Here is a 57,171-nt window from a genome sequence, read left to right as displayed (position 1 = left end):
CACCCCGACCACGGCGATGGCGAGCAGCAGGTCGCCGGAGATCACCCTGGCGGCGTCCCATCCGGCGTAATGGGCCACCAGGACGAACACGCCGAGGGCCAAGGCGATCAGAGTCCCTGCCCGCCCTCCGAGCGCCGCCGCGGCCGCGGTGGTGAACACCAGGCCGAACAGCAGCGCGACCAGCCACTTCGGCAGGTTCTGGTACGCCGTGGGCATCACGATCAGGAACGCCGCCATGATGAGGATGTCCGATCCGACGAACCGCCCGACCGGGGGGCGTGGCATGACCACCAGGCGGAGGTACACGGCGGACGCCCCGATGATCGCGGCGACAATGCCTATCAGCGTGAGTCCCTGCATGTCACGTCTCCGGGTGGAGTTCGAAGCTGTCCTCGGTCAGGTCGGCCCGTACGCGACACGGTTCGGGCAGGTCCACCGCATCCTCGACCAGGACGAGCCCGGTCAGAGGCAGCGTGCCGACGCGGTCTTCCAACTGTGGCCTGGACGCTTTGCCCGCCACCACGTGCAGGACCGTCCCGTCCAGGGCGTAGCGGGTAGGGAGCGGCACGTCGGGTACGGCCTGCAGCAGGTCGAGGATCGCCCGTGTGGTGAGCTCCGGACGCGCGCCGCTCGTCCGCCCCAGCAGCCGGGACGTGGCGGGCATCCCCAGCAGCGAGCACTCCACCGGCTCACCGGCCGGCAGGCGGCGCACCAGGTCGCCCGTGGCGTACCTGAGCAGCAGCGTGGTGTCGCGGTACTGCGTGTACGGCGTGACCACCAGCGTCCCGATCTCGCCCGGCGCGGCCGGCAGGCCGGTGACCGGGTCGAGAACCTCGATATGCGCCTGCTCGGGGGCGAGGTGCAGGTGCTCCGCCTCGCAGACGATCCCGGCCGTCGGCATCGTCTCCGTCATCGAGTAGGTGTCGGTGATCTGCGCCCCGAACGCCTGCTCGGCTCTGCGGCGCAGCGGATCGCTGAGCACCTCACCGCCCACCAGCACCTGCAGCAACCCGAAGTCGGAAGGCCGCCACCGGCCCCGCTCGACCAACTGGACCAGGCATCCGAGGTAGGAGGCCGTCGTGATCAGATGGGTGACCTGCGGCTCCTTGCCCGGCAGCGATCGCTGTTCCGTGAGCCGGTCGAGCGCGATCCGCGGATCGACCGTGCCCAGCGCGGCGAAGCCCGCCCCGACCATCGCCAGCGCCTGCTGCACCGTGAGCTTGGCCAGCGTCGCGCGGGAGCTGATCGTCGACATCACGACGTGCCGTTCGCGGCAGCCGTTGACCATCATGAACGACATCGCCGACAGCGCGGCGGCCAACTCCAGCTCGTAGCGGGAGAACCAGACACTGGTCGGCGCGCCCGTGGTCCCCGTCGTCTGCGCCAGCAGAACAGGCTCGGCGTCATCGGACACGAAGTCGGCGGAGGCTCCCCGCAGCGCGGCCTTGGTCGTCGGCGGGAGCTTGTCCAGGGTGTCGAGCGTGATATCGCCGGGGTCGACGCCGTTCTCGCGGAACCAATGGCGGTAGTACGGCACGCGCGCCGCGGCCTGCCGGACCGTCTTGCGCAACCGGCGGTCGGCCATCGTCCGGCGGATCTCCAGGTCCGGGTCGACGCCACCGGGGAGCAACGCTCCCGCCTCTTCGCCCGGCTCGCCGAATTCCTCGATCGTCGCCCGCAGATCGGCGACCGTGGCACGCAGCCCCGCCGGGTCGAGTCGCCCGCCCCTCAGCAACGCCATGCCGTACCTGATCTGCCGGACCATCGTGCCGAACACGTCACCTCCATCACTGGGGTGACCGCCCAAGCGGCCACCCCCCGATCACCGGGAACGGTCAGCCAGTGGTGAACATGACAGCGGTCATCGTGCTGGCCGCGTAGCGGGCGTAGCGACGTGCGATCTTCAGCATGGTGGTCTCCGATCGGCGTTCACATCTCAGGATGTCTGAGACACTTTGATCATCAATCGTCGCCTGCCAGCACACAACGGTCCTGAATCGAGCGCTTAAAGACGCTGGTCAGAGCACAAATAGGTGAGAGTCGATGCGGATTCACTTCAGCGCGGAGGATCTGAGGAAGACGCACGTCGCCCCGACGTTCGGCCCGCTGGCGGAGACGTCGGCCGCACTGATGTTGCTCCGCCATCCCTCGCCGGGCGTGATGTTCCGGACGTGGTTCCGGCGGGTCCGCCAGAACCGGCCTCCCCACCTGCGCCTCCTGGGGCCGCTGTATCAGGACACGCACCACGGACTCGACCTTTTCGCACTGCTGGGGCAGGCCCCCACGGTCGAGGAGGGCCTGGAGCGATTGCACGCCGCGCCTCGGGCGGCGCTGCGCACCGAGATCGACCCCCTCCTCGCGCGCATGACACACAGCCCTCCCACGTGGTTGCGGAGCCTGCTGGCTGAGGACAGGACCCCGGTGTTGACGGCGTTGCGCGAGTTCCACCAGGTCGCCATCGCACCCGACTGGACGCGCCTGCGCTCGCACCTGGAGGCGGACCGGGCCATGCGGGGCCGCATCCTCCTGGAGGGCGGGCTCGACCAGTTGCTCACCACCCTCCATCCGCCGACCGTCCGGTGGGACCCGCCGGTGCTGGAGGTCAGGACCAAGGGAGGCTCGGTGGCCGACGAGTACCTCAACGGGCGCGGGCTGACCCTGGTCCCCTCGGTTTTCGTCGGGCCTGAACCCATGCTCAGCTTCACTTCGGGCGATCCTGAGAGTCCCCTGCGGCTCGTTTATCCGGCGTCGTGGTCCGGGGAGAGCGTCATCGGGTTGTGGGCCGGCGGCGATCCCGCCGACCCGCGGGACCCGCAGGCCGAACTCCTCGGCCGCACCAGGAGCAGGATGTTGCGGTTGCTGGCCGACGACGCCTGCGGAACCACCGAGCTGGCCGTCCGCCTCGGCATCTCACCGGCTGCGGCGAGCCAGCACACCAGGGTCTTGCGGAACTCGGGCCTCATCACGACTCGCAGGATCGCCAACACTGTGCTGCACATGCTCACACCATTGGGGAAAGCCCTGGTGGCAGGCACCCTTGGTTGAGAGCGGACCCAAGCGGCCCTGAGCACCGCGACCGTCCAGTCGCGTTCACCTCCCCCTGAGGGCGTGGGCATCCGCCGTGGGCCGCCGGTCACGAGTGAAGACGCCCTTCTCATTGCCGTCCACCCGGTGGATGCCGGGGGGCGGTCTGGAAGTCGGCGAAGTGCCAGACGTGTTCCCCCACGACCGCGTCGATCCGGTCGAAGACCTGATGTCGGCCTCCAGGTAGGCGAACTGGTATTCCTCCGTCCACGGGGGTGTCCCCCACCGCGGCTTGATGTGCTGCGGCGTGGCTCCGAAGGGCGATGGCACTCCGTCACCAAGAGGATCTCCCGTTACAGCCGACGGGCTGATTCTGGTCCGGCGCGTCCACGGCCAAGTATCGGGCAGGCGATCAGCGCTTCCAGATCGCCGACCTGGAGGACGTCGAGTGGCACGCCCCGGAGGGCGCCAGCGGCTCGCTTCGCCTGAAGGTCCGCGGGCGGCAGTCCCCCACCGATGCCAACAAGGACCCCGCGTCCGTGGTCTTCGGCCTCGGGTGGGGCGCCACCCACCACTCCCTTCCCTTCGCCGCCGCTGTACTGGCCGCGATCCAGGCCGCCGCCCCGACACCGGTACTCCGCACGACCCGCGCCCTGGAGTCGCAGCCGAGCCCAGGGCAGGCCGAGCTGGCCGGTTTGATCTTGAAGCTGGGTGAGCTGCGGGATGCCGGTCTGCTGTCGGAGGAGGAGTTCCAGGCCAAGAAGGCTGAGCTGCTGTCCCGGATGTGACGGTGGGATCGGGGGTCCGGTTAACAGCCGGGGGTCGATGGTGAATTCTTTCCGTGCAGCCTTGCGTGAAGAAAGAATCCTTTACATGATCTTCCCCGTCACCCCTTGTCTCTCCAGCAGAAGGAAGACACATGCGCGTGCGTACGACCCTCCTGTCCCTAGGACTGGCCGCTCTGACGGTCACCGGCATGAGCGCTCCGGCCCAGGCCGCCACCTGGACCCACATCGGCGCCTACCCCACCAAGTCCGCGTGCGTCAATGCGGGCCTGTCGTACCAGCGTCAAGGCTGGGACGCGTTCAAGTGCGTGCTGATCGCGGGCAGTCAGGTCGACCTCTGGGTCAAATAGGTCCCGGCAGACAGGGGCGGCGCGGTCCGGTTTCCGGGCGGCGCCGCCGTTTCATGGTCCGGCCCCAATGCCGATCAGAGGACGTCTCGGCAAGGTCGGGGGCGGCCAGTCGACCAGCCGACGGACTGCTCGCCGCTGATGCGCCCCGAGCTGGTCGTACGCGCCTCGTCAGGCCACCCCGCACGACAGGCCGCCCGGGTACAGTCGAGGCGTGAGCGACATAGCCGCGGCCATCGAAGAGGGCGCGAAGAAGTCCGACGTCCTCTGGCTCACCCTCGACCGCCCGCGCCTGGCCTGGCACGCCTGGCACGAGGGTGCCATCTACCTCGTCACCGGGGGCGGTGAGCAGCAGTTGCCGGGTCTTGTGGGGCTCGAAACCGTCCAGGTCATCCTGCGCAGCAAGGACAACGGCGCCAGGCTGGCCGACTTCGAGGCCGATGTCCGGGTGGTCGACCAGGCGGCGGCGCCCGAGGCCATCGCCGCATTGGCCAAGGGCCGGCTCAACGCTCCCGACAGCGAACACCTGACGGACCGCTGGGCGCGCGAGTCAACGGTACTGCGCCTCACACCGCGCTGACCGGCTGCTCGATCTCGTCCTTGGGAAGCTCCGGGCTGGGCAGCGGGCTCGGCTCCGGCCGGTGCGCGGTGGCGGTCTGGGCGAGGAGGGCGCCCGTGAGGACGATCAGGCCGCCCACGATCTGGAACACGCCCAGCGTCTCCCCCACCAGCGCCCACGCCACCACCGCGCCGCCGATCACCTCCAGCGAGGCCACCGTGGCGCCCACCGCCGCCGTCAGCCGCCGTACCGCGTTCACGCTCAGGATGTACGCGGCGATGGTGGCGATCAGCACCATCCACAGGTACGCCCCGAGCACCGGCAGCGTGTGGCCGCCCTCGGGGGCGGCGGTGCGGGTGAAAGCGTCCCACGGGATGTCCCACGGCCGGGAGAAGGGCACCAGGATCATGGCCGAGCCGACCAGGCCCCAGCCGATCAGCCCGAGCGGGTCGATGTCGTCGCCGAAGCTGTCGCTCATCAGGAAATAGCCCGCGCAGCAGGCCCCGGCCAGCAGGGCGAGCAGCAGGCCCAAGGCGTCGAGTCGCAGCCCCTGCCAGGCCTCCACGACGATGGCGAGGCCCACCACCGCGGTCACGGCGCCGACGAAGGCCGCGCGGTGCAGCCGCACCCGGCGCACGAAACGTACCCAGAGCACCACCATCACCGGCGCCATGAACTCCAGCAGCAGCGCGATCCCCACCGGCAGCCGCGCGATGGCCACGAAGTAGAGCGACTGGACCGCGGCCACCGCCACCAACGCGTACAGCGCGAAGAACGGCAGCCGGGACCGCGGGATCCGCAGCGCGCGCGGCTTCACCACGGCCAGCACGGCCACCAGGATCAGTCCCGCGCCCGCCATGCGCACCCAGACGGCCTCGATCGGGGCCAGCCCGGCGGCTATCAGGTACTTGGCCATCGGGCCGGAGAAGGCGAAACAGCACGAGGACACGAAAGCCAGCGCAAGCCCTGGGTACTTCACGACCAACCTCAAATCCGTAATTACCGTAAGACGCTTTTGATACTGTCATGTCGGGCGTCGGAAGCGCAACGCACCCGCACTGTTAGCCTGCTGACGTGAAGATCTTCGTGGCCCGCCTGGCGGGGACCCCGGTCTTCGACCCCGCAGGCGATCAGATCGGCCGCATCCGAGACGTCGTGGTCGGCCCGCACGACGGCAACCCGCCGAGCGTGCACGGCATGGTGGTCGAGATCCAGCCGCGGCGCCGGGTGTTCCTGCCCATCACCAGGGTGCGCGGCATCGAAGCGGGCTCCGTGATCTTCACGGGCCGGCTGAACATGCGCAGGTTCGAACAGCGCGACACCGAGACACTGGTCATCGGCCAGATGCTCGACCTCACCGTGCGGCTCCACGGCGAGCCGGTGACCGTCTACGACGTGGCGATGGAGGAGACCAAGCCGTCGTTCTGGCAGATCACCAAAGTGGCCGTCTACCGGGGCAGGCGGCGGCGCGAGACGAGGATCGTCGACTGGGGCGAGGTGACGGGGTTCGGGGTTCTGCAGAAGGACCAGGGGGCCGCCGGGCTGATCGCCGCCTTCGAGTCGATGCGGGCCGCCGACCTGGCCAGCGCCCTGCACGATCTGCCGGACAAGCGCCGGATCGAGATCGCCCGCGCCCTGGACGACGACCGGCTCGCCGACATCCTGGAGGAGCTGCCGCCCAGCGACCAGACCGCCATCCTGCGCGCGCTGGAGGTGGAGCGGGCCGCCGACGTCCTGGAGGCGATGGACCCCGACGACGCCGCCGACCTGCTGCACGACCTGCCCGACGAACAGGCGACCCAGTTGCTCGCGCTCATGGAACCCCAGGAGGCGGCGCCCGTACGGCGGCTGCTCCCCTACGCCGACGACACCGCGGGCGGCATGATGACCAGCGAACCGGTGATCCTGCCGCCCACCGCCACGGTCGCCGAGGCGCTGGCCCACATGCGGCAGAAGGACCTGACACCCGCCGTCGCGGCCCAGGTCTACGTGACCAGGCCGCCGACCGAGACGCCGACGGGCGCCTATCTGGGGGTGGCCCACTTCCAGCGGCTGCTGCGCGACCCGCCGTCCACGCTGCTCGGCTCGGTCATCGATCCCTCGATCGACCCGATCAGGCCGGAGCTGACCGTGCACGAGGTCGCCTCCTACCTGGCGAACTACAACCTGCTGGCGGCGCCGGTCGTGAACGAGCTGGGCAGGCTCGTCGGCGCGGTGACGGTCGACGACGTGCTCGACCACATGCTTCCCGACGACTGGCGAGAAAGGGCCCATCGTGACGACTGACCGCCTCGACCAGCCACGCGCGCTGCGCCGCTCGCTCCGTCCGCACTACGACCCGGAGGCGTTCGGCCGGCTGTCGGAGCAGATCGCCCGCTTCCTCGGCACGGCCCGGTTCATCGTCTACATGACGGTGTTCGTCGCGATCTGGGTGACCTGGAACGTCGCCGCACCGCCGAACCTGCAGTTCGACTCGTATCCGTTCATCTTCCTCACGCTCATCCTGTCCCTGCAGGCTTCGTACGCCGCACCGCTGATCCTGCTGGCCCAGAACCGGCAGGATGACCGGGACCGCGTCCAGTACGAGCAGGACCGCGCGGCGGCCGACCGCAACCAGGCCGACGTCGAATACCTGACCCGCGAGATCGCCGGGCTCCGGCTGGCGATCGGCGAGGTGGCCACCCGCGACTACCTGCGCTCGGAGCTGCAGCGGCTGGCCGAGGAGCTCAGGGAGCGGCGGTGATGGCCAGCTTGGCGAGCATCTCGCGGACCAGGCGGAGCTCACCGGACCCCAGCCGGTCGAGGAACTCCGACCTGATCCCGCGCAGGTAGGTGGGGGTGGCCTCGGCCAGCCGGGCCGCGCCCCGGTCCGTCAGCACCGCGAACAGTCCCCGCGCGTCGCTCGGGCACGCCTCGCGCGCCACCAGCCCGTCGCGCTGGAGCCGGTCGATGAGCCTGGTCAGGCCGCTGCGCGAGAGCAGCACCCGGCCGGCCAGGTCGTTCATCCGCAGCCGCCGCCCCGGCGCCTCCGACAGCTGGGTCAGCACGTCATAGGAGGCCAGCGGCAGACCGTGCGCCACGAGCAACTCGGCCTCCAGATGGCGGGTGATGTGCACCTGGGCCCGCTGCAGCATCCGCCAGACCGTCAGCTCCTCGGTGGTCAGGCCCTCGTCGCGCTGAAGAGTCACGGAGTAACCTTAGAACGTTGCACGGACACCTAAACAGTTCGGATTATCCGCACGGGGTCCCTGGTTCATACGATGGAGGGGCATCCTCGCCGGCGTGCAACGCCCGGTCACACATATACGACTAAGGAGGGACGGCACTCCCTCGTGCCGAGACTTCGATGGCACCAACACAGGAACAGGTGACGGCGGCCCTCGCCACCGTCATCGACCCCGAGATCCGTCGTCCGATCACCGATCTCGGCATGGTCAAAAGCATCGACATCGGTGCCGACGGTGTCGTGCGCGTGGGTGTCTATCTCACCGTGTCCGGATGTCCGATGAAGGACACCATCCGCCGCGACGTCGCCGCCTCGGTCACCAAACTGGACGGTGTCACGGGCGTCGAGATCGAACTCGACGTGATGAGCACCGAGCAGCGCAAGAAGCTCCAGACCACGCTGCGTGGCGACCGGGGGCCCGAGAAGGAGATCCCCTTCAACCAGCCGGGCTCGCTGACCCGCGTCTTCGCGGTCGCCAGCGGCAAGGGCGGGGTCGGCAAGTCGTCCGTCACCGTCAACCTGGCCGCCGCCATGGCCGCGAGCGGCCTCAAGGTCGGCATCGTCGACGCCGACATCTACGGCCACAGCGTGCCGCGCATGCTCGGCGCCTCGGAGCGCCCCACCAAGGTCGAAGACATGATCATGCCGCCGGTGGCGCATGACATCAAGGTCATCTCGGTGGGCATGTTCAAGCCCGAGGGCAACAGCGCGGTGGTCTGGCGCGGGCCGATGCTCGACCGCGCGCTCCATCAGTTCCTCGCCGACGTCTACTGGGGCGACCTCGACGTCCTGCTGCTCGACCTGCCGCCGGGCACCGGCGACATCGCCATCTCGGTGGCCCAGCGGCTGCCGTCGGCGGAGATCCTCGTCGTCACCACCCCGCAGATGGCCGCCGCCGAGGTGGCCGAGCGGGCGGGCTCGATCGCCGCGCAGACGCACCAGCAGATCGCCGGTGTCATCGAGAACATGTCCTGGCTGCCGTGCCCGCACTGCGACGAGCGCATCTCGGTGTTCGGCGAGGGCGGCGGCCAGACCGTGGCCGACGCCCTGACCCAGATTCTGGGGGCCCGCGTCCCCCTTCTGGGCCAGATCCCCATCGACCTCCGCCTCCGCGAGGGCGCCGACGAGGGCAAGCCGCTGGTGCTGACGGACCCCGACTCTCCGGCCGCGGCCGAGCTCCGCACCATCGCCGCCGGCCTGAGCAAGCGCTCCAGCAGCCTCAAGGGGCTCCAGCTGGGGCTTTCTCCGAACCGCTGACATAGCTAGGGCCCGCTCCCAGAGCGGGCCCTACAAGCCTTCAAGCGATCTGTTCTACGGCAGGCACGGTGAGCCCCACCCGCCGTGCCTGGCTGGGCCCTGTCCAGGGGGACGCTCCTCCGGTGGAGGTGGCGAGGCGCCGTGACGAGACGGTGAGACCGCCCGCGTGGGATGCGCGCCTCAGGTGGCTTCCGCGTCATAGGGAGGCAGCTCGCCATAGCCCAGTTCGTCGACCGGCTCCGCGACGTAAGGAGCGGTGGCCGGTTCGAGCTGCGGGGACTTGTTGGTCCAGTCGTCTTCGTCTTCCAGCAGGTGCTTGCGGACGAAGTTCTTGGGGTTGAGGTCACTGGGGTCGAAGTTCTGGAACTCCGGGCCCAGGCCCGCACGCAGGTCGTCTCGCGCGCTGTTGGCCATCCGGCGCAGGTTACGCAGCGTCTTACCGGCCTGCGAGGCCGCCTGAGGCAGCTTGTCGGGACCGAAGACGAGCAGCGCGATGACAACCAGCGCTCCGATCTCCAACCACCCGAGTCCGAACACCGTGAGCTCCTACCGCAGTCCAACCAGAGCGGGGACAACCCCGACTCCTCCAGACTAAGGGCATTCGCCCTCACCCTGGTCGCCAGCCCCTGACCAAACAACCTCAAAGCCGCAACATCCCGGGAAAAAGAGAACACCCCGGTCAACGGCGAACCACGTGGGCGGTCTCACCGTCTCGTCACGGCGCCGAACCACCTCCACCGGAGGAGCGTCCCCCTGGACAGGGCCCAGCCAGGCACGGCGGGTGGGGCCCACCGTGCCTGCCGTAAAAGAGAGAAAGAGATTTCAGGAAGGCGTCGGCGCGGGGCTGTCGTCAGCGGTGACCGTCAGTTTGGCGGTGCGTTGCTGGCCGGCGCGTTGGTACTTGACGGTGATCGTGGAACCGGGAGCCTTGCTGCGGATCAGGGCGATCAGCTCGTTGCCGTCCTGCAGCGTCAGCCCGTCGATCTCCAGGATCACGTCGCCCGCCTTGAGACCCGCCTTCGCGGCGGGGCCGTTCTCGTCCACCGGCGCGCGGCCTTCGACGCGGTCCGAGGCGATGCGGACGCCCTGGCCCTTGTAGTCCTTGTCCAGGACGATGCCGATCTTCGGGCGCTTGGCCTTGCCGGTCGTGATGATCTCCTCGGCGACACGCCGCGCCTGGTTGACCGGGATGGCGAAGCCGAGGCCGATGCTGCCGCCCTGGCTGCTCATGGAGCGACTCAGGGTGGCGATCGCGGAGTTGACGCCCACGACCTCGCCCTTGCCGTTGACCAGCGGGCCGCCCGAGTTGCCGGGGTTGATCGCGGCGTCGGTCTGGATCGCGCTGATGTAGGCGGGTTCCTCGGTGCTGGTGCCGCTCTCGTCGCCCGCGATGACCGGGCGGTTCAGGGAGCTGACGATGCCGGTGGTCACCGTGCCGGTGAGGCCGAGCGGGGAGCCGATCGCGATGACCGGGTCGCCCACGACCACCTGGTCGGAGTTGCCGAGGGTGATCTCGGGCGTGCCGAACGTCTCTTCCGGCTTGACCACGGCCAGGTCGGAGCCCGGGTCACGGCCGACGATGCGGCCCTTCGTGGTCTTGCGGTTGTTGAACATGATCTGGATGTCGCCGCCCTTGGCGGCCGGGGCCACCACGTGGTTGTTGGTGACCACGTAGCCGTCCTTGATCAGGAAGCCGGAGCCCGACACGCCCTCGGCGCTGCTGGCGTTGACCTCCAGCGAGACCACGCTGGGCAGCACTCGCGAGGCCACGCCGGCGACGGAGTCGGGGGCCCGGTTCGTGGCGGCGCTCGGGATCGGGCCGAGGCTGTAGGACGGGTCGGTGCCGCTGCTGCTCGACCTGGTCAGCAGGAATGTGCCGACGCTGCCCAGCCCAGAGGCGACCAGGGCGATGACGACGGCCAGCACGATCAGGACGCCGGTGCCGGGACCACGCCTGCCCGGCGCCCCCGCGAAGCCGCCCTGCGGCCCGATGGGCGGTGGCGCCCAGCCCGCGCCCATGCCGAGCGCGCTGGGCGGCGGCGGCGGGCGTTTGTCGCCGCCATAGGGCGGCGCCCCCGCCGAGTTGCCGAAGTATGGGCTCTCGTAGGCGCGCGTACTGTTGTGCGGCGTCTCCTCGGCCCGTGCCTGGCCAGGGCCAGGGTAGGACGGGGTGCCGTAGGACGCGGTGTCCGCGGGACGGCCTGACGGGTCACCCCACCGGCCGCTCTCGAACGAGGCGGTCTCGGACCGCCATCCAGACTGCTCCGCCTGATCATCGGCGGGCAGGAACTCCGGCCGCCCCTGTGGCTCAGGGAAGTCCGACGGCATGCGTCCTTCAGGTGGGCGCGACTCGTCGGTCATCTAGATCTCACCACTCCTTGCCTCGGACACCGCAATCATGGCGTGAACGGCATACGAGAGTTATAAAGCAATTGTCAGGCAATCTTGCAACATATGTGAACACCTGACAGATTCCCGAACTCAGATCGTATGCCCCTGACGCCCTCGACTACGCCACACCGAGTATCCCAGGCATTCCCGGGAGCGAACCGCAGGATCAGGGCGTGGCGGTGGGCAGAGTGGTGGTCGGCGACGACGTGGGGGTGTGCCGCGCCTGCTCGAACATCTCGGCCGGCGGAGCCTGGGCGGTCTGGCCGACGCCGGAGACGGCGAAGAAGGTGCCGAGCGCGACGGCCGCGGAGACCACGCCGACCGCCACATAGGTGCTGCGCCGCCTAGCCCCGCGGCCAGGGCCCGAAGCGCCACCGGTCGCGTCCCTGCGCGGCCGGTTGTCCAGCGGGGCGATGCTGTACGGCCCAGGGATCGGGACCCCGCCGAACGTCCGGGTAGGGAAAGGCCGCTCCCTGGGCGGCAGCGGGCCGCCGGGCTCGGACATCCGCAGCAGCGACATGGTGAGGTCAGCCGGCATCACCGGGCCGTCGAGCGACCGCAGGCGCGACTTCAGCGCCCGCATCGACTCGACCTCTCTCCGGCAGTCGCCACAAAAGGTCAGATGAGCTAGAGCGCGGTCGCGTTCGGTGTGATTCAACTCACCGTCCACGAGCGCGGAAACACGTTCTCCAAGATGCGACATATCAGACTTCCTCCCCACGGGTTCCCGATGGGAATGATGGCGGGGGGAGTTGGGAATTACGGGGGGCCCGGTGATCGAGCGCCTCCCGCAACTGCGCCCGGCCACGGTGAATGCGGCTTCGGACCGTACCCAGCTTGACGCCGAGCGTGGCCGCGATCTCCTCGTACGACAGACCTTCGATGTCACACAGCACGATCGCGGCCCGGAACTCCGGTGCGAGCGCGTCGAGCGCGGCCTGGATGTCCGGCTCAAGGTGAGCGTCATCGAACGCCTGCGCCGGTGACGGCTCGCGCCCGCGCAGCCGTTCGGCCGCGTCGTCGGCGAGCCCCTCGAACCGGATGCGCTGCTTGCGCCGCGCCATGTCGAGGAACAGGTTCGTCGTGATCCGGTGCAGCCAGCCCTCGAACGTTCCGGGGGTGTAACTCGACAGGGACCTGAAGACCCGCACGAAGACCTCTTGAGTGAGGTCTTCGGCATCGTGGACGTTGCCGGTCAGGCGATACGCCAGCCGGTATACACGTGCGGAATGAGTCCGCACCACTTCCTCCCAGGTGGGAGGAGTCCAGTCAGACACGGGAGTATCGGCCTGGTGGTCACTTTCGTCCACCAGAACTCCTCTCATTGGGACCACCGCTACCGCCATAGTGCCTGGTTTCGTCCCTTCGTGCGTACTGCCTGCCTTCCGGACCGGCAAAGCCCGTTTAAACCTGCAACGCCTCGGGGCCGTCTTGAGTTCCCGTCCCGGCGTGTCTCCCCTAGGCTGCGATCGGTGACCAATCGCACGAAAGTGGGGGGAGGAGGCCGATGACCAGTCCGGTAGAGGCCACTCTGGCCTATGCGGAGCAGTTCCATCATGAAGATGAGATCCTGCACGCGGCGCGGCTGCGCGGCCTGGAGATGGGTGCCACACCCATCCTTCCCGGGGGCGGAGCGGCGCTCTGCTTCCTCGCCACGGCCGTCAACGCCAAGTCGGTCGTCGAGATCGGCACCGGCTGCGGCGTCTCAGGTCTCTGGCTGCTCCGCGGCATGCGCCCCGACGGCACGCTGACCAGCGTCGACGTGGAGCAGGAGCACCAGCGGCTGGCCAGGCAGGCGTTCGCGGAGGCCGGGTTCTCCGGCGGGCGGGTGCGGCTGATCGCCGGCCGGGCGCTCGACGTGCTGCCCCGGCTCTCCGACGGCGGCTACGACATGGTCTTCGCCGACGGCGCCAAGCAGGAGTACGCCGACTACCTGGCCGAGGCCGTCAGGCTGCTGCGCGTGGGCGGCATCGTCGCCTTCGACAACGTCCTCTGGCACAACCGGGTGGCCGACCCGACGCAGCGCGACCCCGACACGGTCGCGCTGCGCGAACTGGGCAAGCTCGTGCAGTCCGACGACCGCCTGCGCTCGCTGCTGATGCCCCTGGGCGACGGGCTGCTCGCCGCCGTCAAGACCGCCTCATAGCGGGTCAGCCACTCCAGGAACACGCCCGCGCCCAGCGCGTCAGCCGCTCCAGGAACACGCGTACGCCTAGCGGGTCAGCCACTCCAGCAACACACGCACGCCGAACCCGGTCGCGCCCTTGGTGAGCACGCCGTCGTCGACGGTGCTGCGCCCGACGCCCGCGATGTCGAGGTGCGCCCACGGCCGTTCGCCCGCGAACTCCCGCAGGAACAACGCCGCCGTGATCGACCCGGCCCCATAGGTGGAACCACTCTCGACATTGGCCAGGTCCGCGATGGGCGAGTCCAGTGCCGGCGCGTAGTCGTCGATCAGCGGCATCCGCCACAACCGGTCGTCACTGACCTGCCCCGCGTCGACCAGCCGCCGGGCGAGGTCGTCGTCGGTTGCGTAGACGGCGCCGTAACCTCGGCCCAGCGCGACGGTGATCGCCCCGGTGAGCGTGGCGATGTCCACGACCATGTCGGGGTCGAGCTCGGCATCGGCGTAGGCGAGCGCGTCGGCCAGCACCAGCCGCCCCTCCGCGTCGGTGTTGAGCACCTCGACCGTGCGTCCGCCGTAGTGCTTGATGACGTCGCTGGGCCGCTGGGCCGTACCCGAAGGCATGTTCTCGGCCGACGCGATCAGGCCGGTGACCCGCACCGGCGCGCCGAGCCGGGCGAGCGCGGAGATGACGGCGATCACCACTGCGCCGCCCGCCATGTCGGTCTTCTGGGTCTTCATGTTCTCGTTCGGCTTGAGCGACAGGCCGCCCGAGTCGAACGTGATGCCCTTGCCCACCAGCACCACATGCCGGTCGCTCGGCTCGGCCGGGGTGTAGGAGAGCTGGATGAGGCGGGGCGGGTTGGCCGAGCCCTGGCCGACGGCCAGGATGCCGCCGAAGCCGCCCGCCTGGAGCTGCTCCTCGTCCCAGACGCGTACCGGCACGTCGTGCTCGGCCGCGCGCTCGGCCAGCCAGGCCGGGTTCTTGACCGACGCGGGCGTGTTGGTCAGGTCGCGGGCCAGCGCCACCGCCTGGGCTACGGTCTGGCCGCGCCGCACCGAGCCCTCGTCGGCGCCCACGAACATCAGCGCGCGCACGGACTGCTTGCCCGGCGCGCCGATCTTGAAGGTGTACGCCGCCAGCAGCGCCGCCTCAGCGAAGGCCGTCACGTCGCCCTGCGGCGGCACCACGGCCAGCGCCTGCTTGCCCTTGGCCTTACGGGTGAGCGCCGCCGCCGCCTTGCGCAGCGCGCGCGGCGAGCCGTCGCCGACCCCGTACAGAAGCACCCGGCCGACACCACCCTCCCGCGCCACCGGGACCTCGATCACCTCACCCGCCTCGCCCTTGGCGTCGTAGTGCGCCAGCAGGGCCGCCGCCGGCACGTGCAGGTCGAGCTCGACGGCGGGAACGAGATCGGCGTCAAAAGGCACCGCCAGCAGCTCGACGTCCGCCGGGACGTCGACCACCACCGATGCCGTGGTCTCAATGGGCACGGAACTCCACCTCAAACGTCGGCGGCCCCGGCGCGGATGCACGCCAGGGCCGGGAAACGACCTGTGTCTCGGGAGCTCTCAGCCGACGACGTTCTTCAACGCCTCGCCGAGCGCCTTCGCCTCGTCGGCGGAAATCTCCACGACGAGCCGGCCGCCACCCTCCAGGGGGACCCGCATAACAATGCCGCGCCCTTCCTTGGTGACCTCCAGCGGACCATCGCCGGTCCGCGGCTTCATCGCCGCCATGCGTGCATCCCTTCCTGCCGTGGGCTCCCGCTGCCCGCGATTTCCGACCGCCCCTGAGGATGGCCGACGCATTCACGTCATCTGTGATGTCCTATTCTCCCGCATCGAGAGCGCTCATGGGTAACGATCTCCTCCCAGAATGCGTTGTCCTGGCTGGCGAAGGCGTCCAAACTGGACTTCGTGCACGCTCGCGCCGCTCTGTTCGACCTCTATGGAGACCACCTGCGCTCGCGCGGTGGACAGGCGTCAGTGGCCGCGCTGGTACGGCTCATGAAGCCCTTGGAAATCGCCGCTCCAGCCGTGCGGACTGCTGTTTCCCGCATGGTGCGGCAAGGCTGGCTGCAGCCCGTCAGGCTGCCCCAGGGCGCTGGTTACGGACTTACGCCGAAGTGCGTCAGACGACTGGACGAGGCGGCGTTGAGAATTTACCGAGCCGGAACTCCGAGCTGGCGTGGCCGGTGGCACGTGATCGTTTTCGGTCCGGTCAAGGACCGTCCGCGCAGGGAGCGGATCCGCGCCGACCTGACTTTCCTGGGTTACGCCGCGCTGTCGGAGACGACCTGGATCGGTCCGCGTTCGTCGATCGAACTGGACAATCTGCTGGAGAGTGAGGGCGTGCGCGCCGACAGATTCGACGCGGCGCTTGAGGGCGACCCGCGCGAGCTGGTGGCCCGCGCCTGGGATCTGACCGCCATCGGCGCGGCGTACGAGCACTGGCTGTCGGAAGCTGTCAATCTGGTCGGCGCGCTGCCCGGCGGCGCCCCGGCTGATCAGGTGTTCGCGACCAGGAGCAAGCTCGTGCACGGATGGCGCAACTTCCTGTTCCAGGATCCCGGCCTCCCGCCGGAACTACTGCCACCCGGCTGGCCGGGCGAGAAGGCCAGGGCCTACTTCGATCAGGAGGCGGGCCGCCTGCTGCCCGCGGCCGCCGCGTTCGTCGACAGGGAGCTACCTTGATCCGCTATGACGTGACCGATGCCGTCGCCACCATCACACTCGACCGGCCCGACTCGATGAACTCGCTGACCGCCGAGCTGAAGACGGCCCTGCTCGACGCGCTGCACCGCGCCGCCGCCGACCCCGGGGTCCGCGCGGTACTGCTCACCGGCTCGGGGCGGGCCTTCTGCGCGGGCCAGGACCTGCGTGAGCACGCCGACAACCTGGAGGCGGGCCGCGGCCTGGCCAACACGGTCCGCGAGCACTACAACCCGATCGTGGAGCTGATCACCACGATGGCCAAGCCGGTCGTGGCCGCGGTGAACGGCGTGGCCGCCGGGGCGGGCGCCGCGCTGGCCTTCGCCTGCGACCTGCGGGTGGCCTCGGAGAAGGCCAAGTTCGCGATGGCGTTCACCGGGATCGGCCTGGCGCCCGACTCGGGCGCGTCGTGGACGCTGGCCCGTCTGGTCGGTCTGGGGCGGGCGACCGAGCTCCTGCTGCTCGGCGAGCCGTTCAGCGCGGCCCGCGCGCTCGAACTGGGCGTGGTCACGCGTGTGGTGCCCGCCGACGACGTCCTCAAGACCGCCCAGGAGCTGGCCGTACGGCTGGCGGCGGGGCCGACCATGGCGTTCGCGGCCACGAAACAGGCGCTGGCCTACGCCACGACGCACTCACTGTCCGAAACCCTGGCCTTGGAGGCCGACATACAGGACGCGTGCGTGGCCACCCAGGACCACCTCGACGCCACCCGGGCCTTCCTGGTCAAGGAGCAGCCGTCGTTCCACGGCCGCTGACCCTGTCCTCATGCCTGCCGGGCGACGCAGCCCTCGATGTGGTCGTTGACCAGGCCGATGGCCTGCATGAGGGCGTACGCGGTGGTCGGGCCGACGAAGCTGAAACCGCGCTTCTTGAGGTCCTTGGCCAGTGCCTTGGAGGCCGGGGTGATGGCCGGGACGTCGGCCATCGACCTGGGGATCGGGGCCTCGGCGTCGGCGTACTGCCAGACCAGGTCGGACAGGCCGCCGGGGAGGTCGAGCGCGGCCCGCGCGTTGTTGATGGTCGCCGCCACCTTGGCGCGGTTACGCACGATGCCGGGGTCGCCCAGGAGCCGGGTCACGTCCTGCTCGGTGTAGGCGGCGACCTTGGGGATGGAGAACTGGTCGAAGGCCGCGCGGAAGTTCTCCCGCTTGCGCAGGATCGTCAGCCACGACAGTCCCGACTGGAAGGCTTCCAGGGCGACCCGCTCGAAGACGCCGTCGTCGCCGCGGACCGGGCGGCCCCATTCCTCGTCGTGGTAGGTGATGTAGATCGGGTCCGCCATGCCCGCCCAGGAGCAGCGGATCACTTCCGTCACTTGCGCTCGTCCCCGTCCTCGCCCGGCGCGACCCGCACCGGCTCCGCCCCGTGCTCCCCGCCTTCCCCGGACAGGACCCGCACCGGCTCACTCTCGCGCTTCTCGGCGTCCTCGCCGGCCAGGACCCGAACCGGTTCAGCGTCGCGCTCGTGCCCGTCCTCGCCTTGCGGGACCAGCACCGGACCGGCGTCGTGTTCTTCCCCGTCCTGCACCGGCTCTGCCTCGCGCCCGTCCTCGTCGACCGCGATGTCGAACGCGGCCGTCGCATCGGGGTGAGCCTCCACCCGCTCGTCTGCCCCGCCGAGATGGGAGCTGGGCTCGGCATCGGGTTCGACGTCAGGCTGGGAGTCGGGCTGGGCATGGGGCTGGGCACCGCGTGGCGCGGCGTCCGGCTCTACCGCCGTGTTCGGCTCTGCCGCCGCGTCCTGAGACCCGTTCGCGTCCTCAGGTCCGTTCGCGTCATGAGGCCCGTTCGCGTACGGCCAGGCGTGCTGGTCTCCCAGCCCGTGCGATTCGGCGGCCGAGTCCCCCTTCTGGGAGAGGTCGAAGGGCGCGGCCGGCGGCTCGTGGTCGGTGCGTAGCGCGCCGCCCGGAGCCGCGTAGACCTCCTGGCGGGCGTGCAACCGGCTCGACAGCAGCTCGGAGACCCGCTGTTCGAGAACCGCGATCCTGGTGTCACGCGCACTGATCGCGGTCGCCGCCCTTCGCAGGGTCTCGTCGACGCTCTGCGTGTGATAGCCGACCAGGTTCACCGGCAGCTGCAGCGCCATGAAGTCGACCGCCGTGAGCTGCCCAGGCTCGGGCAGATCGAGAGGCGGGACGTCCGGCGGGAACTCGGTCAGCTCCCCGCCCCTTCCGAGGGAGACCAGGACCACGCAGGCCAGAATGGCGAGCGCGGCAATGGCGAGTACGACCAGCACATTGGCATCGTACTCATACGATCGAGGCACGAGTCTCGCACTTGCCGCGCCTGTTACCTCTTGGGACTCTCCACGGCGGGTCAGCCGGTGGACTCCCCGAGCTCCTCGACGCTGGGCCGCACATGCTTGGCGGTGGCCTCTAGGTGCGCGAACGCCTCTTCGACCGTGCTGGTCCAGGAGATGGCGTCGAAGACGTTGGCTCGGGTGAAGCCCGCCTCGTACATGTTCTCAACGAGCTTGCGCAGCGGCGTGTACAGACCCCATGGGTCGAGGATCACCAGGGGGCGGTCGTGGATGCCGAGGACGCGGGCGGTCCAGATCTCGAAGAGCTCCTCCAGCGTGCCGATGCCGCCGGGCAGCACGAGGAAGGCGTCGGAGCGTTCGTCCATGATGGCCTTGCGCTCGCGCATGCCGGTGGTGACGATCAGCTCGTCCGACTCCGTGTCGGCGACCTCGATGTCGACCAGGACCTGCGGGATCACGCCGATGGTCCGGCCGCCGGAGGCGCGGGTGGCCGTGGTGACGGCGCCCATGCACGAGACGGTGGCGCCTCCGCTCACCAGCGTGTGCCCACGCTGGGCGAGCTCGGCGCCGACCTCCGTGGCGAGTTCGAGGTATTTATCATTAATTTTCAGACTTGAGGCGCAAAAGACGCAGATATTCACGCATTGGAGCCTATTGGGGCTCGGCGGTCTGGACGGCGGCGGCCTCCCGCTCCTCCTGGAGCTGCTTGGACCGCGCGAGGTCGGCGTCGGCGATGATGCGTACGGCCTTCTCCACGTCGTCGGTCACGGTGATGAGGTCGAGATCCTGCTCGGCGATCTTGCCGGTGCCGAGCAGCGCGCTCTTGATCCAGTCGAGCAGTCCGCCCCAGAACTCCGAGCCCATCAGCACGACGGGGAAGGAGGTGACCTTCTGCGTCTGCACCAGCGTGAGCGCCTCGAACAGTTCGTCGAGCGTGCCGAATCCGCCGGGCAGCGCGATGAACCCGCACGAGTACTTGACGAACATCGTCTTGCGCACGAAGAAGTAGCGGAACTCGATGCCGAGGTCCACGTAGTCGTTCATCTTCTGCTCGAAGGGCAGCTCGATGCCGAGCCCCACCGACACCGCGCCGTCGACGTCGGCGGCCCCCCGGTTGGCCGCCTCCATGATCCCGGGGCCGCCACCGGTGATCACCGCGTAGCCGGCCCGGGCCAGCGACCGGCCGAGCTCGCGGCCCATGTCGTAGTCCGGGGAGTCTTCGCGGGTGCGTGCGGAGCCGAAGACGGTGACCGCCCGGGGCAGCTCGGCCAGCTGCCCGAACCCCTCCACGAACTCGGCCTGGATGCGCAGCACTCGCCACGGGTCCATGTGCACCCAGTCGGCGGGGCCCTGGCGGTCGAGCAGACGCTGATCATGGGTGGTGCTGGGTGCGAGCCTGCCGCGGACCACAGCCTGCCCCTGACGGCGTTCCGGACGTTTCTGTTTCATGCCGGTCACGCTAGCCGAACGCCACCCGGCCCCGTGCACAACGAGAGCCGGTCATCCGCCAGAGGGTCTTTGCGGCAAATGCCCTGGTTGACGGCCTGAAGAACCCGAGTAAAAAATCTTGTAAGAAGCAGGAACCAGATTTCGACTCCCCTGCGTCTAACTGCCGAGGGTGCTGCTCGGGACTGAAAGTGGCTTTCCCCGCCAAATGGCCGGCGAGGAAAGCCACTTTCACTTTGTCAGCCAGTCCAGCAGGGCCCGCTCGCTCTCCACGATCTTCGTGAGCGACACGTACTCTCCCTGCTGATGCGCCAGGTTCGGGTCACCGGGACCGTAGTTCACGGCCGGAACCCCCAGTGTGGAGAAGCGCGCGACATCCGTCCACCCCAGCTTGGCCCGCGGCGTGCCGCCGACCGCGGCGGTGAAGGCCGCCGCCACCGGATGGGTGAGGCCGGGCCGCGCCGCCGGGGCGCCGTCGGTGAACAGGACCTCGAACCCGTCGAACACCTCGCGTACGTGCTCCTGCGCCTCTTCTATCGACAGGTCGGGCGCGAACCGGTAGTTGACCGTGACCACGCACTCGTCCGGGATGACGTTCCCGGCCACGCCGCCGCGCACGCCGACCGCGTTGAGCCCCTCGTGGTAGGCGAGGCCGTCGACCACCGGCTGCCGGGCCTCATAGGCGTTGAGCCTGGCCAGGACCGGCTCGATGCCGTGGATGGCGTTGACCCCGAACCACGACCTGGCACTGTGGGCGCGCTTGCCGGCCACCGTGATCTCGGCCCGCAGGGTGCCCTGGCAGCCGCCCTCGATCACGCCGTCGGTGGGCTCCATGAGCACCGCGAAGTCGGCCGCCAGCCAGTCGGGGTGCTCGCGCGCCACCCTGGTCAGCCCGTTGCGCTCGGCCTCGATCTCCTCGCAGTCGTAGAAGACGTAGGTGACGTCGCGGTTCGGTGCGGGCACGGTGGCGGCCAGCTTGAGCGCGACCGCCACCCCCGCCTTCATGTCCGTGGTGCCGCAGCCGAAGAGCAGGTCGCCTTCGACGCGGCTGGGCAGGTTGGCGGCGACCGGCACCGTGTCGAGGTGCCCGGCGATCAGCACCCGCTCGCCGCGCCCCAGCTCCGTACGCGCGACGAGCGTCTCGCCGGATCTGTCGACCTTGAGGTACGGCAACGCCCCCAGCGCCTGCTCGACCAGGTCGGCCAGCGCCCGCTCGTTCCCGCTCACCGACTCGATGTCCACGATGGCGGCGGTCAGCGTCCGCACGTCCTGTGTCAGGTCCAGCATCAGGTGTTCACTCCGTGTTCGCGCAGCACCTCGTTGAGCGCTGCCTTGTCATGGCGCTGCCCCGGCTCCAGGCGCTTGATCACCAGCACGCAGGGCAGCCCGAACGTGCCGCCGGGGAACTCCTTCTGGCGGGTGCCGCCGACGGCGACGCACCAGTCGGGGACGCGGCCGCGGGCCAGCTCCTCGCCGGTTTGTACATCGATCACCGGGATGGAGGCCGACAGGATCGTGCCCGCCCCGACGACGGCGCCGCGCCCCACCCGGGCGCCTTCGACGAGCATCGCACGGCTGCCGATGAGCGCGTCGTCCTCCACCACCACCGGCACGGCGTTGGGCGGCTCCAGCACGCCGCCGATGCCCACGCCGCCCGACAGATGGACGTTCTTCCCGATCTGGGCGCAGGAGCCGACCGTGGCCCAGGTGTCGACCATCGTCCCCTCGTCGACGTACGCGCCGACGTTCGTGAACGACGGCATCAGCATCACACTGGGCGCCAGGTAGGAGCCCCAGCGCGCGATCGCTCCCGGAACCACCCGCACCCCGTCGAACGTGGTCTTCAGCGGATGCCGGTCATGGTGCTGGAAGTCGCCCACCTGCGTCCTGGCCATGCCGAGCACCTGGAAGCTGAGCAGGATCGCCCGCTTGGCCCGCTCGTCCACGACCACCTCGCCGTCCGACAACCGGGCGGCCCGCGCCTGTCCCCTGTCGAGCAGGTCGATCGCGCTCACCACCGCGTTGCGCGCGTCGAGGTCGCGGGGCGACAACTCCCCGCGCCGCTCCCACAGCTCGTCCACCGCGGAGTCGATCGGTGACAGACTGCTCACGTGCCTCATGGCCACGGAGCTTATCTGGCCGGGTAGGTTTTTCAGCGTGCGCCTGCGCTTCTCTCGCGGAGTCATCACCATCGCGGTCATAGTTCTTCTCCTCGCGGTGGCAATCTCCGTAGGTCTCTACCAATTGCTGAAAAAGACGCAGCCGCTGGCCATCCCCGAGGCCTACTGCAGCGTCAAGACCCCCAAAGGAGAGCTGGCTCTCGACATCGAGCAGGCCCAGATATCAGCCACCATCGCGGCCGTCGCGGAGCGCCGCAAGCTGCCCGAACGGGCGGTGGTGATCGCCTACGGGACCGCATTGCAGGAGTCGAAGCTGCTCAATCTCCCCGACGGCGATCGCGACTCCATCGGCGTGTTCCAGCAGCGCCCGTCGCAGGGGTGGGGCAAGCCCAAGCAGCTCCGCGACCCCGTCTACGCGTCCAACAGGTTCTTCGCCGCGCTGGTCAAGGTGAAGAACTACCGGAAGATCCCACTGGCGGACGCCGCCCAGGCCGTGCAGCGGTCGGCGGGCGGCTACGCCTACGCCCAGCACGAGGAGGACGCCAAGCTCCTCGCCTCGGCGTTCACCGGGCGGGTCCCGAAGTCCGTGCACTGCTGGTATCCGCCCCCCAAGGCGAGCACGCCCGCACCGCAGGCCAGGACCGCCGAGGCGCGGCGCCAGCTCGCGCGGGCGCTCGGCGACCCGGCCATCTCGACGCAGAAGCGCGGCTGGCTGGTCGCCGCCTGGTCGGTCGCCCACGCGCAGAAGTACGGCCTGAAGCGCGTCGGGTTCAACGGCGCCACCTGGACCAACGACCTGCGGGTGGACGGCTGGCAGTCGGGCGGCAAAGCGTCCGACAGCCAAGTGGACATCTCCTGAGCGGGTCTGCCGGGTCTAGGGCGCGGCGCGGCTGACGATGCTGATCGAGCCGGGTGGCAGCGGCCTGGCGTAGCTGGCCGTCCACCTGCTGCCCTGGACCCGCTCGAAGGAGAGCAGCCGCCCGTCGGAGGCGCGGTAGTCGGCGAAGTCGAGCAACCCCCGTTCGGGGTAGCCGGTGTTGCCTTCCGACCGGAAGGCGGCCGTGCCCCGCTCCAGCGGGAAGAACTCGACGCCCTCCATGATCAGCATGCTCTTGGCCGGAATCATGCCCTCGGTGGGCACCCCGGTCCAGACGAGCACCTCCAGGTGCGACGGCTCGCCCTCGGCCGTGCCCTTGAGCACCTCCACCGACAGCCACTGCGTGCGGCGGGAGCCGTCGCGCAGCCGGAACTCGGTCCACTGCATGCCCTGCCACGAGATGTACATGGCGCCGAGCACCCGCGCGGGCGATCCGTGCACCTCTATCCGGTCACCGACCTTGATGGTGCGGGGATCGGCGTAGTCGGATCCGGCGTACCCGGGCATGCTCACCGGTGCCGGCAGCGGGGCCTCGATGGCCGCGACCTCGACCGGCGGCGCGGTCGTGCGGCCCCTCCGGTCCTGGCGCATGGTCGCCAGGAAGGCACCCAGCAGCAGGAGGACGGTGGCGACGCTCAGCCCGAGTACGACCACGGAGGTCATGCTCATCGATCAGCTCGCTCCACTCGCGGTCTGCCTCAGCAAACGCCGTTATCAACTTATGCGTGCCCTGCTTCGCGGGGGATCCTACTGGAGGCGGCGCACTGCCGCACTGATGCGTTCATCAGTGGCAGTCAGGGCGACACGGATATACCGCCCACCAGCCGATCCGTAGAATTCCCCGGGGGCCACCAAAATACCGATTTCGGAGAGTTTACTGACCTGTTCCCAAGAACTTGTCCCGTCCGTCGCCCAGAAATACAGACCCGCGGTCGAGTGCTCGATGCGCCAGCCCGACTTCTCCAGCACCGGCCGCAGCTCGGCGCGCCGCGCGGCATAACGTTCGCGCTGCTCGTCGGCGTGCGCGTCGTCGCCCAGCGCGGCCGTCATCGCCGCCTGTACGGGAGCCGGCATGAGCATCCCCGCGTGTTTGCGGATCTCCAGGAGCCGCTTGACCAGAGCCCGATCACCGGTCACGAACCCGGCACGGTAACCGGCCAGGTTGGAGCGCTTGGACAGCGAGTGGACCGCGAGCAGCCCCTCGTGGGAGCCCCCGCAGACGTCGGGATGCAGGATGGAGACAGGTTGCTCCTCCCAGCCCAGCTCGATGTAGCACTCGTCGGAGGCGACGACCGTGCCGCGCTCGCGGGCCCAGGCCACCACCTTGCGCAGGTGCTCGACGGGCAGCACCCGGCCCGTGGGATTGCCCGGGGAGTTGACCCAGACGAGGTCCACCTGCTGGGGCCCCAGCGCGAGCAGGCCATCGGAGGCCGTCGCCGCCGCGCCGGCCAGCCGGGCCCCCACGTCGTAGGTGGGATAGGCCAGCTCGGGGAAGACGACCGTCTTGGCGCCCAGGTAGGAGGGCAGCCAGGCGACGAACTCCTTCGACCCGATCAGCGGCAGCACGTCACGCGGATCGACGGTGACCTCGTGCCTGCGGCGCAGCCAGCCGGCGGCGGCCTCGCGCAGCGCCGTCGTCCCGTGGGTGAGCGGGTAGCCGGGGCTGTTGGCGGCCTCGACGAGCGCGCTCTGGACGAGCGGCGGCACCGGGTCGACGGGCGTGCCGACCGAGAGATCGACGATGCCGTCGGGGTGTGCCATGGCACGCGCCTTGTACGGCTCCAGCCGGTCCCAGGGGAAGTCGGGCAGGTTGTTCACGGTTCTCCAGGTATCGGTCGTGCGCGCCGTGCACCCGGCAGCGGGGCGCGCCGATCGGGCGCCCCGGCTGCGGGATGCGACCTAGTGCTGCTCCTCGGCCTGGGGCGGCAGCGCGGCGATGAGGGGGTGATCCTTGTCGATCTTGCCCACCTTCGAGGCGCCGCCCGGCGAGCCCAGGTCCTCGAAGAAGTCGACGTTCGCCTTGTAGTAGTCCTTCCACTGCTCCGGAAGGTCGTCTTCGTAGAAAATGGCTTCGACGGGGCACACTGGTTCGCACGCGCCGCAGTCCACGCACTCGTCGGGGTGGATGTAAAGCATGCGCTCGCCCTCGTAGATGCAATCAACGGGGCACTCCTCGATGCACGCCTTGTCCAGGACGTCCACGCAAGGCTGCGCGATGACGTAGGTCACCTCGAGCTCCTTCTTCTCCGCACCATGGCATGACTCTGACCGCGGTCTGCTAGCCCTAGTATTGCCGTGCTTGCCAACTGGCCGGAACGGAGGGTGGCAAACTCGTGGCGGCTCGCCTGGTAATCGCGATCACAAGCGCGGACATCGGCGCCCGGATCACCACCCGCAGACGGGACCCGGAGGGCTTCCGGGACGCCGTCGGGATCCTCGAATCCTGGGACGGCGGCGTGCTGCGGGTCCGCAAGAGGGACGGCACCCTGGTGGAGATCGCCGAAGAGATGCTGGTGGCGGCCAAGGTCGTTCCGGCCGCGCCTCCTCGACCTGGACCGAAGTAACGGTAAGTATTCGTTCTGTGACCGTACGTACCTGCGCCGCCGTAACCGTCCTTCTCGCCAGCGCCGGATGCGGCGCGTCGCCGCCTCCGGCCGCCAAGCCGCTTCCGCCGGTGAACGTCAAGGCCGCCTCCATGAAACAGGGCTTCACGACCCTGGACCGCCTCGTCGAGTCCGCCAAGCAGGAAGGCGCGCTCACCGTGATCGCGCTTCCCCGGGACTGGGTGAACTACGGCGAGATCATCGACACCTTCACCGACAAGTACGACATCAAGGTCAACGAGCTCGAACCCGGCGCCAGCAGCCGGCGCGAGATCGACACCGCCGCCCAGCTCAAACCCGACGTGTTCGACCTCACCCTCGACGTGGCGGTGGACCAGGCCGGCAAGTTCGCGCCGTACAAGGTGCAGGGCTGGCAGGACCTGCCCGATCACATCAAGGACCCCACCGGCGCCTGGTACGGCGCCTATGGCGGCTACATGTCGATCGGGTACGACCCGCGCAAGGTCGCCGCCCCCGCCTCTTTCGCCGACCTGGCCGCCAAGCCCGGCTACCTGGTCGCGCTCGACGGCGATCCGCTGCACTCGGCGGCGGCCTTCGGCGGCGTCATGGCCGCCTCGCTGGTGTCGGGAGCGCCGCAGCCGCAGCGTGGCGTCGAGTTGTTCGCCAAGCTCAAGCAGGCGGGCCGGCTCACCGATCCCGCCAAGGCCAACGCGATCGTGGACTGGGACCACCTCAACGCCGCCCGCAGCGCCCGCGACGCGGAGGCGTGGAAGGTGGTGATCCCGCGTGACGCGCCGCTCGGCGACTACCACGTGCAGGCGATCAGCAAGGACGCGCCGCACCCCGCGGCGGCCCGCCTCTGGGAGGAGTTCCTGCTCTCCGACGAGGGCCAGAACCTGCTGCAGAAGGGCTGGGCCCGCCCCGCCCGCGAGGAGGCGATGCTGATGCGGGGCACCCTCGACAAGGAGCAGGCCGCCAAGCTCCCCGTCGCACCCGGACCGCCGGTATTGCTCACGATTCCGCAGACAGACGCAGCAAAGTCCTATCTGAAGAAGCGATGGACGCAAAGTGTGCGATGAGACCATTGTGACTTGATATGTCGCGGAGACATTCAGCCTCTAAAGTGAACAGACAGCACGGCCGCAGGGGGCCCGATGTCTGACGAATGAGAGCTGATCGTCTTGCGATACGACACACCGAGCTTGGAACGGTGGAGCAGTCGCGCCTACGACGGCAGTTTCGGCTACGTCTCGACGCAGGGCGCACCTCTGCTGGACCTGCTCGATCCGCAGCCGGGAGAGCGCGTGCTCGACCTCGGCTGCGGCACCGGAGTGCTGACCTCCCAGATCGCCGCACGGGGCGCCGACGTCCTCGGGATCGACGGCTCATCCGCGATGATCGAGAAGGCCCTCGCCCAGTACCCCGGCGTCGACTTCATCGTGGGCGACGGGCACGACTTCAGCGTGGCGCTGGCCTATGACGCCGTCTTCTCCAACGCCGCGCTGCACTGGATGAGCCGCGACCCCGTCTCCGTCATCGCCAACGTGCACGAGGCGCTCGCGCCCGGTGGCCGGTTCGTGGCCGAGATGGGCGGCGCGGGCAACTGCGCGGAGCTCACCGCCGCCATGCTGACCGCCTGGCGGGAGTACGGCCTGCGTGAGCCCGACCTGCCCTGGTACTTCCCCACCCCGGCCGAGTACGCCCGGCGACTGGAGCAGGAGGGCTTCGCGGTCCGGCTCCTCGAGTACTTCGACCGGCCGACCCCCCTCGACGAATGTCCGCAGGGGGCCGCCGACTGGGTTCGCATGTTCGCGTCCTCGGTGGTCGAAGGGTTGCCGCGGGACATCGTCGAGCCGCTGCTCCAGCGGGTCAACGAGCTCGCCGCGCCCGCCCTTCGCAGGGAGACCGGCTGGATGGCCGACTACGTCCGTCTACGCTTTGCCGCTGTCCGGCGCTGATCCGTAGGGGATGATGCGTGGGGGAGTTTTGCCGGACTATGGTCTGTTCCGTGGGGGGCGGAGAGAGTAAGGCTGCACCGCTGACGAAGTTGAGGAGCCTTGCGACGACACGGCGGCGTGAGGGGCTGGTGAACGGAACGGGATGAATTTCTGCCTGAGCGACCTCGTACCACCGTTGAGGTGGAGCGACGCGTCCACGATCACGCTGCTCACCGGGCAGCCGGAGCTTCCGGACGCCTGGTGGCGCAGCCTGCCCATGCCGCGCGTGCTCGCGGCCATCGGCCCCGAGTCGCTCGGGGAGCTGCTCACGGAGATCGCGCTTGAGCACTGGCCGGCCGCCGCCGTGGGCGACGTGCTGCCGGCCTTGCACGTACTGGATCCGGACGAGGCCGACGAGCCGCAGGTGGCGATCGCGCTCGACCGAGCCGGGTCGTGGACGGGGCTGCTCGCGCTGACCGGCAGGGAGCTGGTGGACCAGCCGTTCATCCAGGCGCGTCCGGTGCTCAACACGCTGTTCTCGGCGGTCCTGGTACGGCTCGCACCCCAGCTCCAACGCCCGGCCCCGTTCGCCGAGCACGCACCGTTCGCCGCGGAGGCTCCGGTTGCCGCGGAAGCTCCGGTTGCCGTCGAGGCACCGGTTGCCAGGCAGGCTCCGGTCGCCGCGGAGGCGCCGGTCGCCGAGCAGGCCCCGGTTGCCGAGCAGGCCCCGCCGGTGGAGGCGTCGGCGGGCGGGGAGGCTCCGCCCGCCGAGGAAGTGCCGGAGACCGAGGAGGCGGCGGAGGAGGTCGCGGCCGCCGAGGAAGCTGCGGCGGCCGAGGAGCCGGTGCTGGACGCCGACGCCGAACCGGTCGTCGAGGAGGCCGCCGAGCCGGAGTCCGAGCCCGTCCTGGACGCCGCCGACGAGGCCGCGCCGGAGCCCGCCGCCGAAGAGGCCGCCGCCCTCGAAGCCGAGGGCGTGGAGCCGGATGCGGCGCCCGAACCGGAGGCCGTCGAAGCCGTACCGGAAGCCGAACCTGAGCCCGCCGCAGAAGACGCGAAGCCCAGATACGACACACCGGCGGACTTCGAGGCAGCCGAATCCGAAGACCAGGAGTCCGAGGCCGCGCCGGAGCAGCAGCCGGACGAGCGTGGCGGCCACGAGCTGCCCGAGCTCATCGAGGCCGCGTTCGCCGGCCTGGACGACAAGAGCTGGGCCGTCGCCCAGAACCGGGTCTTCACCGACCAGCCGTCCGCCGTGGACCAGCTCGCCAAGCTGTTCGCCGTGCCGGCCGCCGAGATCTCCGCCACCGAGACCGAGTTCCGGGCCCGCCTCGGCCAATGGCTGGCCAGCGAGGAGGCCGCCCCGTACCGGGCGCATCTCGACGAACTACGCCGGACGATAGGCCCGGCCGCCCCCAAGGAGCGGCTGATCGGCGCGGCCGACTGGCATGCCCTGGAGATCCGCGCGCTGGAGGTCCCCGCCTGGCAGTTCGTGCTGGCCACGCTGCCGGCGGAGCCACAGGCCGCTCCGGAGCCGCAGGTCGTGGAGGCCGTCGAGCGGCCCGTGTCCGCGTTCGCCCAGGTGCCGCCGATCCCGTCGCCGCCGCCCGGGACGCCGCAGTTCCAGGCGTTCGCCCCGGCCGTCGAGGTCGTCGCGGGCGAGGGCAACGGGGCGTCGGGCGAGCACCCCAAGCCGTACCAGCCGCTGAAGGACGTCTCGCAGACCAGGCGCTGCTTCCGCCAGCCGGACGGCCGGTGGTGGCTGCGGATCGACGTGACGGCCGAGCAGCTCACCGGAGGCGAGTGCGCGCTGCCCACGGGGTTCGCCACGTACCTGGGCATGTCGCCCGGGGAGAGCAGGACCGTGCGGAGCGCGGCCGGCGAGCTGACCATGACCTGGCACGGCAGGCCGGTGCTCGAATCCGTCGAACGGCTGCTGGCGGACGTCGGCGCGAAGGAGGGCGGGCACCTGTTCCTCACGCTGTCGGACGAGGGCGTGCTGCGGGCCAGGCACCTGCCGGTGGCCGCGCAGGGGGCCGAGAAGATCACCAAGGCGCTCCGCCTGGTCGGTTACACCGCCCCCGGCGGGACCCGCGACCAGGCCGCCAGGGTGATCGCCACCAGGATCGGGATGACCGGACCTGTCGGACTGCCCGACCTGCTCACCAGGCTCCGCGAACGCGGGGACCGCGATCTGCTGCAACTCCTGGACTGAGCCGTGCCGCGGCTCGCGATCGCCCCTGACTTCCCCAGGGACCTCAGCGCACTGGCACAGCCGGTGCGCAGGGACGCCGTGGTCGCACTCCGCCGCCTGCTGCTGAACGTCTCCGGCGCGCCGCACCCCGAGCGGGTCCGGGGCGCCAGGGACACCCGGGTCGCGACGCTCCGCCTCACTCCGGGCCACCGGGGCGTGGTGGTGCGTCAGCGGGACGTGTACTGGCTGCGTGCCGTGCTCCCGAATCCTGAGGCGTGGTCGTACGCGCAGCGATACCGGTACGGCATCAACCCGGTGATCGGCGTCATCGAGGAGTGGGACGCCGAGGCCCTCGAACGGGTCGAGCCCGCGTTACGCCGCTCGGCGGGCGCCACGGGGTTGTTCGACCCGGTGTGCGATGGTGACCTGCTCGCGCTGGGCATCGACGTGCGCGCCCTGCCGCTGGTGCGGCTCATCACCAACGAGGCCGACGTGGAGGCGCTCGAACCACTGCTCCCCCCGACCCAGCACATGCCGCTCGCGGTGCTGGCCCGGGGCGGCTCGCTGTCCGAAGCCTGGCGGGAGGTGGACGCGTGCCGCGCCTCCGACGAGGCCATCGACCGGATCGACGTGGACGACCTCCACGCGGCGCTGCGGCGCAGCCCGGACCGGGCGGTGTTCGCCGCCGACAAGGTGGAGCTGGAACGGGTGCTGGCGGCGCCGGAATGGTGCGCGTTCCCGCGTCCGGAACAGCACCGGCTGGCCCGCGCCACGCGCTACGAGCACCCGGTGCTGCTGATCGGCGGGGCGGGCACCGGCAAGACGGTCATCGCGCTGCACCGCGCGGCCCATCTGGCCGCGCACGGGAGCGGCCCGGTGCTGCTGGTGACGTACTCGCAGGGGCTGGGCGACGACCTGTCCGCCCGGCTCGACCGGCTGATCGACGACGGCGTGACGCGCAAGCGGGTCGACGTGGACAACGCCGAGCGGCTGGCCATGCGCATCGTGGCCGACGCGGAGGGTCAGCGGCCCGCGCTGATGGGCCCCGGCGCGCGCACACTGGCCGAGCTGACCGACGAGGCGCTCCGGCTGCTGTCGAGGAACACGGGCGACCTGCTCGACGACATCGAGCCGGGGCGCAAACCGTACCGGCACGTCGTGGTGGACGAGGCGCAGGACATCAGCCCGTCGCAGTGGCGGCTGCTGCGCGCGGTGGCGCCCAGGGCGCACGACGACATGTTCATCGTCGGCGACCCGCACCAGCGGATCACCGACACGCGCGTGACGCTCAGCTCGGTGGGCATCCCGGCCCTGCAGCACACGCTCAAGGTTTCCTACCGGCTGCCGCAGGAGATGCTGTCGTTCGCGGTCCGGCTGCGTGGCGGCGGGCCCGCCGACGGGCTGGTCAAGGGCATGTCGCCGCTGTACGGGTTCCGCGCGATGCGCAACGGCGAGCGGCCGATCGTCAGGATGTACGACTCGCCTGAGGCGGAGCTGGCCGGGCTGGTGGCCACGATCGCCTCTTGGCTGGACGACGGTGTCCCGGCCGACGAGATCGCCGTCGGCGCGCGTACCACGAAACTGGTCCGTGAGGCTCGAAAGGCGCTCGGGCGGGCAGATGTACGGGTGGCGGCGTTCCAGAATCTGAAAGGGCTGGAGTTCGAACGGGTCGCGCTCATCGGCGTGGCGGAGGGCGTGGTGCCCGAACCGCCGCCCGACGATCCGAGCGCTCGGGCGAGAGCTCTGCAGCGGGAACGGAGCATGCTGTTCGTGGCTTGCACCCGGGCCCGATCGATGCTCTATATCTCCCATTCCGGAAGAGGTAGCCCCTTTCTGTCGCTCTGATCACATAGTCTGAACTGCGGATATCTTCCCTTTGCCGGTTGGACCTCAATGAATCTCAGCCTGAGCGACCTAGCGCCACCGCTGCGCTGGACTTCTCCTGTGCAGATCGCACCGATCTTGGAGGAATCCCAGCTGCCCGAGGCGTGGTGGCAGGCGATCCCTCTTGACCGCGCATGTGCCGTGATCACCACGCAGACCGTGGCGGGCCATCTCGCCGATCTCGCCGTGACCTGCTGGGGTCACCTGCTGGTCGGCGACATCCTGCCGCTGCTGCGCTTCTCCGACCCGGCCGAGGCCGAGCGGACGCCGGAGATGCTCGGCAAGGACGTGGTGCAGAAGCTGTTCAGCGGGGTGTTCGAGCGGCTGCTCGAACCTCCGGCTGAGACGCTCCCCGCGCCCGTCGCGCGGCCGGACAAGCCACTGCCCGAATTGATCGACGGCCTGTTCGCGGCGCTGGACGAGCGGCAGCGGGCGATCGCCCGCGACCGGCTGTACGCCTCGCAGCGGGCCACGCTCGACGAGCTGGCGCAGCGTTTCTCGGTGACACGGGAGCGGATCAGGCAGATCGAGCGCGATCTGCGTGACCATGTGGAAGCCTGGCTGGGCGGTCCGGAGGCGGTCGCGCTCGTCGCGCACGTCACCTGGCTGCGCGGCCGGTTGGGCTCGGCCGTACCCGCCGACGATCTGGCCGCGGCGGTGCCGTGGCACCGCGGCGAGCTGCGCACGCTGGGCATCCCCGCCTGGCGGTTCGTGCGCACGCTGCTGACCGGGTACGAGCAGGCCGACGGTTGGCTGATCGCGGGCGGCGCGGATGAGCTGAGGGAGAAGACGCGCCAGTTGTTCACCGACGGGCCGCGACCGCTGGCCGAGGCCGTCGGCATGGTCACGCAGCTCGGCATCCGCGAGGACGTGGCCGAGCGATGGATTCTGGCCGTGCCGCAGCTACGCGTGCTGGACCAGCACGTGGTGCCGTGGCCGCGCAGCATCAACGAGAAGGCGGAGGCGGTCCTGGCGGTGGCCGAGCGGCCGTTGACGCCGGAGGAGATCCAGGAACGCATCGGCGAGGACTACAGCCTGGTCGGCATCCGCAACCAGCTCACCGCCGACGAGCGGTTCCGCCGCGTGGACCGGAACAAGTACGGGCTGACCCGATGGGGCGGCGACGAGTACCTGGGGATCAGGGAGATGATCGCCAGGGAGATCGAACGGGCCGGCGGCGAGGCCTCGGTCAGCACGATCGTCACGAGCCTCACCTCCCGCTACGACGTCAGCGAGAGCTCGGTGCGCGCCTACTCGGGCGGCCCCGGGTTCGAGCGGACGCAGCGGGGCTGGATCCGGGTGGCGGGCACCTCGCCGACCGGGGAGGCCGAGCCGTACCAGCCGCGCAAGGACGTGTCGGAGACCCGGCGCAGCTTCCGCAGCCGCGACGGCCGGTGGTGGCACCGCGTCGACGTCAACGCCGAGCACCTGCGCGGGTCGGGGTCGCCGCTGCCGACGGGCTTCGCGGCGTACCTGGGGATGGCGCCCGGCGGGCAGCTCACGGCCTCGACGCCGTCCGGGGACGTGGTGGTCAGCTGGCACAACCAGCCGACGATGGGGTCGATCAGGAACGTGCTGGCGGACTTCAAGGCCGGGGAGGGCGACCACGTCTTCCTCACCGTGTCCGACGGGGGCGAGCTGCTGACCCGCTACCTGCCCGCGGCCGCGCCGGGGATGCCGCCGCTGAACCGGGCGCTCTACCTGATCGGCTACACCGCTCCGGTCACCTCGGAGATCGAGGGGCTGCGGCTGATCGGGGCGCGCATCGGGCTGCCGGACACGGCGATCCGCGACGAGGTGCTGACGCGGCTGCGGGAGCGCGGCGACCGGGACATCATCGGCTTCCTGGGCGGCTGACCGTTTCTTGAACTCTTCGCCGCTTTCGGGCTTCCCGGAGTCCGGGGGCTAGGCTCGGGGGATGTTGCGGATCTACGACACGCGCGCCAGGCAGGTCGAGGAGATCGCCCCCGCCCGCGCGATGCGCATGTACACCTGCGGGCCGACGGTCTATCGCCACGCGCACGTCGGCAACCTGCGCTCACAGCTACTGTCCGACCTGATCCGGCGGGTGCTGGAGCGGCAGCGGGTCCGCATGGTGGTCTGCCAGAACATCACCGACGTGGGCCACCTGGCCGACGACTCGGAGGCAGGCGAGGACAAGGTGCTCATGCGGGCGCGGGCTGAAGGACGCTCGGCGCGCGACCTGGCCCGCTATTACGAGGACGCCTTCAAGCAGGACACCGCCGCCCTGAACCTGCGCCCGCCGGAGCACATGCCCCGCGCGAGCGAGTCGATCGAGCTGATGATCGAGCTGATCGCCAAGCTGATCGAGCGGGGACACGCGTACGCGCTGCCGGACGGGGCGGTCTACTTCGACGCCACCTCCTTCCCGACGTACGGCGACATCTCCGGCAATCGGCTCGATGCCCTCCGCCCCGACTCCACCGACCCCCGCAAGCGCTTCCACGCCGACTGGGCCCTCTGGAAGCCCTCCGACGGCGAACTGTCCTGGGACGCCCCCTGGGGCCGCGGCTTTCCCGGCTGGCACATCGAGTGCTCGGCCATGTCGCTGCACTACCTCGGCGACCGCATCGACCTCCACACCGCCGGCATCGACCTGCGCTTCCCCCACCACGAGGACGAACGCGCCCAGTCCGACGCGGCGGCCGGCCACGAGGTGGTGCGTCACTGGGTGCATGGGGAGCACCTGCTGTTCGACGGGCGGAAGATGGCCAAGTCCACCGGGAACGTGGTCCTGCTGTCGGACGTGACCGAGGCGGGCCTCGATCCGCTGGCCGTACGGCTGGCGTTCCTGGAACATCGCTACCGGCAGCAGCTCAACCTCACCTGGGACACCCTGCACGCCGCCGACAGGACCGTACGGCGGTGGCGGGCCCGGGTGGCGGAGTGGTCGGAGTCGCCCAGCGCGCCGATGGCGGCCGAGCACGTACGGCGGGTGGAGTCGGCCTTCGACGACGACCTCGACACGCCGGCCGCGCTACGGGTGCTGCGCGAGCTGGAGCGGGACGAGTCGGTGGCGCCGGGGGCGAAGTTCGAGTCGTTCCTGCATCTGGATCAGGTGCTGGGGCTGGATCTGGCCATCGAGATCGGGCGGTCCCGGGGGGCGGTGCTGCCGCCGGGGGCGGCGGAGTTGCTGTCCGAACGGGCGCGGGCTCGGGAGGCGGGGGACTGGGCGGCGTCGGACCGGCTGCGCGAGTCGCTCGCCGCCATGGGGGTCCGGGTGTCCGACTCGCCTGCTGGGCAGGTGTGGGGGTAGCCGCTTTCGGCGGTTACCCCGACACAGGTGATCAATTTCTCTTCCCTGTCGGTTACTGGCCGGCCGTCCCCTGGCATGCGGGAACGCCGTAGGCGGCGGGGTTTCCGGTGGGGTTCGTGGGGCGGGAGTAGTGATCGTGGGCTGTCAGACTTGAGGGGCTGCGCGAGAGAAGGAGGTATTTGTGAGGTTGCGGCCCTATGCCTGGTTGCCCTGGCCGTTTCGGTGGGTGGCTCGGGTACTGACCGTGGTCCTCGTGCTCGCGCTGGTGCTCGCCGGTGTGCTCGCCTACACCGTCCGGCGGTCGTTTCCCCAGGTGGACGGAACCGTACGCCTACCCGGTTTAGCCGGGAATGTGGAGATTTATCGTGATAAAGCGGGAATTCCGCAGATCTACGCTGACAGCTCCGAGGACCTGTTCATGGCGCAGGGGTTCGTTCACGCGCAGGACCGGTTCTGGGAGATGGACTTCCGGCGGCATGTGACCTCCGGGCGGCTGTCGGAGCTGTTCGGCAAGGCGACGCTCGACAACGACAAGGCCATCAGGACCATGGGCTGGCGCAAGGTGGCCGAGCAGGAGCTGCCCGAGCTGAGCGACCGTACCCGCCGCTACCTCGACGCCTACGCCAAGGGCGTGAACGCCTGGCTCCAGGCCAACCCCAACGCCTCCGACCGGAGCCTCGAATACTCGGTGCTCAAGGTGCAGAACGGCGCCTACCGGCCCGAGCCGTGGACCGCGCTCGACTCCGTGGCCTGGCTCAAGGCCATGGCGTGGGACCTGCGTTCCAACATGGAAGACGAGATCGACCGCGCCCTGGCGCTCACCAAGCTGCCCCGCGAGCGGGTCGAGCAGTTGTACCCGGAGTACCCGTACGACAGCCATGCGCCGATCGTCACCCGGGGCACGATCGCCGACGACCGCTTCGACGAACGCGCCCGGCTGGGCGCACGCGGCACCACGACCAGCGGCCAGAGCGCCACCGGGGCGCTCGCCCAGGCCACGAAGACGCTCGACGCGGTGCCCAGCACGATGGGCACCGAGGACCGCGAGGGCATCGGGTCGAACTCGTGGGTGATCTCGGGCGAGCACACGGCCAGCGGCAAGCCGCTGCTGGCGAACGACCCGCACCTGTCGGCCCAGCTGCCGTCCGTCTGGTACCAGGTCGGGCTGCACTGCCGGAAGATCACCGAATCCTGCTCCTATGACGTGACCGGGTTCAGCTTCTCCGGCCTGCCCGGCGTGATCATCGGCCACACCGACAAGATCGCCTGGGGCTTCACCAACCTGGGGCCCGACGTGGCCGACCTGTTCCTGGAGCGGGTGCAAGGCGACACGTACCTGTACAAGGGCGAGTCGGTGAAGCTGGAGACCCGACAGGAAAAGATCAAGGTGGCCGGGAGCGGCACCGTCACCCTGAACGTCAGGAGCACCCGGCACGGCCCGCTGATCAACGAGGTGATGGGCGACGTCAAACCGAGCGACGGCGCCAACGCGGTGGCCCTGCAGTGGACCGCCCTGACCCCCGGCACCACCGTCGACGCGATCTTCGCGATGAACGCGGCCACCGACTGGCCGGAGTTCCGCGCCGCGGCCTCGCTGTTCGACGTACCCGCGCAGAACCTGGTGTACGCCGACACCGAGGGCCACATCGGCTACCAGGCGCCCGGCCGGATCCCCGTACGCGAAAAGGGCGACGGCACGTGGCCGGTGCCCGGCTGGACGGGCGAGTACGACTGGCGCACCGCCCCCATCCCCTACGACCAGTTGCCCTCCGTGGCGGACCCCGCCGACGGCTACATCGTGACGGCGAACAACGCCGTCATCGACCCCGAGCGCTACCGGCCGCTCCTGACCAAGGACTGGGCGTACGGCTACCGTTCCCAGCGCATCCTCGACCGGATCGAGCAGGAGATCACGAAGGGCAAGGTCGACGCCGCGACCATGTCCAAGATCCAGCAGGACACCTACAACGGCCTGGCCAAGGACGTGGTCCCGGCGCTGATGCGGGTGCCTCTGGCAGGGCCCGCCGTACAGGCCAGGAAGCTGTTGCAGGACTGGGACGGCTCGCAGGGCGCCAACTCGACTCCCGCGGCGTACTTCAACGCGGTCTGGCGGCACCTGCTCAAGCTGACGTTCGACGACGACCTGCCCGCCGGTGCCCGGCCGAACGGCGGCGACCGCTGGTACGAGGTGATCAAGCGCCTGCTCGACGCCCCCGACGACCCGTTCTGGGACGACACCACCACCAAGGGCCGTACCGAGACCCGCGACGACATCATCCAGCAGGCGCTGGCCGCGGCATACCAGGAGGTGGCCGACCGGCTCGGCACCGACCTGACGGCCTGGCGCTGGGGCGACCTGCACCAGCTGACCCTCACCAACGGCTCGCTCGGCACCTCGGGCATCGCGCCCATCGAGGCCCTGTTCAACCGGGGGCCGTTCGAGGTGCCGGGCAGCAAGGACGCGCCGAACGCCACCAGTTGGAACGCGCAGCGCGACTACGCGGTCACGTCGGTGCCGTCCATGCGGATGGTCGTCGATCTGGGGGATCTGGACAAGTCAGGGTGGATCAACCTGACGGGGGCTTCGGGGCACGCGTTCCACGACAACTACTGGGACCAGGCGCCGCTGTGGGCGAAGGGGGAACTGCTGCCGATGTACTCGAAGCCGTCGTCCGTCCAGAAGGCCGCCGTCCACACCCTGCGCCTCACCCCCTGACGCTTCTTGACTACGACCACGGCCGTACTCGGATTCAAGACCCTGGGCTGACGCGGACGTCCCCTTGCCCGCGTCAGCATGGCGGACATGACTCGCCTCTGGTACTTGATCGGACTGCTCCTGATCGTCTCCGGGCTCGTCCATCTGGGCGTGTTCGTGGTCGACGGCGGCCCGTGGGACGGCCCTGTGTCGTGGCGCAAGCCGTTCACGTTCGGGGTCTCGTTCGGGCTGAGCGTGCTCTCGCTCACCTGGGTGGCGCAGTTCGTCCGGCTACGTGGTCGCGACGTGCTGCTGGGTGTCTTCGCCGTGGCATCGGTCGTGGAGGTCGCGCTCATCACCGTGCAGGCTTGGCGCGGCGTGCCCTCGCACTTCAACATGTCCACCGACGTGGACTCACTCATCGCCAGGACCCTGGCCGCCGGCGGCTTCGCCCTGATCGCCGTAGCGGTCTTCATGACCGTCTCCGCCTTCCGCCGCGACCCCACCGTGCCGACCATCAGTGCGTCGCCTCAGGCCGGTCTCGGCGCGTCGCCCAGCATGCGGCTGGCCGTTCAGGCTGGGTTCGGCACGTTCCTGGCCGCGATGGCCTTCGGGGGCATCATGATCGCCCGTGGGGTGGTCGAGGTCATAACCGGTTCCCAGCAGTTCGCCTACACGGTGGCCGGCTCGCTCAAGCCCGCCCACGCCATCCTCATGCACGGCGTGCTGCTCCTGCCCGCCCTGGCCTGGCTCCTCTCCCGCACCCAGCCATCCGAACAGACCCGCCTGCGTGTCGTACGGCTGGCGATCTGGACCTACATCACCATCTCCGCGATCGTCTCGGGCCTGGCCCTCTTCGGCATCACCATCGTCAGCCCGTCCACCGCCTCGGTGCTCTGCGCGGGCGCGATCTCGGGCCTGGCCATCGGCGCCCTGACCCTGGGCACGCTCCTCCCCCGCACCCAGCGGCACGCAGCGGATCAGTCACCCGGACCGATCGCGACCTGCGCCCCTTCTCCACCGCAGGGGTGTGCGCGGGTACCCGCCGTCGTCGAGCCCGGCCAGCCGCTCGAAGACGTTGTACGACGCTTGATGCCCGCAGACCAGTACGGAGACCAGCATGGCCACCAGGTAGAGCGGCAGCATCGGCAGGCCCGCGCACCAGGCCCACTGGGTGGCATGCCGGCCCTCGTGCAGGATGAGCTGGTCGTCGAGCGAGTCGCGCCTGGTCAGCACGACGTTCCCGACGGTGAAGGCCCCGGCGATGGGGAAGCGATAGCGGTAGCCGAACGCGAGGACGAGGCCGTTGGGCCCGTGCTGCCTCGAGGCACCGCCTAACACAGAGATCAGCAGGCCGAGCGGGGTGGAGAGGTTGACGTAGTTCGCCGCCCGCCGGAACCGGTAGCGCTTGTTCATGCGTCTCAGCCTTGACCAATCTTGACAAGCCGGAATAATGATCCGAGTCCTGAAATCTCCCCCAAGAGCAGGATTATGAGATTCACCATCGTGGGTGCGCTGGTCGGCACCATGGCCTTGGCCGGAGTCGGCGGAATCGCGATCACCCAGACATCAGCGTCAGATCCCCTCAACTCAACCGGCCCTCCTCTCCGCGTCGAAGTGGCGTTACCCGCCACCACTCCCACTCCTCAAGTCGGGAAGTACACCGCGAAGACGAAGGTCGTCAAGAAGAAGGGCGTCTCGTATTTGGATGTATCCATCAAGTACGACGGCGCGGCCCGGTTCAGCGTGAAGCAGAAGGTCTGCAGGACCAAGTCGTGCAAGACGACGACCACCGACCTCCCCGTGACCACCGGCGCCGGCCAGAGCAGCAAGAAGATCGGCAAAGGCAGCTACAAGATCAAGGGCAAACCCAGCATCAAGGTCAAGGTCCTGCCCTGGCCCACCCGCACCGTGACAGCCTCCCCGACAGCGACGGCCACGGCGACGATCACCGACACCGCTGACCCTGCCGCCACGGCGACCGACACGGCAACCGCAACGGTGACCCAAACGGCCACGGCAACCATCACGGTCACCCAGGCGGCCACGGTCATGGTCACCGAAACCGCCCCGGCGGCGACGGTCACCGCCACGGTCACCTTCACCTGCCAGCCGAGCACCGAAGCACCGCTGGCTCCCACCGCGATCCCATCGACCTCGGAAAGCCCAGAACCCACCACGACCACGACCACAACGGACACCCTCGTTCAGGCGCCGGCGGACGCAGTGACACCGGCCGAGTCCTCCGTGACCTCGGTCCCCACCTGCCCGGCACCGTCTGAAACGCCGCCGGGAACCGCCACGACGTCAGGAACACCGACGCCGACAGTCACGATCCCTACTGCCGAGGCGCAGTAACCGCGACCCCGCCGACCCGGCTCCCCCTCCGGCGCCGGGTCGGCGGTCACACCGCGCTCCACAGGCACCGGCCCACAAACTGCCTATACGGTTTTGTAGCGGCCCTGATGGTAGAGAAGCGGACGGCCGTCAGCCGGCCCGCCGAGAGCAGTCACCCCACCCACCACGATCGTGTGGTCACCGCCCTCATGGACGGAGGTCGTACGGGCCTCCAGGGTCGCCAGGGCGCCGGTGAAGAGCGCCACGCCCGACTCGCCCCGATGATGCGCCCACCGATCCAGTTGCCCGTCGAGCTCGCGCCCCCGATGCGCGAAGAACCGCGACGCGTCCTCCATGGACTCCGGCAGCACCGACACCCCCCACACCCCCGCCTCCAGCACGGCGTCGTGGAACCGGGCCACCTTCTCCGCGCAGAACAGCACGAGCAGCGGCTCCAGTGAGACCGACGTGAACGAGTTGACGGTCATCGCGTGATCGATCCCGTCGAGCCTGGTCGTGACGATCGCGACTCCGGTGGCGAACCGGCCGACCACCTCACGGTAGGCATCCCGATCAACATGCCGCTCTGTGGAACCATGGTGCACAGTCGCTACTTTATGCCGCTACGTCGGGTTCCTTGGCTGCTGGCCGTGCAGCAACCACGAGCCGCCGGTCGACGCGGGCGCCAGGAAGAAGGCCATGATCACCGCCGCCATGCCCCCGTAGAGGTAGACGTACCCGGCGGGATTGCCGGAGATCACCAGGTCGCCCTGCGAGAGCTCGACCGAGAACGGCATCGACACCAGCAGCCACCCGAGCGCCGTCACCGACACCCCGAGGCGCGAACCCATGAGCTTGCCCGCCCCGAGGCAGACGACGAAGAGCGCGAGCAGCCAGCCGATCGCAGAGCTCGGGACAGGGCCGACGTGCCACGCCGCCTGCGTGAACCCGCCCACGACGCCCATGACCAGCCCCAGCACGAACAGCATGCCGTAGGCGGCTCCACCCAGCGCCGACTCGGCCTGGCTGCGTTGCTCCATGAAGCACGAGGTTAGTGGATGCCCGCGAAGAGATCGTTCTCGCGGTGGTGCGGGGCTCCTATGCCGCCCGACTCGATCGGCGCGCCGGGCATCGCGTGGCCGGGCACGCCGATCGCCAGGATGTAGTGCTCGACGCCCAGCGCCTCCTGGCCGATGTTGTTCGACAGCGCGAACCAGGGGTCGTCGACGCTGATCTGCGTGGCGTGCGCGCGCATGGCGTCCAGCTTGTTGCCGACCCACGGCCGCGCGTCGATCTCCGTGGTGATCACGTCGTCGGGGCTGCCGAACGGCACGTCATCGACGTCCTCGACGAGAAAGTCGACGTCGGCCGCGCGCAGCGCCTCAGCGGCGCGGCGCATCACCGACCTGGCGACGGCCGTGTGGTAGAACTTCGCGATCCGCCACGGCGCCCCTTCGCCGAAGCGCGGGTCGGAGGCGAGCTCGTACGCCCGCCGCGAAACGCGGTGAGCCTGGATGTGGTCGGGATGCCCGTAAAAGCCGTTGTCGTCGTACGTGACGAGGACCTGGGGCCGTACCTCGCGGATGACCTTGACCAGCTCGCCCGCCGCCTCGTCGAGGTCGGCCTGCCAGAACGCGGTGGGCCGGTCGTTGGAGGCGACGCCCATCATGCCCGAATCGCGCCAACGGCCCGGTACGCCGAGGAAGCGGTGGTCCTCGACGCCGAGCGCCTCGCAGGCCGCCGTGAGTTCGGCGATGCGGTGCCGGCCCAGCGTGTCGTCGCGGTCGGCGGCCAGGTGGGCGAGCTCCTGGGGGATGACCTCCCCCTCCTCGCCGAGCGTGCAGGTCACGAGCGTGACGTGCGTGCCTTCCGCCGCGTACTTGGCCATTGTCGCGCCGGTGCCGATCGACTCGTCGTCGGGATGGGCGTGCACGAGCAGCAGCCGTCGGTCAGTCATGAGCTCGAGCGTACTGGCAGGATTGGGGCCATGAGTGAGAGCTTCCCTCGCCTGTCGGCCAGGACCCGCCGGTTCACCCTCGGAGTGCCCAGGGGCTTCACGATCTCCCCCGACGGCGGCAAGGTCGTCTTCCTGCGAACGAAGTCCGGCACCGACCCGGTGACGTGCCTGTGGGAGCTCGACACCGAGACGCATGTCGAGCGCCTCGTGGTCGACCCGCGCACGCTCGACGCCGACGACGGCGACCTCCCGCCCGAGGAGCGCGCCCGCCGCGAGCGCAGCCGCGAGCAGGCGGGCGGCGTGGTCGGCTACACCGCCGACTCCACCGCGTCCAGGGCCGCCTTCGCGCTGTCCGGCAGCCTGTACGTCACCGACCTGCCCGGCGGCGACACACGGCGGCTGGAGACGCCGGGCGCGGTCATCGACCCCCGCATCTCCCCCGACGGGCAGCATGTCGCCTACGTCAGCGCGGGCGCCCTACGGGTGCAGGACCTCGTGACGGGTGCCGACCGCGCCCTCGCGGAGCCCGAGTCGGAGACCGTCACGTACGGCCTGGCCGAGTTCATCGCCGCCGAGGAGATGGACCGGATGCGCGGCCACTGGTGGTCGCCGTCCAGCGACGCGCTCCTGGTCGAGCGGGCCGACGAGGCTCCGATCCACACCTGGCACATCGCCGACCCGGCCAACCCGGACCGGCCCCCGGTGGTTCAGCGCTATCCGGCCGCCGGCACGCCCAACGCGGTGACGCAGTTGTTCGTGCTCGGTCTCGACGGGTCGCGGGTGGCGGTGCCGTACGAGGACGAATACCTCACGACGGCCGCCTGGAGCTCCCACGCCCTGTCGATCGTCACCATGTCGCGTGATCAGAAGAGACTGCGCCTGCACACGGTCGACCCGGCGACCGGCCGGTCCACGCTGGTCCGCGAGGACACCGATCCGGCCTGGGTCGACATCGTCACTGGTGTGCCCGCGCACCTCGACGACGGCTCTCTGGTCTGGGTGGCCTCCGCCGACGGCGGCAACCGGCTGTTCGTGGGCGACCGCGCCGTCACCCCGCCCACTCTGCAGGTACGCGCGGTGCTCGACGTCGACCACGACAGCGTGTTGTTCAGCGCGAGCGGCGATCCCACCGAGATCCAGCTGTGGACCTGGGACGGCCACTCGCTGCTGCCCGTGTCGACCCGTTCCGGCGTGTTCTCTGGGCGGATGTCCGGCGGCGTCGGCGTACTGACCGAGCAGAGCCTCGACGCCGAGGGCGTGTCCACCACTGTCGTACGGCGTGACGGCATGGCGATCCCGATCCCGTCCATGGCCGAACCCCCCGGCCTCGACCTCCGGGTCTCGCTCGGCCGTTCCGGACGCCGCGAGCTCTCCACCGCCGTGGTGCTGCCTTCCTGGCACGAGCAGGGCTCCCGGAAGCTCCCGGTCCTGATGGATCCGTACGGCGGGCCGCACGCGCAGCGGGTGCTCAACCGTCGCGGCGGCTACCTGGAGAGCCAGTGGTTCGCCGAGCAGGGCTTCGCCGTCATCGTGGCCGACGGCCGCGGCACCCCCGGCAGGGGCCCCGCCTTCGAACGTTCCGTGCTGAACGACCTGGCGACCCCCGCGCTGGAGGACCAGATCGACGCCCTGCAGGGGGTGGCCGAGCAGTATCCCAACGACCTCGACCTGACGAAGGTGGCCATCAGGGGCTGGTCGTTCGGCGGCTTCCTGGCGGCGCTGGCCGTGCTGCGCAGGCCCGACGTGTTCCACGCCGCGGTGGCGGGAGCGCCCGTTACGGACTGGCGGTTGTACGACACGTGTTACACCGAGCGATACCTGGGCCATCCGGACGAGCAGCCCGATGTGTACGACAACTCCTCGCTCTTCGGTGACGCGGCCAAGCTGGAGCGGCCGTTGCTGCTGATCCATGGGCTGGCCGACGACAACGTCGTGGCCGCGCACACGCTGCGCCTGTCGTCCGCGCTCCTGGCGGCCGGGCGCCAGCACAGCGTGCTCCCGTTGTCCGGCGTCACGCATATGACTCCGCAGGAGGTGGTGGCGGAGAACCTGCTGCTGCTCCAGGTCGAGTTCTTGAAGCGGTCCCTGGGCAGGTGACGCGGGTGCACCTGCCGACGGGGCTCCTCGGAGCGACTTTCATCCGCTGACCGGGATCACCTGGATTTTCCGGCGGGCGACGTGGCTTTCACCTGCTGACCGGGAACCGACCTTCAGACAAGCGACGCGACCCGCACCGACCAGGACGACCGTGAGCTGATTCCCCGCGCGGTTGGTGTCATCAGCCCGTGGCATGACATGCCACGGGCTGATCTGCCTCCCCGCAGACCAACCCGTGGTCCGATGTGGCCGAAGCCCCCTCTGCGGGATCGTCGTGCCCATGTTCAAGCCCATCGTCCTCACCCTCACCCTCCTCACCTCCGGCCTCCAGACGCAGCAGGCGGCACCCGCCCTCGCCTCGCGGCAAACGCCCACCCTCACCTGGGCCGCCTGCCCAAACGACAAGGTCGGGATGACGTGTGCCGACCTCCAGGTCCCTGCCGACTGGCAGAAACCCGACGGCCGCAAGATCACTCTCAAACTGGGCCGGCTGAAGGCCACCGGCACGTCCTCCGAAGGATCGGTCCTGATCGCCTACGGCGGCCCTGGCGGCCCGGGCATCGCCTTGACCCAGACCTACGCAAGCCTCTGGGCCAAGCTCCGCGAACGGATGGACGTCGTCACCTGGGACACCCGAGGCTACGGCGAGCAGTTCGGCGGCCTCAGCACCGGGCTGGCCTGCACCTGGACCCGCACCCCGCTGCCGGACTTCCCTGAAGACGACGCCGACTTCGGGCGGCTGTCCGACACCAACCGCGGCTACGCCGAAGCCTGCCGCAACAAGGACCCCGAGCTGTTCGCCAACATGAGCTCGGCCGACAACGCCAGAGACATGGAGGCCATCAGGAAGGCTCTGGGCGAGGCCAAGCTCAACTTCTACGGCGCCTCCTACGCCGGGATCTACGCACAGGACTACGCCAGGCTCTTCCCCGGCCAGGTGCGCACCATGGTGCTCGACGGCACGATCAGCCACAGCGGCACCGACTGGACCGCCGACACGGCCGACATGGCCAAAGACAACGAGACGTCCTTCACCCGCTTCTCCACCTGGTGCGCCGGTGCCGGCAAGTGCCAGGAAGTGCCCGCCCAATGGCGCGGCCTGGTCGCCAAGGCCGACCGCTCCCCGATCCCCGCCAGGTCGGCCGGCATCGCCTACACGGGCCGCGACCTGCAATCCCTCGCCCTGGGGTTCGCCCAGCAGGGCGCCGTCGGCTACCCCAAGCTGGCAGACGCCATCCGCAAGGCCGTACACGGTGACGCCTCCGGCTTCGTCCCTGCCCGCGGCTCCCGCTATCCCGACCAGTCAACGGGCGTCACCGAATGCACCGACTGGCCGCGCCCAGCCAGCCGCGCCGAGCTCAACAAGATGATCGCCCGCCTCCGCAAGAGCGCCCCCAACACGGGCACGGCCAACACACTGGCGACGGGCACGCTCGGCTGCATCGGCTGGCCGGTATCGGTGACCAACCCGCCCGCACCCCTCCCCAAGGGCCTGCCGCCGATGCTCGGCGCGGGTGCCTGGCGCGAGTCGGACGCGGTCGCCCGCATCCTCACGCAGGTCCCGGGCAGCGCCACCATCCACCACGACGGCCCGGGACACACGCTCTACGCCTCCAACGAATGCGCCCGCACCCACATCATCCGTTACTTCACGGACCGCACCCTGCCATCCGAATCGACGAAGTGCTGACCCCTGGAAACCTTCTCACCCACAGCCGAAGCGCTGTCCGCCTCACCTGGAGTCAGAAGCGACTGACGACCGGAGCGGCGCACCAACCGCTCCACAAGGCTGCGTACGAGCCGCCCTCCCTCGCTTCTCCCCCGCCTGTGGTTCAGAGCGAAGGCAGCAGGAGTCCCATGCCAGCTACTCCACAGGGCCGCGTACGAACCACCCACCACCACTAACCCTCCCCCTCACGGGTCAGGAGCGAGTGATAGCCGGAGCGCCATGCCAGCTACTCCACAAGGCCGCGTACGAGCCGCCCTCGGCGACCAGTTCTTCGTGCGACCCCAGCTCGCTGATCCGCCCATCCTCCACCACCGCCACCCGGTCCGCGTCGTGCGCCGTGTAGAGGCGGTGGGCGATGGCGATCACCGTACGCCCGTCGAGCACCGCCGCCAGCGACCGCTCCAGGAGCCGGGCCGCGCGGGGGTCGATGAGCGAGGTGGCCTCGTCCAGCACCAGCGTGTGCGGGTCCGCCAGCACCAGGCGGGCCAGCGCCAACTGCTGGGCCTGGGCGGGAGAGACGGCCAGCCCGCCGGACCCGACGACCGTGTCGAGCCCGTCGGGCAGGGCGAGCACCCAGTCGAGCGAGTCGACCGCGGTGAGCGCCGTGCGCACGGCGGTGTCGTCGGCGTCCGGGCGGGCGATCAACAGGTTGTCGCGGAGCGTGCCCTTGAAGATGTGGTGCTCCTGGGTGACCAGCGCGACGTGGCCGCGCAGGTCGTCGATGGGCAGCTCGACCAGGGGCACGCCGCCCACCGACACCGAGCCGGTGCGCGGGCCGTGGATGCCGGCCAGCAGCCTGCCCAGCGTCGACTTGCCCGCGCCGGAGGGGCCGACCATGGCCAGCCGCTCCCCCGGCCGGACGGTCAGCGACACGCCATGCAGCACGTCGCGGCCCTCGCGGTAGGCGTAACGGACGTCGTCGGCCTCCAGCAGTTCGCCCGCGGGCTGCGCGGTGGAGGCCGTCCGGTCGTCGGGCACGTTCGCCACACCGAGCAGCCGGGCCATGGCCGCGCCGCCCACCTGCAACTCGTCGATCCACATGAGGAACCGGTCGAGCGGGTCGATGAGCTGCTGCGCGTACAGGGTGGCGGCGGTGACCTGGGCCAGCGAGACCCAGCCGTTGGTGTAGAACAGGCCGCCGATCAGCAACGTCGAGACGACCGGGATCACGTAGCCGAGTTCGACCATGGGAAACCAGACGGTGCGCAGCCCCAGCGTGTAGCGTTCGGCGGCCCATGAGCCACCGATGTCACGCGCGGTCCGGGCCTCCCGCCGCCTCTGGAGGCCGAGCGCCTCCACGGCCCTGGCGCCCTCGACGGTCTCGGCCAGCCCCTCGGTCATCTCCGCGTAGGCGGCGTTCTCGCGCAGGTAGCCGTCGCGGGCCCGGTTGAGATACCAGCGGGTGGAGATCCAGAGCAGCGGCGCCGCGATCAGCATCGGCAGCATGAGCAACGGGCTGACCAGCACCACGGCGCCCACGGTGATCGCGAAGGTGACGATCGCGATCAGCGTCTCGGGTACGGCGTGCCGGACGGTCCGGGAGAGGGAGTCGACGTCGCGGGAGGTCCTGGTGATCAGGTCCCCCGAGCCGGCCCGCTCGATCGTCGACAGCGGCAGGCCGAGCACCCGGTCGACGAAGTCCTCGCGCAGTTCGGCGAGGACCTTCTCACCGAGCTTGGCCGAGGCGAGCACCGCGTAACGCACCAGCGCGCCCTGCCCGAACAGGAACACCCCGATGCCGACGGCAACGAGCAGCACGTTGACGTGGCCGCCGTCCTGGACGTTCTGCACCAGCTTGCCGAGCTGCCAGGGCACGGCCAGCCCGACGATCGCCGCCAGCCCGTGCAGGGCCAGGGTGATGGCGAGCCGGCGCGGATACTTGAGCGTCAGTCGCCTGGCGTAGGCGCGCACCTGTTTCTGGTCGGCGACCGGCAGGATCTCGCGGGCCATCGTCAGTCCTCCCCTCTTGTCACGGTCGCGGTGTATTCCGGCGAGGTCTCCAGCAGGTCGCGGTGCGTGCCTTCGGCGAGCACCCTGCCGTTCTCGACGTAGATCACATGGTCAGTGCGGTCGAGCACCAGCGGGCTGGTCGTGCAGACCAAAGTGGTCTTGCCGACGCGGGCCTTGGCCAGCCGCTCGCCGATGCGGGCCTCGCTGTGCGCGTCGACGGCGCTGGTCGGCTCGACCAGGATGAGCACCTCCGGATCGGCGAGCAGTGCCCTGACCAGCCGGAGGCGTTGCTGCTGCCCACCGGAGAACTCCCGGCCCGCCTCGGCCACCACGGCGTCCAGCCCGTCGGGCAGGGCCTCGATGATGTCCTCGGCGCAGGCGGCGTACAACGCCTGCCGTACCCGCTCGTGGGAGGAGCCGCCGCGGACGTCGAGCTCGTCGCGGAGCCTGCCGGCGAACAGGCGGGCGCCGTTGTCGGCGACCAGGATGCGCGTACGGATCTCGGCCATCGGCAGCGTCGCCAGGTCGGCCCCGCCGAAGGTGACGTCGCCGTCGGCGTACCGGCCCAGCCGGTCGGCGATGGCGATGGCGTCCTCCGGCGAGCCGGCCGCGATCGCGGTCAGGACGCCCGGCTGTACGGTGACGCCGCTGTAGGAGTCGCGCAGCACGCCACCCTCGCTGGCGCCGGTGCCCCCCGACACCTCGGGCTCGATGGACAGGATGCGCACCACGCGACGCGCCGCGACGTGACCCTTGGTCAGCTTGTCGGCGACCTCGGTGAGCGTGCGCATCGGGCCGATCAGGAAGACCGCGTAGCCGTAGAAGGCGACGAGCTGTCCAGCGGTGATCTCGCCGCCGATCGCGAACGACGCGCCGATCCCGGTGACGACCGCGATGAGCACTCCGGGCAGCAGGATCTGCGCGCCTTCGAGCAGCGACTCGATCTTCGACACACTGACGCCCGCGTGCCGTACCCGCTGGGACTCTTCGCGGTAGCGCGCGGCGAACACCTGCTCGCCGCCGATGCCACGCAGCACCCGCAGGCCCGTCACGATGTCGGCCGACCGGGTGGACAGGTCGCCCGCCAGATCGCGCTGGATCTTCTGCCGCTTGTGCAGGGGCCTGAGCAGAGGCCCGACCGCGACGGCCATCAGCGGCACGCCGAACATCACCAGCAGGCCCAGCGGCAGCGAGGTGGAGATGAGGATCACGGTGACCACGATGATCGCCACGACGGCGCCGGTGCCACGCAGCAGGACGTCCATCGAGTTGCCGATGTGGGCGATGTCGGAGTTGCCGACGCTGACGACCTCGCCGGTCGACACCCGCTTGGGCAGCGTGGCGCCGAGCCGGGTGGCATGCCTGGTGGTGACCTGTACGGTGCGGTAGGCGGCGGCCAGCCAGTTGTAGACCGCCATCCGGTGCCGCATGATCCCGGTGAACGCCTGCATCAGGCCGAGCCCGAACATGATCGCCGACCAGGTCAGCAGCGCCCGGGTGTCCTTGGCCGTGACGGCGTCGATGCCGTTGCCGAGCACGGCCGGGACCAGCGCCTGCACCAGCCACCAGACGATGGCGAAGCCGATGCCCGTCAGCAGTGACCGCGTTTGCATGCGCGCGTTCCACCACAGGTACCGGAGCGGGCTGCGGATGTCGGGCATGCCGAGATCGGCTTCAGGAAGGGAGCGCATAGCTCAACAAGGTTGACAAGACGCATGCTTACCCGGCAAACCATTTTCCGACTGGCAACCACGCCGACGCCCACCGACCAGGCCCACCGGGGCCCGTCACTCTTGACACCCAGACTCCACGCGTACGACCTGACCACGGCGAATTCCACGTCCGTCCGAGATCGCCGGTCCCCCTCCAGAGGCTCGGAAGCCGACACCCCCTCCACCCGCAATCGCAGCATTCCGCCGCATCACCCACCCCCGCCCCACCCGAACCGCCCGTCACCGCTCCAGCCCAGATCGCCGATCCCCCTCCAGGGGCTCCAGGGTCGACATCCCCTCCACCCGCAATCGCAGCATTCCGCCGCATCGGCCGCCCCTGTCTCACGCCGGACCGCCCGTCACCCTCCGGCCGCGATACCCCCGTCTTCGTTCCCGTGCCGGGCGGGATCGCCCGTCCCCACTTCGGGCGGGATCGCCCGTTCCCGTGCCGGGTGGGGTCTCCCGGCCCGGATCGCCCGCCCCAGCACAGATCGCGCGCCTCGGCCCCGCCCCGGATCGCCCGCCGCAGCCTCGGCCGGGACCGGCGATGCCGCCTCATGCCGCTCATGCCGCCTCATGCCGGATGGCCGTCCCGTCTCTTCCCGAGGGTTGACCGGCATCCTCCATCGGGGTCGGAGCGTTCCGGGGAAGTGATCCACTACCCGATCACTCGTTCGGATGGCTTCCGCTCAAATGCCGCAGCGCGGGACACGCCGAAGCGCTTTACGGGGCGCATGTTCGCATCGGGATGACACTTCGTAGTGCTTTCGCCGTTCAGCCGCCCGGTGCCTGCGGTTTCCACGCCGTTCTACGGCGGACCCGGTCTTACACCGTGTATCGAGGGCGGCTCAGGTGATTCCGGTGATCTCCGCGGTGCGCCAGAATCGGTCCCTGTGAAGCACGGGTACACCAACAGCACGGTCGGCGACGACACATGGGTCGTCAAGTGTTACGAGGGTCCTGACGCGGCGATCCGCCTCAGGACCGAGAGCAGGTTCCTGCGCCGGTTGCGCGGGCGACTGCCTGTGCCCGCCGTACATCAGGTGACCTCCACGAGCGTGACCACCCGCTACGTACGCGGCGCGCACGGCCAGGACCTGCTCGACGAAGGCCGGGTGATCGAGGTCCTCGCCGGGTGCGGGCAGACGCTCGCCCGCATCCACCGGCTGGGGATCGTGCACGGCGACTACGGGCCGCAGAACCTGCTGTTCGACCCGGCCACGTTCGAGACGGCGGCGATCCTCGACTGGGAATGGGCGCACCCGGGCGAGCCGATCGAGGACCTCGCGTGGTGCGAGTGGATCGTGCGCATGCACCACCCGGAACACGTACCGCACCTGCCGTCCTTCTTCGACGCGTACGGCGGACCGGTGCCGTCCTGGCCGGACCGTAACGCGGCCATGCTGGCGCGCTGCCGTGCCCTGCTCGACTTCACCGGCCGGTGGGAGCCGGGCGGCGACGGCGAGAAGCTGTGGCGCGAGCGCCTCGACATCACCGCCTCCTGGACCGCCTGACACACCCGACCCGAGTCAGGACGTCAGGGCAGCAACTGCAGCCGCCAGTCGTTGCAGCGGATCGGATGACCGGCCGGGTATTCGAAGTCGACCTCCCCGACGAACGTGAACCCGGCCTTGCGGCAGATCGCGTTGGACGCCGAATGTCCCACAGACGGGTAGGCGTGCAGATGCCTGTTCCTACCCTCCGCCCGAGCCTTGGCCGCCACGGCGACGGCGGCGGCCGTCGCGATGCCCCGCCCCTGGAACTCCGGCAAAACCCCCCAGCCCGTCTCATACACGGTCTCGCCCTGCCATTCCCGCTCCCAGTAGCCGATAGAGCCGGCCGACTCCAGCTCAGGCTCCACGACCACACTGAACATGGCCCCCAGACCCGGAGCATCCAGCTTGAGATAGCGCTCGTGCCGCGCGACCACCTGGTCCTCGGTTTCGGGACCGCCCAAGTGCTCGGTCATCTCGGGGTCGTTGAGGCGGCGCAGTAGCTCAAGGTCACCCTGCGACCAGGGCTCAAGCCGGACAAAAGGTATCTCCATCCCGCGGATGGTACTCAACGAGTCTGACAACCATGATTGTCTAATCCGCGCGAACCTTGCGACATCCGGACCTACCTTGCGATCGATCGTGCAACGTCCGGACTAACCCTGCGACAGGAAAGATGGGTAGTTGTGTCGGCCCGCTGTCCGATCCGGGGCACCGGCTCCGACGTCCCAGGCAAATCCGATCTTCGGAAGGAAGCCACAGACCATGGGCAAGGTCATCGCGAGCGCGACGGTGTCGTTGGACGGCTTCATCGCCGATGAGTCGGACCGGGTAGGTCCGCTCTTCGACTGGTACAACAACGGGGACGTCCCCTTCAACGGCGGCGACCCCGAGCGGGTCTTCCACGTTTCGGCCGCCAGCGCCACGTATATGGAGGAAACCTGGTCGCGGGTCGGAACGGCGGTGATCGGCCGTCGCCTGTTTGACATCACCAACGGCTGGAACGGCCGCCCCGCAGTCGGCGACGCCGTCTTCGTGGTGACCCACCAACCGCCGACGGACTGGCCGTTCCCCGACGCGCCGTTCACATTCGTCACAGATGGTCTGGCAAGCGCGATTGCCCGGGCCAAGGCCGCCGCCGGGGACAAGGACGTGTCGCTGACCGGCGGTGACCTGCTGGGCCAGGCCCTGGCCGCCGACCTCGTGGACGAACTCCAGGTCGACCTGGTCCCGGTGGTGTTCGGCAAGGGCGTACGGTTTTTCGGCGCGTACGACGGTCCACCCGCGCTCCTCGGCAACCCGGAGATCGTCCAAGGCGACCGAGTCACCCATCTGCGATACGACGTCCGTCGATAGCGCGCCCAGAGAAGGCACCGCCGAGGTCTCGTTAGACGAGCCGTCACACGAACCGAAGGCCCGAGTCCACCACCGACTCGAACCACCAAGATCCACCGAATCCGCAAAGTCGGTCTGGCCAAATCCCGGCAGGGAGATCAGACCTACCCAGCGAGACCCAGGTCAGCCCGCCGACCGTTCGCAGACTTCAACGGGATCGGACAATGATTGTCCCGTCGCTTGGTGGTCCGCTACGACGCAGAGCCTGGTTGGACACAAGCTATGGCCGGGGCACGACCACGTCATGCTGCTCGCCTTCGACTCCACGGTGACCGGCATCGCCTCACAGCCGTGACGACGCAGGACGGTAAGTCGCGCTCGCACGCACCGGAAGCCGGCCGAGTTCATGCCCGTCAATCTAGGAAAGAATCTGACCTCAATAGCTTCTACCGTCGGTCCCGTTATCGCGACACATCGGGAGAAAGCATGAGTACCGAGATCCGCCCTTTTAAGATCGACATCGCCCAGGCAGATCTGGATGACCTGAACCAGCGACTGGATCGCATCCGGTGGCCCCAGCAGTTGCCCGGCGATGGATGGAGCCGTGGTGTTCCCGTCACGTCCCTGCGAGAACTTGCCGGCTACTGGCGCAACGAGTACGACTGGCGCCGTCACGAGGCACGACTGAACAAGTTTCCGCAGTTCATGACCGAGATCGACGGTCAGGACGTGCATTTTATGCACGTACGGTCGGCCGACCCCGCCGCTCTGCCGCTGATCCTCACGCATGGCTGGCCGAACTCGTTTGTGGAGTTCACCGAGCTCATCGATCGCCTCACCGACCCCCTTACGCACGGCGGTGATCCGGCTCAGGCATTCCACGTCGTCGTGCCCTCGTTGCCAGGCTTCGGATTCTCCGCGCCGCCGCGCGGGGCCGGTTGGAATGCGACACGCGTGGCGCGGATCTGGGCGGAGCTGATGGGCCGCCTAGGTTACGAGCGGTATGGCACGCAAGGCGGGGATTTCGGAGCGTATGTCGCTCCGGAGGTGGCGAAGGTTGCCCCAGACCATGTGGTCGGCGTCTACATCATCGGCGGCCTCGGCTTCCCCGCTGAGAAGGATCTTCCGGAGATGACGGAGGAGGAGCAGGGCGCCTTCACTCGGCTGATGGAACAGGATTGGATGAACGGGGTCGACCACCATGGGCTGCTGCGTGCGGCTCCGCAGACTTTCACCTACGGGTGGCATGACTCCCCGCACGCGGCACTGGCCTGGATGACTCAGAAGTTCCACGAGTTCAACGCCTCCGGCAGGCCTCTGGAGCAGGCGATCGACCGGGACCTGTTCCTGACCAACGTGAGCCTGTACTGGTTCACCGGGACGTTCGGAACGTCGGCCTGGCCGTACTACGACAGCACCGGCTTCGGCTGGCCGGAAGGGCAGACCGTCGCGCCGACCGGCGTTTACAGCGGACCGCCCGGCATCCGCCGGCTTGCGGAACGCCACAACACCATCCTTCACTGGCCGGAGGACAACCCTGCCGGTCACCATTTCATCGCCATGGACCAGCCGGATCACTTTGCCGCTGACATCCGTACCTTCTTCGCCAAAGTTCGCTGACCGTCGCGGACCGGCCGCCTGGTCCTCTCCGGACCAGGCGGCCGGAGAGTAAGTCTGAACAAGGTCCGCAGTCGGTGTTCGGACCTGGTCTTCAACCCACAGCTCAACCGCTGGCAGGGTTGAGCGCTGTCCTGTATGGGTGAACCTGCGAACTTCGAGCTCACCATGCCAGCCGGGTCGCTGCGTCCGGATCAAGACTGCCAACCGAGCGTCCGATCAGAGCAGAGCAGGGTGCTCCCAGTGACAGCCGTGTTGCCACGCTGTCAGGATCGGAACATGTCCCGCGATCTTCGGCTGCGAGCCACCTTCGACAGCGCGGCCGGCTCCTATCAAAACGCACGCCCCGACTACCCGGCCGAGCTGTATTCCGACCTGCTTGCCATCACGGCGATCACGCCACCGGCGCACCTGCTCGAAGTCGGATGCGGTCCGGGGAAGGCCACGCTGCCATTGGCACGGATGGGCTTCCGGATCACCGCGATCGAACTCGGCGCCGCCCTGGCGGCGGAGGCACGGCACCGCCTCGCCGAATTCGCCGACGCTTCCGTGATCACGTCGTCATTCGAAGACTGGGAGCCGCCGACTGGGGCCCGCTTCGATCTCGCCTACGCGGCCACGGCGTGGAAATGGGTGGACCCGGCGGTCAAGTACGCGAAAGCCGCCAAGCTACTCACCCAGGGCGGCCACTTGGCCGTGTGGAACGCCGACCACGCGATGCCGGCAGACTTCGACCCGTTCTTCACCGAGATCCAGCAGGTCTACGAGGAGATCGGCGAAGTCCATGACGGCCCGTGGCCACCGCCGCCGCCGGAGGACCTGCCCAACCCCATCGCCGCCGAGTTCGAGGCCTCCGGGCATTTCACGGTGGTCGGGACGAGGCTCTACGTGTGGGCTCTGCGCTACACGGCAGACGAATACATCGCCCTGCTCGACACGTTCTCCGGCCACATCGCCATGGAGCCGGCCAAGAACGAACACCTCTACCAGGAAATACGCCGGCGCCTCGCCGCACGCCCGGACGGACGACTTACCCGCCACTGGTCGGTCGTCCTCACAGTCGGCCGACGCCTGTGACGTGGAGGTAAAGAGACCCAGAGCAGGGCGCACCGGACGTGGCGGAACTACCTGACGTCTTGCAGGCCAGTAGGCAGTACGACAATGCGCTGGATCTTGTCGCTCTCTCCTCGGAAACCGCACATTCACCTGCTTGGCTCCGGTCATGACGACCATCGCGTACCTTGACCAACTCGCCGCCAGCGCCCCGGGCCGCGCGTACAAGCGGGATCTGCTGACCATGATGGATCTGCGGCCCGGCCAGACCGTACTCGACATCGGTTGCGGGCCCGGCACCGACCTGGCCGACCTCTCCGACGGACCAGCCCAGACCCCAGCCGTCGGCGGAGACGGTCCTTCGGTCGGGGGAATCGACCTCCCGACGCTGCATCTCGGCAACGGATTCGGCGGACAGGACGCAGGTGCCGTCGGGCGCCAGGCCGCCGTCCAGCTGCATGCGCGCGAAGCGGACCATGTCACCGGCCGAGACGACGACCCGTGCGACCGGGCCGGTCGAGCGGGGCTGGATGGCCCAGACCGGGGCCGGGTCGGGGTCCTGTCCCGGCGCGCCGAGGTGGCCCATCGCGGCCCGGAACCGCAGCGCCTCTTCCGGCAGGGTCATCGAGCGCTCAAGTTCCCAGCGGGGTAACAGCAGGTCCTTCATCGCCTGGTCCCAGGTCTTGCCGGTGAGCACCTCGATGATGCGGCCCAGCACGACGAACCTCACCTCCATGCCCGTCGCCTGGCTCAGCACCCCTGAGGCCAGCTTGTGGATCTCACCGTCCACCAGCACCGCCAGCGCGGCTCCCGGCACATGATGCTTGGCGCGCAGGAAATCCAGCCGCTCCTGCCAGTGCGACACGAAGTCACCGGCCGTGGCCTGGCGGTCGCTGCTCTGTACGTTGGACATTTCGACTCCTTAGCGAAAGCCGCGTAGACGGCGGAATATGCGAGGTACGCGGTCGGCCACCGCGATGGCCTTCCAAGACGCACGACGCCGAACTTCCGGATTCGGTGCGCCGTACCTCTGGCGTGCACACAACGATGCCCACCACCGCTGTCAGCCATCTGAGATCGCGCTGTTACAGGCCCCTGGCGCCTGTCCGGCGGGATCAGCGGCGAATCGCTGCCCGTGGTTCGGCTTGCCGCCTGTCGGGCTCGTCCGGCCAGGATCGAGAGGCTCTCGAGCAGCAGATCCGAAGGGTGACTTCCTCGGCTGAACGTTCGTGCTCGGGTTTTCCCTGAGGTATTCCCTGATGCGAGTTCTGAGGCGGGACGGCTAAGCTGACTTTCGGGTTTAGACGGGGAGTCCGGCTTTGCTCGACAGAAAGCACCAGGAGCCATGAAGTGGCGTGCTTGGGACGGCTGGCGCTGGATCATCGTCACTGCACTGATCGGTGTGCTGACCTTTGCACTGGGCATCCTTTTGCGCAGCGGGGATCTGGCGACCGCGGCCAACATCGCTCAGTTGATCTCGCTGCTCCCCATTGTGGCAGCTCTGATTGGTTGGGCAGGTCAGTCCCGCGGATCGCCGGACGGCGATGAGATAGGTGCTCGGTCGCAAGAGCCGTCCGGCGCCTCTGAAACGCGGGGAAGCGGTGCGGCGGCACCGGTACGAAAAGAGGGGCGCCGTTTCTCACTGCGGATGGCGGTCGCCATCGTCGCCACGCTTGCCATCGCGCTCGCCGGGTTCCAAACCTTTCAGCTGTTGTCTCGGCCGGAGCCCTGGACCCGGACGACAGGGGACGCGGTCCAGTCCAGCCCTGCCGAAGCCGATGGCGTCGTTTACGTCGGCAGCGACGACGGCAAGGTTTATGCGTTGGACGCGAGGACTGGGCATATCAATTGGACCTTCACGACGGGCGGTCCCGTTCACACGCGCCCCGATGTGGCCAACGGAGTCGTCTATATCGCGAGCCGAGACGGAAAGGTCTATGCGCTTTCGGCTACGACGGGGAAGATTCGCTGGACCTATGTCACCCAGAAAGCGGCGTATGCGCGCCCTACGGTGCAGGGCGATGTCGTCTATGTGGGCAGCGAAGACCACAACCTTTACGCACTCGATGCGCTGACCGGCGAGATAAGCTGGAAATTCGCTGCGAAAGGCGGCATCTACACAGGCTGAATTCGTAGGGTCGGTCATGTGTTCAAGGGGTGTTCGATTATCAGGCCGGTCTGGGCGAGACAGCCGTCGAGTAGGTGGGGC

General features: G+C 69.3%; 54 protein-coding genes and 2 pseudogenes (1 of these 56 only partly in view). 29 read left to right on the top strand and 27 right to left on the bottom strand.

Going from position 1 to position 57,171, the window contains the following annotated elements:
- Together AB0F17_RS46250 and AB0F17_RS46245 are read right to left on the bottom strand one after the other, a co-directional pair.
- A protein-coding gene (locus tag AB0F17_RS46250) for a hypothetical protein (RefSeq protein WP_358036834.1) crosses the window boundary here: on the bottom strand, window positions 1–360 show its start. 468 nt of this gene lie to the left of the window's left edge; the window shows 360 of its 828 coding nt (coding positions 1–360); its start codon is at window positions 358–360; its stop codon lies off the left edge, out of view.
- A gap of 1 nt (window position 361) precedes the next feature.
- Entirely contained in the window at window positions 362–1,777 is a 1,416-nt protein-coding gene (locus AB0F17_RS46245; RefSeq protein WP_358036831.1) for an AMP-binding protein, read from the bottom strand.
- 266 nt (window positions 1,778–2,043) lie between these two features.
- On the opposite strand from AB0F17_RS46245, the gene AB0F17_RS46240 reads away from it, so the two are divergent.
- From AB0F17_RS46240 to AB0F17_RS46220, 5 genes and pseudogenes are all read left to right on the top strand, one after another.
- Complete coding sequence (locus AB0F17_RS46240) at window positions 2,044–3,045, top strand: ArsR family transcriptional regulator (protein WP_358036829.1); 1,002 nt, start codon at window positions 2,044–2,046, stop codon at window positions 3,043–3,045.
- Window positions 3,046–3,410: 365 nt separating this feature from the next.
- Window positions 3,411–3,611: pseudogene (locus tag AB0F17_RS46235) on the top strand (DUF4429 domain-containing protein); the annotation flags it as partial.
- Window positions 3,612–3,719: 108 nt separating this feature from the next.
- Window positions 3,720–3,812 carry an SHOCT domain-containing protein gene (locus AB0F17_RS46230; RefSeq protein ID WP_358037084.1) on the top strand — a complete coding sequence of 31 codons (93 nt, stop codon included), beginning with the start codon at window positions 3,720–3,722 and terminating at the stop codon, window positions 3,810–3,812.
- 131 nt (window positions 3,813–3,943) lie between these two features.
- Window positions 3,944–4,159, top strand: a complete 216-nt coding sequence (locus AB0F17_RS46225; RefSeq protein WP_358036827.1) for a hypothetical protein — start codon at window positions 3,944–3,946, stop codon at window positions 4,157–4,159.
- 211 nt (window positions 4,160–4,370) lie between these two features.
- Window positions 4,371–4,736 (top strand): hypothetical protein, encoded by a 366-nt coding sequence (locus AB0F17_RS46220; protein ID WP_358036825.1) that lies wholly within the window; start codon window positions 4,371–4,373, stop codon window positions 4,734–4,736.
- On the opposite strand, the gene AB0F17_RS46215 is transcribed toward AB0F17_RS46220, so the two are convergent.
- Window positions 4,723–5,694 (bottom strand): EamA family transporter, encoded by a 972-nt coding sequence (locus tag AB0F17_RS46215; RefSeq protein ID WP_358036823.1) that lies wholly within the window; start codon window positions 5,692–5,694, stop codon window positions 4,723–4,725. The genes AB0F17_RS46220 and AB0F17_RS46215 overlap by 14 nt on opposite strands.
- Window positions 5,695–5,789: 95 nt before the next feature.
- Between AB0F17_RS46215 and AB0F17_RS46210 the strand changes: the two genes are divergently transcribed.
- Complete coding sequence (locus tag AB0F17_RS46210) at window positions 5,790–7,001, top strand: CBS domain-containing protein (RefSeq protein WP_358036821.1); 1,212 nt, start codon at window positions 5,790–5,792, stop codon at window positions 6,999–7,001.
- Window positions 6,991–7,458 carry a DUF1003 domain-containing protein gene (locus AB0F17_RS46205; protein ID WP_358036819.1) on the top strand — a complete coding sequence of 156 codons (468 nt, stop codon included), beginning with the start codon at window positions 6,991–6,993 and terminating at the stop codon, window positions 7,456–7,458. Before AB0F17_RS46210 ends, AB0F17_RS46205 begins: the two co-directional genes overlap by 11 nt.
- On the opposite strand, the gene AB0F17_RS46200 is transcribed toward AB0F17_RS46205, so the two are convergent.
- Window positions 7,442–7,903, bottom strand: a complete 462-nt coding sequence (locus AB0F17_RS46200; protein ID WP_358036817.1) for a MarR family transcriptional regulator — start codon at window positions 7,901–7,903, stop codon at window positions 7,442–7,444. The two genes, AB0F17_RS46205 and AB0F17_RS46200, sit on opposite strands and share 17 nt — an antisense overlap.
- A 158-nt stretch (window positions 7,904–8,061) precedes the next feature.
- On the opposite strand from AB0F17_RS46200, the gene AB0F17_RS46195 reads away from it, so the two are divergent.
- Window positions 8,062–9,198 carry an Mrp/NBP35 family ATP-binding protein gene (locus AB0F17_RS46195; RefSeq protein ID WP_358036815.1) on the top strand — a complete coding sequence of 379 codons (1,137 nt, stop codon included), beginning with the start codon at window positions 8,062–8,064 and terminating at the stop codon, window positions 9,196–9,198.
- Window positions 9,199–9,378: 180 nt separating this feature from the next.
- Here AB0F17_RS46195 and AB0F17_RS46190 read toward each other — a convergent pair whose 3' ends face one another.
- From AB0F17_RS46190 to sigE, 5 genes and pseudogenes are all read right to left on the bottom strand, one after another.
- Window positions 9,379–9,735: a sec-independent translocase gene (locus AB0F17_RS46190; protein ID WP_358036813.1), complete on the bottom strand. Its 357-nt coding sequence runs from the start codon at window positions 9,733–9,735 to the stop codon at window positions 9,379–9,381.
- A 285-nt stretch (window positions 9,736–10,020) separates the two neighbouring features.
- On the bottom strand, window positions 10,021–11,559 hold the full coding sequence (locus AB0F17_RS46185) for a trypsin-like peptidase domain-containing protein (protein ID WP_358036811.1): 1,539 nt from the start codon (window positions 11,557–11,559) through the stop codon (window positions 10,021–10,023).
- 196 nt (window positions 11,560–11,755) lie between these two features.
- Window positions 11,756–12,172, bottom strand: a complete 417-nt coding sequence (locus AB0F17_RS46180; protein WP_358037102.1) for an anti-sigma factor — start codon at window positions 12,170–12,172, stop codon at window positions 11,756–11,758.
- A gap of 27 nt (window positions 12,173–12,199) precedes the next feature.
- Window positions 12,200–12,292 (bottom strand): annotated as a pseudogene (locus AB0F17_RS46175) (zf-HC2 domain-containing protein); the annotation flags it as partial.
- Between the two features lies 1 nt (window position 12,293).
- Window positions 12,294–12,935: an RNA polymerase sigma factor SigE gene (gene sigE, locus AB0F17_RS46170; protein WP_214639755.1), complete on the bottom strand. Its 642-nt coding sequence runs from the start codon at window positions 12,933–12,935 to the stop codon at window positions 12,294–12,296.
- Window positions 12,936–13,096: 161 nt separating this feature from the next.
- Between sigE and AB0F17_RS46165 the strand changes: the two genes are divergently transcribed.
- Complete coding sequence (locus AB0F17_RS46165; protein ID WP_358036809.1) at window positions 13,097–13,735, top strand: O-methyltransferase; 639 nt, start codon at window positions 13,097–13,099, stop codon at window positions 13,733–13,735.
- 66 nt (window positions 13,736–13,801) lie between these two features.
- On the opposite strand, the gene AB0F17_RS46160 is transcribed toward AB0F17_RS46165, so the two are convergent.
- Window positions 13,802–15,208 (bottom strand): leucyl aminopeptidase, encoded by a 1,407-nt coding sequence (locus AB0F17_RS46160; RefSeq protein WP_358036807.1) that lies wholly within the window; start codon window positions 15,206–15,208, stop codon window positions 13,802–13,804.
- Between the two features lie 78 nt (window positions 15,209–15,286).
- Entirely contained in the window at window positions 15,287–15,454 is a 168-nt protein-coding gene (locus AB0F17_RS46155; protein WP_020545024.1) for a DUF3117 domain-containing protein, read from the bottom strand.
- 180 nt (window positions 15,455–15,634) lie between these two features.
- Between AB0F17_RS46155 and AB0F17_RS46150 the strand changes: the two genes are divergently transcribed.
- Window positions 15,635–16,411, top strand: a complete 777-nt coding sequence (locus AB0F17_RS46150; RefSeq protein ID WP_358036805.1) for a PaaX family transcriptional regulator C-terminal domain-containing protein — start codon at window positions 15,635–15,637, stop codon at window positions 16,409–16,411.
- Window positions 16,408–17,184 carry an enoyl-CoA hydratase-related protein gene (locus AB0F17_RS46145; RefSeq protein WP_358036803.1) on the top strand — a complete coding sequence of 259 codons (777 nt, stop codon included), beginning with the start codon at window positions 16,408–16,410 and terminating at the stop codon, window positions 17,182–17,184. The genes AB0F17_RS46150 and AB0F17_RS46145 overlap by 4 nt, the downstream gene beginning before the upstream one ends.
- An 8-nt stretch (window positions 17,185–17,192) precedes the next feature.
- Here the strand turns inward: AB0F17_RS46145 and AB0F17_RS46140 are convergent, their stop codons facing one another.
- The 6 genes from AB0F17_RS46140 to AB0F17_RS46115 all read right to left on the bottom strand — a co-directional run bounded on the left by AB0F17_RS46140 (window position 17,193) and on the right by AB0F17_RS46115 (window position 22,254).
- A complete protein-coding gene (locus tag AB0F17_RS46140; protein WP_358036801.1) occupies window positions 17,193–17,744 on the bottom strand; it encodes a DNA-3-methyladenine glycosylase I in 552 nt (183 codons plus the stop codon).
- On the bottom strand, window positions 17,741–18,664 hold the full coding sequence (locus AB0F17_RS46135; RefSeq protein ID WP_358036799.1) for a hypothetical protein: 924 nt from the start codon (window positions 18,662–18,664) through the stop codon (window positions 17,741–17,743). Before AB0F17_RS46135 ends, AB0F17_RS46140 begins: the two co-directional genes overlap by 4 nt.
- A gap of 80 nt (window positions 18,665–18,744) precedes the next feature.
- Window positions 18,745–19,329, bottom strand: coding sequence for a TIGR00730 family Rossman fold protein (locus AB0F17_RS46130; protein ID WP_358036797.1), 585 nt, complete (start codon window positions 19,327–19,329; stop codon window positions 18,745–18,747).
- A gap of 10 nt (window positions 19,330–19,339) precedes the next feature.
- Entirely contained in the window at window positions 19,340–20,137 is a 798-nt protein-coding gene (locus tag AB0F17_RS46125; RefSeq protein WP_358036795.1) for a TIGR00730 family Rossman fold protein, read from the bottom strand.
- A 228-nt stretch (window positions 20,138–20,365) separates the two neighbouring features.
- Window positions 20,366–21,421, bottom strand: a complete 1,056-nt coding sequence (gene dapE / locus AB0F17_RS46120) for a succinyl-diaminopimelate desuccinylase (RefSeq protein ID WP_358036793.1) — start codon at window positions 21,419–21,421, stop codon at window positions 20,366–20,368.
- Complete coding sequence (locus AB0F17_RS46115; protein ID WP_358036791.1) at window positions 21,421–22,254, bottom strand: 2,3,4,5-tetrahydropyridine-2,6-dicarboxylate N-succinyltransferase; 834 nt, start codon at window positions 22,252–22,254, stop codon at window positions 21,421–21,423. Before AB0F17_RS46115 ends, dapE begins: the two co-directional genes overlap by 1 nt.
- Before the next feature lie 97 nt (window positions 22,255–22,351).
- On the opposite strand from AB0F17_RS46115, the gene AB0F17_RS46110 reads away from it, so the two are divergent.
- Entirely contained in the window at window positions 22,352–23,113 is a 762-nt protein-coding gene (locus AB0F17_RS46110; protein ID WP_358036789.1) for a hypothetical protein, read from the top strand.
- A 15-nt stretch (window positions 23,114–23,128) separates the two neighbouring features.
- Here AB0F17_RS46110 and AB0F17_RS46105 read toward each other — a convergent pair whose 3' ends face one another.
- The 3 genes from AB0F17_RS46105 to fdxA form a co-directional block, all read right to left on the bottom strand.
- Window positions 23,129–23,800, bottom strand: coding sequence for a DUF4178 domain-containing protein (locus AB0F17_RS46105; protein ID WP_358036787.1), 672 nt, complete (start codon window positions 23,798–23,800; stop codon window positions 23,129–23,131).
- A gap of 78 nt (window positions 23,801–23,878) precedes the next feature.
- Window positions 23,879–24,949: a succinyldiaminopimelate transaminase gene (dapC, locus tag AB0F17_RS46100; RefSeq protein ID WP_358036785.1), complete on the bottom strand. Its 1,071-nt coding sequence runs from the start codon at window positions 24,947–24,949 to the stop codon at window positions 23,879–23,881.
- An 81-nt stretch (window positions 24,950–25,030) separates the two neighbouring features.
- The gene (gene fdxA / locus AB0F17_RS46095) at window positions 25,031–25,360 is read right to left on the bottom strand and encodes a ferredoxin (protein ID WP_358036783.1); all 330 of its coding nucleotides are present in this window, start codon (window positions 25,358–25,360) and stop codon (window positions 25,031–25,033) included.
- 104 nt (window positions 25,361–25,464) lie between these two features.
- On the opposite strand from fdxA, the gene AB0F17_RS46090 reads away from it, so the two are divergent.
- From AB0F17_RS46090 to AB0F17_RS46045, 10 genes are all read left to right on the top strand, one after another.
- A complete protein-coding gene (locus AB0F17_RS46090; protein ID WP_358036781.1) occupies window positions 25,465–25,695 on the top strand; it encodes a hypothetical protein in 231 nt (76 codons plus the stop codon).
- 17 nt (window positions 25,696–25,712) lie between these two features.
- Entirely contained in the window at window positions 25,713–26,774 is a 1,062-nt protein-coding gene (locus AB0F17_RS46085) for an ABC transporter substrate-binding protein (RefSeq protein WP_358036779.1), read from the top strand.
- Between the two features lie 102 nt (window positions 26,775–26,876).
- Window positions 26,877–27,653 carry a class I SAM-dependent methyltransferase gene (locus tag AB0F17_RS46080; protein WP_358036777.1) on the top strand — a complete coding sequence of 259 codons (777 nt, stop codon included), beginning with the start codon at window positions 26,877–26,879 and terminating at the stop codon, window positions 27,651–27,653.
- A 142-nt stretch (window positions 27,654–27,795) separates the two neighbouring features.
- Window positions 27,796–29,847, top strand: a complete 2,052-nt coding sequence (locus AB0F17_RS46075) for a hypothetical protein (RefSeq protein ID WP_358036775.1) — start codon at window positions 27,796–27,798, stop codon at window positions 29,845–29,847.
- 3 nt (window positions 29,848–29,850) lie between these two features.
- Window positions 29,851–31,671 (top strand): UvrD-helicase domain-containing protein, encoded by a 1,821-nt coding sequence (locus AB0F17_RS46070; protein ID WP_358036773.1) that lies wholly within the window; start codon window positions 29,851–29,853, stop codon window positions 31,669–31,671.
- 99 nt (window positions 31,672–31,770) lie between these two features.
- A complete protein-coding gene (locus AB0F17_RS46065; protein WP_358036771.1) occupies window positions 31,771–33,567 on the top strand; it encodes a sigma factor-like helix-turn-helix DNA-binding protein in 1,797 nt (598 codons plus the stop codon).
- Window positions 33,568–33,628: 61 nt separating this feature from the next.
- The gene (gene cysS, locus AB0F17_RS46060; protein ID WP_358036769.1) at window positions 33,629–34,987 is read left to right on the top strand and encodes a cysteine--tRNA ligase; all 1,359 of its coding nucleotides are present in this window, start codon (window positions 33,629–33,631) and stop codon (window positions 34,985–34,987) included.
- A 181-nt stretch (window positions 34,988–35,168) separates the two neighbouring features.
- Entirely contained in the window at window positions 35,169–37,703 is a 2,535-nt protein-coding gene (locus AB0F17_RS46055; protein ID WP_358036767.1) for a penicillin acylase family protein, read from the top strand.
- Window positions 37,704–37,790: 87 nt separating this feature from the next.
- Window positions 37,791–39,020: a hypothetical protein gene (locus AB0F17_RS46050; protein ID WP_358036765.1), complete on the top strand. Its 1,230-nt coding sequence runs from the start codon at window positions 37,791–37,793 to the stop codon at window positions 39,018–39,020.
- A 153-nt stretch (window positions 39,021–39,173) separates the two neighbouring features.
- Window positions 39,174–40,040: a hypothetical protein gene (locus AB0F17_RS46045; protein ID WP_358036763.1), complete on the top strand. Its 867-nt coding sequence runs from the start codon at window positions 39,174–39,176 to the stop codon at window positions 40,038–40,040.
- Window positions 40,041–40,123: 83 nt separating this feature from the next.
- Here AB0F17_RS46045 and AB0F17_RS46040 read toward each other — a convergent pair whose 3' ends face one another.
- From AB0F17_RS46040 to mshB, 3 genes are read right to left on the bottom strand one after another with little or no spacing between them, the layout of a single operon-like run.
- Complete coding sequence (locus AB0F17_RS46040; RefSeq protein WP_358036761.1) at window positions 40,124–40,624, bottom strand: flavin reductase family protein; 501 nt, start codon at window positions 40,622–40,624, stop codon at window positions 40,124–40,126.
- 18 nt (window positions 40,625–40,642) lie between these two features.
- Entirely contained in the window at window positions 40,643–41,059 is a 417-nt protein-coding gene (locus tag AB0F17_RS46035; protein WP_358036759.1) for a DUF6113 family protein, read from the bottom strand.
- Between the two features lie 11 nt (window positions 41,060–41,070).
- Complete coding sequence (gene mshB, locus AB0F17_RS46030) at window positions 41,071–41,976, bottom strand: N-acetyl-1-D-myo-inositol-2-amino-2-deoxy-alpha-D-glucopyranoside deacetylase (protein WP_358036757.1); 906 nt, start codon at window positions 41,974–41,976, stop codon at window positions 41,071–41,073.
- 30 nt (window positions 41,977–42,006) lie between these two features.
- Here mshB and AB0F17_RS46025 point away from each other — a divergent pair, with 30 nt between their 5' ends.
- A complete protein-coding gene (locus AB0F17_RS46025) occupies window positions 42,007–44,073 on the top strand; it encodes a prolyl oligopeptidase family serine peptidase (protein WP_358036755.1) in 2,067 nt (688 codons plus the stop codon).
- Window positions 44,074–44,353: 280 nt separating this feature from the next.
- Window positions 44,354–45,763, top strand: a complete 1,410-nt coding sequence (locus AB0F17_RS46020) for an alpha/beta fold hydrolase (RefSeq protein ID WP_358036753.1) — start codon at window positions 44,354–44,356, stop codon at window positions 45,761–45,763.
- A gap of 231 nt (window positions 45,764–45,994) precedes the next feature.
- On the opposite strand, the gene AB0F17_RS46015 is transcribed toward AB0F17_RS46020, so the two are convergent.
- Both AB0F17_RS46015 and AB0F17_RS46010 read right to left on the bottom strand, forming a co-directional pair.
- Window positions 45,995–47,752: an ABC transporter ATP-binding protein gene (locus tag AB0F17_RS46015; protein WP_358036751.1), complete on the bottom strand. Its 1,758-nt coding sequence runs from the start codon at window positions 47,750–47,752 to the stop codon at window positions 45,995–45,997.
- A 2-nt stretch (window positions 47,753–47,754) separates the two neighbouring features.
- Complete coding sequence (locus tag AB0F17_RS46010; protein ID WP_358036749.1) at window positions 47,755–49,443, bottom strand: ABC transporter ATP-binding protein; 1,689 nt, start codon at window positions 49,441–49,443, stop codon at window positions 47,755–47,757.
- Window positions 49,444–50,357: 914 nt separating this feature from the next.
- Here AB0F17_RS46010 and AB0F17_RS46005 point away from each other — a divergent pair.
- Window positions 50,358–50,978, top strand: coding sequence for a phosphotransferase (locus tag AB0F17_RS46005; RefSeq protein ID WP_358036747.1), 621 nt, complete (start codon window positions 50,358–50,360; stop codon window positions 50,976–50,978).
- A gap of 23 nt (window positions 50,979–51,001) precedes the next feature.
- Here AB0F17_RS46005 and AB0F17_RS46000 read toward each other — a convergent pair whose 3' ends face one another.
- Window positions 51,002–51,511 carry a GNAT family N-acetyltransferase gene (locus tag AB0F17_RS46000; protein WP_358036745.1) on the bottom strand — a complete coding sequence of 170 codons (510 nt, stop codon included), beginning with the start codon at window positions 51,509–51,511 and terminating at the stop codon, window positions 51,002–51,004.
- 211 nt (window positions 51,512–51,722) lie between these two features.
- Between AB0F17_RS46000 and AB0F17_RS45995 the strand changes: the two genes are divergently transcribed.
- From AB0F17_RS45995 to AB0F17_RS45985, 3 genes are all read left to right on the top strand, one after another.
- Window positions 51,723–52,313 (top strand): dihydrofolate reductase family protein, encoded by a 591-nt coding sequence (locus AB0F17_RS45995; protein ID WP_358036743.1) that lies wholly within the window; start codon window positions 51,723–51,725, stop codon window positions 52,311–52,313.
- 465 nt (window positions 52,314–52,778) lie between these two features.
- On the top strand, window positions 52,779–53,912 hold the full coding sequence (locus tag AB0F17_RS45990) for an epoxide hydrolase (protein WP_358036741.1): 1,134 nt from the start codon (window positions 52,779–52,781) through the stop codon (window positions 53,910–53,912).
- A 276-nt stretch (window positions 53,913–54,188) separates the two neighbouring features.
- Window positions 54,189–54,986, top strand: a complete 798-nt coding sequence (locus AB0F17_RS45985; protein WP_358036739.1) for a methyltransferase domain-containing protein — start codon at window positions 54,189–54,191, stop codon at window positions 54,984–54,986.
- Here AB0F17_RS45985 and AB0F17_RS45980 read toward each other — a convergent pair.
- The gene (locus AB0F17_RS45980; RefSeq protein WP_358036737.1) at window positions 54,964–55,875 is read right to left on the bottom strand and encodes a serine hydrolase domain-containing protein; all 912 of its coding nucleotides are present in this window, start codon (window positions 55,873–55,875) and stop codon (window positions 54,964–54,966) included. The genes AB0F17_RS45985 and AB0F17_RS45980 overlap by 23 nt on opposite strands.
- Before the next feature lie 432 nt (window positions 55,876–56,307).
- Here AB0F17_RS45980 and AB0F17_RS45975 point away from each other — a divergent pair, with 432 nt between their 5' ends.
- Entirely contained in the window at window positions 56,308–57,090 is a 783-nt protein-coding gene (locus tag AB0F17_RS45975) for a PQQ-binding-like beta-propeller repeat protein (protein WP_358036735.1), read from the top strand.
- Window positions 57,091–57,171 lie beyond the last annotated feature (81 nt).

The organism is Nonomuraea sp. NPDC026600 (assembly GCF_040638335.1).
In the GTDB taxonomy this organism is placed as follows: Bacteria; Actinomycetota; Actinomycetes; order Streptosporangiales; family Streptosporangiaceae; genus Nonomuraea.
The sequence above is the reverse complement of the archived record's forward strand: the minus strand, read 5'-3'. Positions and strand labels throughout refer to the sequence as shown.

Excerpts from the sequence above, each read along its gene's own strand:
- AB0F17_RS46155 (WP_020545024.1), bottom strand. The coding sequence starts at position 15,454 with ATGGCGGCGATGAAGCCGCGGACCGGCGATGGTCCGCTGGAGGTCACC.
- AB0F17_RS46115 (WP_358036791.1), bottom strand. The coding sequence starts at position 22,254 with ATGAGGCACGTGAGCAGTCTGTCACCGATCGACTCCGCGGTGGACGAG.
- AB0F17_RS46025 (WP_358036755.1), top strand. The coding sequence starts at position 42,007 with ATGAGTGAGAGCTTCCCTCGCCTGTCGGCCAGGACCCGCCGGTTCACC.
- AB0F17_RS46050 (WP_358036765.1), top strand. The coding sequence starts at position 37,791 with ATGACTCGCCTCTGGTACTTGATCGGACTGCTCCTGATCGTCTCCGGG.
- dapE (WP_358036793.1), bottom strand. The coding sequence starts at position 21,421 with ATGCTGGACCTGACACAGGACGTGCGGACGCTGACCGCCGCCATCGTG.
- AB0F17_RS45975 (WP_358036735.1), top strand. The coding sequence starts at position 56,308 with ATGAAGTGGCGTGCTTGGGACGGCTGGCGCTGGATCATCGTCACTGCA.
- AB0F17_RS46225 (WP_358036827.1), top strand. The coding sequence starts at position 3,944 with ATGCGCGTGCGTACGACCCTCCTGTCCCTAGGACTGGCCGCTCTGACG.
- AB0F17_RS46195 (WP_358036815.1), top strand. The coding sequence starts at position 8,062 with ATGGCACCAACACAGGAACAGGTGACGGCGGCCCTCGCCACCGTCATC.
- AB0F17_RS46185 (WP_358036811.1), bottom strand. The coding sequence starts at position 11,559 with ATGACCGACGAGTCGCGCCCACCTGAAGGACGCATGCCGTCGGACTTC.
- AB0F17_RS45995 (WP_358036743.1), top strand. The coding sequence starts at position 51,723 with ATGGGCAAGGTCATCGCGAGCGCGACGGTGTCGTTGGACGGCTTCATC.
- AB0F17_RS46035 (WP_358036759.1), bottom strand. The coding sequence starts at position 41,059 with ATGGAGCAACGCAGCCAGGCCGAGTCGGCGCTGGGTGGAGCCGCCTAC.
- AB0F17_RS46045 (WP_358036763.1), top strand. The coding sequence starts at position 39,174 with ATGAGATTCACCATCGTGGGTGCGCTGGTCGGCACCATGGCCTTGGCC.
- AB0F17_RS46125 (WP_358036795.1), bottom strand. The coding sequence starts at position 20,137 with ATGAAACAGAAACGTCCGGAACGCCGTCAGGGGCAGGCTGTGGTCCGC.
- sigE (WP_214639755.1), bottom strand. The coding sequence starts at position 12,935 with ATGGCGGTAGCGGTGGTCCCAATGAGAGGAGTTCTGGTGGACGAAAGT.
- cysS (WP_358036769.1), top strand. The coding sequence starts at position 33,629 with ATGTTGCGGATCTACGACACGCGCGCCAGGCAGGTCGAGGAGATCGCC.
- AB0F17_RS46000 (WP_358036745.1), bottom strand. The coding sequence starts at position 51,511 with ATGGAGATACCTTTTGTCCGGCTTGAGCCCTGGTCGCAGGGTGACCTT.
- AB0F17_RS46015 (WP_358036751.1), bottom strand. The coding sequence starts at position 47,752 with ATGGCCCGCGAGATCCTGCCGGTCGCCGACCAGAAACAGGTGCGCGCC.
- AB0F17_RS45980 (WP_358036737.1), bottom strand. The coding sequence starts at position 55,875 with ATGTCCAACGTACAGAGCAGCGACCGCCAGGCCACGGCCGGTGACTTC.
- mshB (WP_358036757.1), bottom strand. The coding sequence starts at position 41,976 with ATGACTGACCGACGGCTGCTGCTCGTGCACGCCCATCCCGACGACGAG.
- AB0F17_RS46180 (WP_358037102.1), bottom strand. The coding sequence starts at position 12,172 with ATGCGGGCGCTGAAGTCGCGCCTGCGGTCGCTCGACGGCCCGGTGATG.
- AB0F17_RS46075 (WP_358036775.1), top strand. The coding sequence starts at position 27,796 with ATGAATTTCTGCCTGAGCGACCTCGTACCACCGTTGAGGTGGAGCGAC.
- AB0F17_RS46010 (WP_358036749.1), bottom strand. The coding sequence starts at position 49,443 with ATGCGCTCCCTTCCTGAAGCCGATCTCGGCATGCCCGACATCCGCAGC.
- AB0F17_RS45985 (WP_358036739.1), top strand. The coding sequence starts at position 54,189 with ATGTCCCGCGATCTTCGGCTGCGAGCCACCTTCGACAGCGCGGCCGGC.
- AB0F17_RS45990 (WP_358036741.1), top strand. The coding sequence starts at position 52,779 with ATGAGTACCGAGATCCGCCCTTTTAAGATCGACATCGCCCAGGCAGAT.
- AB0F17_RS46105 (WP_358036787.1), bottom strand. The coding sequence starts at position 23,800 with ATGAGCATGACCTCCGTGGTCGTACTCGGGCTGAGCGTCGCCACCGTC.
- AB0F17_RS46240 (WP_358036829.1), top strand. The coding sequence starts at position 2,044 with ATGCGGATTCACTTCAGCGCGGAGGATCTGAGGAAGACGCACGTCGCC.
- AB0F17_RS46020 (WP_358036753.1), top strand. The coding sequence starts at position 44,354 with ATGTTCAAGCCCATCGTCCTCACCCTCACCCTCCTCACCTCCGGCCTC.
- AB0F17_RS46165 (WP_358036809.1), top strand. The coding sequence starts at position 13,097 with ATGACCAGTCCGGTAGAGGCCACTCTGGCCTATGCGGAGCAGTTCCAT.